This is a genomic window from uncultured Duncaniella sp., from assembly GCF_910578445.1.
Taxonomy (GTDB): Bacteria; Bacteroidota; Bacteroidia; order Bacteroidales; family Muribaculaceae; genus Duncaniella.
On sequence record NZ_CAJTQC010000001.1, the window covers coordinates 3,919 to 61,589 of the forward strand.

Sequence of the window (57,671 nt, forward strand, 5' to 3'; positions counted from 1 at the left end):
GGGGTGAAATGAGTCGCTGTCGTACAAAATCCGTACAAAATAGTGCATAAAAACGCCTAACACTGACAGTTATCAGCATTAGGCGTTCTTGTAAGAGTTAAGTTTTATCGTTCAGTAACAGTCAATTACTATCAATATAACGCATTGATAGTCAATTAGTTACTTGCCGATGCAGAATTTTTCAAATATAGTTTTAAGAAGGTCTTCTGTGGTGATTGAGCCGGTTATGGAGGAGAGGTGGTGGATTGTTTCGCGGAGGTCTTGAGCGATGAAATCACCGGATAAATTGATATTTATGCCATCAATCACACGTATCAATGACGACTTGGCGTGGGTCAGGGCTTCGTAGTGGCGTGCATTAGTCACTATCAAATCAGCATTTTCACTTTCATCTGCCCCGGAATATTTGTAAAGCTGATTTAATAATGTTGGAATATTTTGGCCGGTAGATGCTGAGATATGGAGTAGGGGAGTCTCGGTGGAATCAATCGATTCTGCAAACTTGGCAAGTAGCGCATTTACGTTACTGAAGTCCTCATTGCTTATTTTATCGGCAGAATTGTCGTTGATATGTTTTTCATCAATCAAACCGTTGCGTGTTAATTCATTCTCAGCCAGACTTGAATTGTGTCCGTCCGTAGCCACTAATGTGTCTATTTTATTGACGGCAATAATCAGTTTCGCACCATCTGTCAGATGAGTAGAAATTGATTTTCTGAAATCAATAAACCGTTCCGGTGACATGTCGGGAGTTACAAGCCATACGACAATGCGTGCTTTGGAAATAGCAGAGAAAGACCGTTCGATTCCGAGATTCTCAACCGCATCAGTTGTTTCTCGTATTCCAGCAGTGTCAATGAACCTGTACAGCACACCGTCAATCTCCATCGTGTCCTCGATTGTGTCACGTGTAGTACCCGGAATATCGCTGACAATTGCACGATTGTCAGCGAGGAGCACATTGAGAAGAGTGGATTTTCCGGCGTTAGGTTCACCTATGATTGCAACCGGTACGCCATCTTTAAGAGCCGACCCTGTGGAAAACGATGATACGAGCGTAGATATTTTTGCAAGCAGTAGTTCCGCAAGATTCTTTAGATGCGAACGTGATGCGAATTCAACGTCTTCTTCGGAAAAATCAAGTTCGAGTTCAAGTAGCGAAGCTATTTCAACAAGCTGATCACGCAATTCGGAAATGTGTTTCGAAAAATCACCTCTCATCTGTGATGCCGCAAGCCGGTGGGCACTACGCGACGAAGCTGCTATCACATCGGCAACGGCTTCGGCCTGTGCAAGGTCCAGACGTCCGTTGGCAAACGCTCGTCGTGTGAATTCTCCGGCTTCAGCCATGCGGCATCCTTGGCGTATCAATAGATTTAATAGCTCGCGTTGAATCCATCTTGAACCGTGGACTGAGATTTCAACGACATTTTCTCCTGTGAACGAGCGTGGGGCACGGAATACTGTGGCTAAAGCCGTGTCAAGAGGTTCTTCCTGATTTTCCGGGTCGATGATATCTCCAAGATGTGCCGTATGACTTGTGGCCTCGGTTAATCTGCGGCCACGCCAGATTGTGTCTACGATATTGAAGGCGTCAGATCCGCTTACGCGGACTACGGCAATGCCTCCCACTCCGGATGGAGTGGAGATGGCGCATATAGTGTCTGAATCAAATTGCTGGTACATGCTTGCAAATTTACACAATTTTTACGATATATGGGTTAACTGATTGAAATTTAGTATGTCTAATTAATATATAATTACACTTAATTTGTACTATAACAATGATTCGTTAAAAAACGCCGAAATCATTGAAGATTAGTTTAATATATTAATATTGCAGACATAAATAAATCGCCAGTACGTTCATTATAAAATTCTTCGAATATGAACGTGTCGGTGGTTCTCAAAGGCTTCACCTCCCGGTGCAAGTCGGTGTTACGAATTTAGAAATACTCAGAAAATAGCAATTACATTTTCTGTATAATCCGCGTTTAGGATATTGTTATTTCACCATACTTTTTATTGCCAACTTGTAGCCGATACCTCTGACATTTAACAGCTCTATTCCTGTGGATTTCGACAGGTATTTGCGGAGTTTATAGATAAATCCATGGAGGCGGTTCAGATTGTTGTAGTCGTCGTTCTGCCAGATTCATTGTGTTGCCAAAATGCTCTTGCACAATTGGGAAGATTTGGTTAACTTTGACCGAGTCTTTGGAATTAGTAATTTTCCATGGAGAAAAGTCGGTATAATATTATTTTAGATTGCTGATTCTTAGATGTTTGCAAGTGTAATAAATTGAAAATTAAATGTTTGACATCATAATTTCAATTTTTTGATATCTACTAAAATAAATATCTGAAAATGAGAATAATTAAAAAAGTAATCAAATTTATTTGCTGCATCTTTTTGATTGCTTTAGTCATCTTTTTTATAATAGGCTATTTCACCACCCGCAGTGACTTCAAAAATCCACCAGAACACTATACCTGCATTGGGCAACGGGTTTATACTGCTGTGCCTGCCATGATGGTTGACTCGACATATGATTCATTGAATCTGAGTGGACGTGGAATTAAAATTGGCGTATTAGATGCTGGATTTGGAGGATTGCGTCAGCGTTCATGGACACAAAATTTAAAAATAGCGGCTTATGCCAACTTTGTGAGTGGTGATACATTGGGATTCTTTTCTGAAAAATCTGGTAAAGAGAGTGACCACGGAGCCTATTCCTGCGCTTGTATAGGTGGTAGCCTCTCGCAAGATACCATAAAAGGACTGGCATGGAATGCAACTTACTATTTAGCAGAAATAGATGAAATGAATGCAGAGCCACGCATGGAAGAAGTCCGTATGATGGACGCAATACGTTGGCTGTTGGCTAATGAGGTGGATATCATAACATCTTCATGTGGTTACACAATTTTCGACGATTATGATGGATATTCCGTTCAGATGCTTGACGGACATTCGTCTCGCATATCCTGTTTCGTTGACAGTGTTCTTCAGACAAATCCAGATTTAATTTTCATACAGAGCATGGGAAATAAAGGAAACAAGTCATGGCGTTATGAAAATTTCCCTGCTGATGTCCGGGAAGTCATATCGGTAGGAGCGGTAGAAAAAGACGGCCTAACCCGTGCCGGATATAGTAGCATAGGCTGGGAGGGAACGGATTACATAAAGCCGGACGTATGTGCTTATGTACAACCACCTCGCAGAGGGACTTCATTTTCGGCCCCGGCCATAGCCGGGTTATGTGCAACCTTATTGGAACACAAACGGATGAGCCGAAAAGAATTAATCAACATACTGAACACATCAGGTCTCAATTATCACGCACCCAATAATGAGATCGGTTACGGTGTGCCTCAGACTTCGCGGATGTCGTTACCATTATACTAACGAGCTTAGAACTGATAGTTATTACCGGCATTCTCATAGCCGGATTATCAGTAGTCACAGACTCATAATTATCTATGACTGTTTTTGGCACAACTGATTGAGATAGCAAAATAACTGTGACAAGTCAGTTTAGTTCAAAACTTTCACGCAAAGCCTTTCACCACCGCCGAAGCAGGCATAGAAAATATAGCCCGATTATTGTCGGTGCGCATATATTCACGGCTCGAAATTAACAAGAATTTTGAAACAGCCTTTAAGATTTACGGCTATTCAGAACAAATGTACTACCTTTGTGGTTAATACTATTGTAGATGCAGATACTTTTTAATGTATTACACAGCGGTTTCTGCATAAATTCATCACTTGGTATAACCTTTTAAATTTAATGTGCATTGAGCCGTAACATTGGTAAAAAGCTACTTAAAGCATTCCTGTGGGCGCTTCTTGGTCTCGTATTGTTATTGATTGCAATACCGGTTCTGCTATATATCCCGGCCGTTCAAGATGTTGCAGTAAGGATAGCCACACAACAGGTAAGCAAGTCGACCGGGATGAAAATCGGAATAGGGAAATTACGTCTTGGATTTCCGTTGAAACTTAAAGTTGACGATGCAAGTGTCATAATGGCCAACGGAGACACAATGCTGACCTCTGCGCGTCTGGCTGTAGATGTAAAACTCATGCCTCTTTTCAAGGGCGAGATTGAAGTGAGTGGAGCAGAACTCGACAGCGCGTTCTATCAGCTTGGCAACAATGATTCCATCATGTGGCTTAGGGCAGACATCAATCATGCCGACATAAACGGAAGTGAAATCAATCTCAAAAGTGGCCACATAGATCTGTCAACTGTCGATATTGACGGTGTAAGGGTCAGATTGCGTATGCTTAACGATTCGACTACGACACCTGTCGACACGACACAGGCTACTCCATGGGCTGTAAACGCAGAACGAATCACTGTCTCCAATCTCGCCTACGAGATGTCGATGGTGTCGATTATAGATAGTCTTGGCTGTCTGGTTGACCGAATGGAACTTCGCAACGGCCAATTCGACATGGCTACAAAACGGATTTATGGCAGAAGTCTACAGGTTGACAGTGTAACGGCCGCCTACATCTATCCGCTACTTGACAATGGGGCTTCAACTGCTACAGACACCGATAGTGTCACTGCCACAGCCGATACTGATTTATGGACAATTACAGCCGATTCGCTTCGGCTGACAGCCCGCAAGGGGCTTTATGCTCAAAAAGGCGTCAGCCCGACCAAGGGCTTTGATCCGTCTTATATCGAAGTCAGTGACGTAAACATAGAAGTCGATTCATTTTTCAACAAGGGGACAGCGATACGTGTGCCCCTGAAAAATCTATCGGCAAATGAACGCTGCGGACTGATGCTTCATGCCGACGGCCTTTTTGAAATGGACAGTAAAAAAATGTCTGCCCGTGATTTCTCAATCGAAACCTTGAAATCATCACTCCTTGTCAACGCCGAAATGGGGCTTGGCAATCTCATTGAAGATCCCTCACTGCCATTAGGATTGAAAGCATCAGGCCGGATTGAACCTGACGAAATCGCTATGGCTTTTCCCGATATGAGAACCATGCTCAAGCCTCTTACTCCGATTTCACTTTCGGCAGATATTGAAGGGACACCGGCATTACTCAATGTCTACACTATTGATTTACGCATGCCGACTCTGGCCCATGTCTCACTTGAAGGAGAGATCAGCAATCCTTTTGCCCCTGATAAAATTGGCGGACAGCTCAACATTGAAGGAAATATGTCGACTATTACAGACAAACAATTTGCATTCCTTCCGATTAAGACTGTTCCGGCTCTTTCTATCAACGGGTCTATCGACTATTATCCTCAGAAAGTGTCAGGTGATGTTGTCTTGAAAACAGGAGGCGGTAATTTGGCAGGTGCAGGCCGATGGGTAGGAAAGGCCGAATCATACAATGCAACTCTTGCTCTTCATGATTTTCCTGTTGATGCTTTTGTCCCTGAATACGGTGTCGGCAGAGTCACTGCGACTCTCACCGTTGACGGCAAAGGATACAACCCGATGAACAAATCAACCTATATTGATGCAGACGTAAAAGTAGGAAGCATTGTCTACAATAAGGCTACATATAGCAATATCGCCCTTAATACCACTCTCCATGACGGAAATGCTTCAGGATTACTCGAAAGCTCAAATCATGATGCCGATGCTTCGGCTCGCTTTGATGCGCAAATTGATGGCGATACTGTTCGGTGGGATCTTGATGCTGATATACGCAATGTCAACCTTCAGGCTCTTGGCCTTTCCACGACACTAAACCGCGGTACTCTTGACTTGACAACCTCGGGCCAATATAATGTCGCAGAATCCTCGATTGATGCCACAGCGGATGTCTCAAATCTCACATGGAATCTTCCGGAGATCGACATAATCTCGCCACATCCTATCAATCTGTCGCTTGTTTCTTCTGACTCAATTCTTAACGGTGGGCTCGTCAACGGAGACCTGAATCTTAAGCTAAGTTCCAATAATTCGCTTTTCAGTTTCATGGATGGTCTGACAGCCGGGATGAAAGAGGTGACGGCTCAGATGGATAGTATGCGTGTCGATGTTGACAGACTTCATCAGTCCTTCCCGCGTTTTGATATGATTTTAAACATGGGCAAGAACAATGTGGCAGCCAGATATCTGAGTGAATCTTCAAAAATAGAGTTTAATAGATTCACAGCCGGACTGCACAATGATTCGCTTTTATGGATCAACATGCTTGCCGACGGATTTATGACCGGAACTACGCGTCTGGATACCATTTCGTTCAATGCCATCCAGCATGGGTCTTATCTTGTTTATAAAGCCGACATCAATAACCGCCCGGGGACATTTGATGATTTCGCACATGTCGTGCTCAATGGTTTTGTCGGTTCAAATCGCTTTTCAGCTTATTTCAAACAGCAAAATATTAAAGGAGAGAATGGGTTCAATATCGGCCTGACAGCGATGCTTGTCGACAGTGTCGTTACAGTAAAACTCGTCCCCACAAAGCCGACAATCGCCTACAAACCTTGGACAATAAACAAGGATAATTTCATAAGTTATAATCTTGCGGCACGCCATATGGATGCGTCGCTCTCTCTGCATGGCGAGAAAAGCTTTATCAAGATTTTTACCGATCATCCTGTGACGACCGATTCACTTGCCCACACGACAGACGGTCATCCGGTCTACGATGATTTGATTGTACAGATTTCTCAGGTAGAGCTTCAGGATTGGCTCTCGATTAATCCCTTTGCCCCTCCGATTAAGGGCGATCTGAATGCAGATATGCGCATACACTATGAAGATGGCATTCTGACTGGCAAGGGTGATGTTAGCCTTCTTGATTTGTTCTACGGTCGTGATAAGGTCGGGGATTTCGATCTTACGGTAGATGTTGCAAATAGTCCTGGAGGAAAACTGATGGCTGACATGAGCCTGATGGTTGATTCAGTCAAGACAATAACCGCACATGGTGTGCTCAACGACACTACTGCCGAGAATCCGTTCATGCTCGATTTCCGAATGATTAAATTCCCACTGAGGATAGCAAATCCGTTTATCCCCGAGGGAATGGCAAATCTGTCGGGAATGCTTAACGGAGAGATGGAAATCACCGGCACAATGTCACATCCAGTGTTTAACGGATTTATAGATTTTGACACAACTGCGGTAAAGGTCAAAATGCTTGGTACGGAGTTTGCTTTTTCAGAAGAGAAAATCCCTGTTGACAGCGGAATAGTCTCGTTTAACGATTTTGCTATCAAAGGCTGCAACGACAATCCTCTCTATCTGAATGGCACAATCAATGCACGTAATCTGGCTAATCCCGCGCTTGACCTCTCGATAAAAGCAAAGAATATTGAAGTTGTCAACAGTTCGCGGGCAAGAGGCGGAGCGGACATATATGGCAAAGCCTTCCTTGATGTCAATGCAAAAGCCAAGGGTGATATGACCCGTATGAATATTGATGCGGATTTAAGCGTCCTTGCCGGAACGAATGTCACATATGTATTGTCGGAGGCCTCACAGGCACTATCATCACAGTCGGCTGAAGATATGGTCCATTTTGTACAGTTCAACGACACGACCTCTGTATCAAAGGCTGATTCTATAGCCAACGCACCTATGGCCATCAATCTTGACGCCCGTCTTTTGATTGAAGAAGGATCGGTAATAAACGTTGACCTTTCAGCCAACGGCAGCAACAAAGTGCAGGTACAGCCATCTGGCAACGTTGTCTTCACTATGTCAGAACTCAATGGCGATCGTATGACTGGTCGTATAAACATCAATAATGGTTTTGTTCGTTATACACCTCCTTTTATGAGCGAGAAAAATTTTGCATTCCGCGAAGGGTCATACATCTCTTTCAATGGTGACATGATGAATCCGATACTCAATATTCAGGCCGTAGATGTGATAAAAGCGAATGTGACTCAGGACGGACAGGATTCACGATTGGTTAATTTCAATGTCAAACTGTCGGTCACCAATACGCTTGACAATATGAATGTCGCATTTGACCTCTCGACTGACGACGACATAACCGTCCAGAATGAACTTGTATCTATGTCCGCCGAACAGAGAGCCAATCAGGCAATGAACCTGTTGCTCTACAATGTCTATTCTGGAGCGGGGACAAAGGGAAATGCAAATCTATCGGGAAATCAGTTGTATTCATTCCTGACATCGCAACTCAACTCATGGGCGGCAAACAATATCCGCGGCGTGGACCTTTCGTTTGGCATAGATCAGTATGATAAGACGTATGGCGGTTCTACATCGACCACTACGTCATATAGCTACCGCGTAAGCAAGACATTCTTTAATGACCGTTTCAAAATTGTTGTCGGAGGAAATTATTCAACCGATGCGGATGCCGACGAGAATTTCTCGCAGAATCTGATCAATGACATCTCGTTTGAATATATGCTCAATAAGTCAGGATCGATGTATATAAAGATATTCCGTCATACAGGCTATGAAAGTATACTTGAAGGTGAAATTACGCAGACAGGTGTCGGTTTTGTTCTTAAGCGAAAGCTTAACACATTGTGGGAGCTATTCGGTATACGTCGTGAAAATTGAACAGATATAATCCAACCAACAACTATGCTCTGAATCAATTATGAGAAAACTGATTATATATTTAGCAATAGGCTTGCTGCTTGCCGGATGTTCGACAACAAGGCGCATTGGCAAGGATGAGATTCTGTATACAGGATTGAAAGGGGTCGATGTCGTGACACCCGGAAATGAAAAATTCCCATCAGATGTAAAATCGACTCTGACGGAAGCCGTGTCCGTGAAACCGAATAATTCGCTATTGGGCTCTGCATCGGTCCGATATCCTTTCCCTCTTGGGCTTTGGGTCTACAATAACTGGCCGAATCCGCCAAAAGGCCTGAAGCATTGGATATATGAAAAACTTGCAACAACACCTGTTCTCGTTAGTGATGTGCGACCCGAAGTCAGAGTTCATATGCTCGATCAGTTGCTTGACAATAATGGCTATTTTTCAGGGACATCGACCTATGAACTCGTACAGAAACGCAACAAGAAGAAAGCTTCCATTCTATATAAGGTGGAGGCTGGCAGGCCCTATTTGCTGGATTCACTTATCCTGTTACCTGATTCTCTCCATCTCTATCATTTGATTGACTCTGTGGCCAATAGATCAAAGTACTTTAAAGTCGGTTCTCGTTATTCGACAGACTCATTGTCTGTATTGCGGGTCGAAATCGCGAATGCGGTCCGGAATCGCGGATATTATTACTTCCGTCCTGAATATATCCAATATCTTGCCGACAGCACGATTAATCCGGGAAGTATTGCGTTGAAACTTGACATTGCAGACAACACTCCTGCCATAGCTCTCGCACGTTACCGCACAGGTGAGATTACTACATATATCTATCGAAACCGTGGGGGAGGAGAGCCTGACACGATTGAGACAAAAAAAGGAACTCTTATCAGATATATGCCATCACGTTTGCGTGACGGACTGATTCCGTCATGTATCGCTTTCCGGGAGGGACGTACATTCTCGGTCCGTCAGATGAACAATACACAAAGTCGGTTGTCGCGTCTGGGCATTTTCAATGATATAAACATAACTGTTACACGCGACACGATACATCCTGCCGAAAACCTCCTTGATGTGGCCATCGAATGTACTTTCGACCGTCCACTTGAGGCGTCAATCGAAGCTAATGTATCTTCGAAATCCAACTCTTATCTTGGACCGGGTGTCTCACTTGGCCTCACAAACCGAAACCTGTTCGGTGGAGGAGAGTTGCTCAATCTCTCACTGACGGGGGCCTATGAGTGGCAGACAGGATCGGGTAAGAAAAGTTCCGTGTTCAACTCATATGAAGTGGGTTTGAATGCCTCACTTGCATTTCCACGCCTGTTAGCTCCAAAATTTATTCCTCGTACCCGCCGAGATGTCAACTGGACTCGTATCTCGCTTGGTGCAGATCTTCTCAACCGGCCACACTATTTCAAACTGAGCCAGTTTAACGCCGGTCTTGCCTATGACTGGCAGTCGTCAAAATATATCTCAAACACCTTCACTCTGTTTAAGCTCACCTACAATAAACTCCAGCATACAACCCCGGTCTTTGACTCGATAATGAATGCCAATCCGGCAATCGCCCTGAGCTTTCAGAGTCAATATATCCCCCAGATGTCATATAGTTTTGTCTTCGATAGAGCGACACGTCGCAACACATTCAATCTTCAGGTCACTCTTCAGGAAGCAGGAAATATCTTCTGGTCAATATACGAATTGTGTGGCAAGAAGGGAGAAAAATCATTATTCAAAACTCCGTTCTCGCAATTCGTCAAAGGATACGGTCAATTTGTTTACGGTAGAAGACTTTTCGGTGACCACTGGTTAGTAAACCGCATCGGAGTCGGTGCTGCCTATGCTTATGGTAATTCATCTCAGGTCCCCTACAGTGAGCAATTCTACTGCGGTGGTGCAAACTCGGTTAGAGCATTTACCGTGCGTTCAATCGGCCCGGGTTCATATCGTGCACCTGCCGATCAGGTCAACGGCTATTTCGACCAGACAGGCACATTCACCTTTATTGCAAATTCGGAATATCGTTTTCCGATACTCGGACCGCTCCACGGTGCTGTATTTCTTGATGCCGGAAATGTATGGACACTTAAAAACGAGCCTGAGCGTCCCGGTGGTCAATTGAAAGCAAACACTTTCTTTAAAGATCTTGCGCTTGGCACGGGGGTAGGGTTGCGATTTGATATTTCAATGCTCATCATTCGTGGTGATCTCGGAATCGGCATCCATGCTCCTTATGACACCGGTAAACGAGGGTACTATAACATGGAGTCATTCAAAAAATCACTTGCATTCCACCTTGCTATCGGCTATCCGTTCTAAGCTGTTTGCTGACCGAACTTTTTGTGGGTTTGAATTGTCTTAATTACATGGACAGTTCAAACCCATTTTTATGAAAAAGGCCTTAAGTTACATAATATTTTTTATAATACTGATAGTTTTGGTAGCGGCATATGCCGATAGAGTCGTAAAAGCAGATGAAGGTTATACCGCCCCGGAAATTGAGATGCTTGCAAATGATTCCGTGAATGTATCGCTTGATAAATTGAGAGGAAAATACGTCCTTGTCAATTTCTGGGATTCATCAAATGCTGTTTCAAGAATAGCAGCAGGGGAATATGACCGTTTTTTGCATGCAAACAATGGTGATTCATTCTCATTACTATCAATCAACACTGACGAAAATCCCGAGCTTTTCAAAGAGATAGTGAAGAAGGATAATCTCGATTCTTCCACACAATTCCACATTTCGGATGCGAAAGCCCGAAATCTGTCCGAGAATTACCGTCTTGATTCCGGATTTTCATCCTATCTGATTGATCCCCAAGGTAAAATTGTTGCCGTCAATCCTTCGGTTACCACTCTTGAAAAATACCTTTCACAGCATTGATGCCCCTCTAAGGTTTGCTCAAATTAATATTTCTCACTAAATTTGCATCATCATTCATCATGAAACGATTTTTGTCACTCGTCATTTTAGGTTCATTTGCCTGTGCATCTTTGTCGGCAAAAGTAGTCCGGAATTATAGTTGTACATCTGATGGTGTACTGACTTTCTCCGTCGATAGCATTGACTATCGTAAAGATTTGACACGTGTCTATGGCAAAGTGCATGGACGACCCCATACATCTCACCGCATTGATGAAGTGAAATATCTATCTGCTGGAAATGCACTGACGTCAACCGACATTGATGGAATTGACTTCCGTCGTTATTTCCAGTGGGAGGATGATGGACAGATACCTATTGAAATCGATTTCCCAGCAACGACTCCTGATGCGGGAGTGCAGTTTCTGTTCACAACTGCGCGTGGACAGTCGACCACTACCGCAAAAAAAGATAGCCACAAAATATAAATAATGAAACTCTGCATCACCGAGAAACCAAGTGTAGCCAAAGACATTGCCCAGATACTTGGCGCTGACGTGCGCCGTGACGGATATTTCGAAGGAGGGGATTATAAAGTCACCTGGACCTTCGGACATCTTTGCACCCTTAAAGAACCCGGTGATTACGAGGAGCGTTGGAAACGTTGGGCACTTGGTGTGCTTCCGATGATACCGGCGCGTTTCGGCATAAAGGTCATCCCCGACAAAGGGATTGAAAAACAGTTCCATGTCATAGAAAGTCTGATTTCAGAGGCTGATGAAGTGATTAATTGCGGTGATGCCGGTCAGGAGGGAGAACTCATTCAGCGATGGGTGATGCAGAAAGCGTCGGTCAATTGTCCGGTAAAGAGACTTTGGATTTCATCTTTGACCGACGAATCTATCCGCGAAGGCTTTGCTCGTCTTCAGCCCGAATCTGATTTCGACAATCTTTATCATGCAGGTCTGTCGCGAGCTATCGGCGACTGGATTCTTGGAATGAATGCCACTCGTCTTTATTCGCTGAAATACTCTTCGCCCGGCAACGTTTTGTCGATTGGCCGGGTTCAGACTCCGACTCTTGCACTCATAGTGCAGCGTCATTTTGAAATCGAAAATTTTAAACCTGAAGATTATTGGGAATTAAAGACTCTATATCGTGGGGCGCTGTTCAATGCGACTTCCGGCCGATTCAAATCGCCTGAAGAAGCTGAGACCACCCTTGAGGCGATAAAGGCTTATCCAATGGTCATAAAGGATGTGCAGAAAAAGAAGGGTAGGGAAGCTCCTCCCCGGCTTTTCGACCTCACATCATTGCAGGTTGAATGTAATAAAAAATGGGGCTGGACCGCAGACGAGACGTTAAGGCTCATTCAGTCGCTGTATGAAAAGAAAGTGACAACCTATCCACGCGTCGATACCACATATCTGTCCGAGGATATTTATCCTAAAATTCCGGGGATACTTCGGAACATGACTCCATATACAACATTGACATCTGCTATACTTGCCGATAAATTGCCGAAAAGCAAGAAGGTGTTTGACAATACAAAGGTGACAGACCACCATGCTATCATTCCCACCGGCCAGTCACCATCGGTGCTTGTCGGAAACGAACGGCAGTTATACCATCTTATCGCCCTGCGGTTTATTGCTGCGTTCTATCCCGACTGTAAGTTTCTGAGCACAACAGTATTGGGAGAAGTGGATAAAACTGGTTTCAAGGCAACCGGAAAAGTCATTGAAGACGCGGGTTGGCGTATTGTGTATGATAATACTCCGTCAAACGACGATACAAAAGATGACGAAAATTCCGATGACCGAATTTTACCTGATTTTACAGTAGGGGAGAGTGGCCCTCATGAACCGTCATTACAGAAACGGACGACTCAACCTCCGAAATACTATACAGAAGGTACATTATTGAGAGCGATGGAATCAGCAGGTAAGACTGTCGAGGATGAGGAACTTCGCGAGGCTATGAAAGAAAATGGCATTGGACGTCCATCGACACGAGCTGCTATTATTGAGACGCTGTTCAAACGAAAATACATTTATAGAAATCGAAAGTCAATCATGGCATCTCAAGCTGGAATTGACCTGATTTCAACCATAAACGAAGATTTACTTAAAAGTGCAAAACTCACTGGTTTATGGGAAAATAAACTTCGGCGCATCGAACGAGGCGATTATTCTGCATCTGACTTCATTCAAGAGCTTAAGACCCTGATTAATGAAATTGTAATCAATGTCCTGAGTGATAATTCAAAAGCAAAAATTATTGTTGACAATACAACCAAACGACTTGATAAAGGTGATGATGACGCAGGAGATTTAAAAAAGGAAAGTTCCGTAAAACCTCCAAAACCAAGAGCTCCACGCACAACAAAATTCGAACAGGTCGAATGTCCTGTTTGTGGAAAAGGCCACATCCTGAAAGGCAAGACTGCTTTTGGCTGTAGCCGTTTCCGGGAAGGATGCTCTTTACGCTTAAATTTCACAGATTATCCCGAGTCGCTCACACCGGCTAAACTGAAAAAAATATTGAAAAAGAAATAATACAATCTGGCGGTCGGCTAATGTCGGCCGTCAATTATATTATCGCAGGTGTCACCGTAAATCCAACGGATGATAGTTAGAGAGCACTCAAATTTTTCTTGGACAATTAATGTTGACCGAGCCACAGAATAGGGCATTCTCAGAATATCCCTCCGCGCACTATTTAACATAATCGCGATTATGGGACAACTTTGCAGATATAATTTAAATTTCTATTTGCATATGAAAAATAAAAAGCGTAATGTCCCTTATGTTTTGTCTTGGTGTTTTTCGCCGGATAAACAAAAGATGATTTCTCGTCTTGAAGAGTTTATTTCCTATAATCATTCTTTTCTTAATAAATTTCGCGGTGTTGTTTCTCCTTTGGCTCGTGCCCGTATTCTTGATGAACTTGGTCAGGCTTTTATTTTATTATCACATTTGAAATCTTGATCTATGGCATTGACTCAAATAAATAAGCTCGCAATATTGCAGTGTGTGTCTCTTGTTCAGTCCTTGCAGACTGAGCAGCTTCCTTCCGGTGTTTGGTCTGTGCTCGATGATATCCGCTCTCGTCTTGAATCCATCGCCAAAGGATCAACTCTTAAAATTACCGAACATTTCACGCTTGAGGAATTTCTCGCATCTCCTACAGCTGTTCGCCATGGTATCACGTTGTTCCCGAATGCTAAAGTTTTTCAGAATTTAACAAATCTTTGTTGCAATGTTCTTGAGCCAGCAAGAGTGGCGCTATCGTGCCCAATATATGTTTCATCGGGTTATCGTAATCAGTCGCTTAATCGTCTGGTCGGTGGTGTTCCTACTTCTCTTCATCTTGAGGGACGCGCTGCCGATGTATCTGTTGCTAATGGATTACATGACCGCCTTTTTGAGGTGTTATCTCGGTTGCCTCACACAGAACTAATTGATTATAAAACATTTATTCATGTCGCATTATGAACAAACCAGTTATCAAAAAGATTCTCGAGATTGTTGTCGCCGTGCTTTCTGCCTTTCTCGGCTGCCTTGGCGCTTCATCTATTTAGTTTTAACTTTAATACTTAAATTATGCCTAATCCTTTCGGAAAAGACGGAGGCCCGGTAAATTCCGTGCCTCGTAACACGTTTGATTTGTCTTTTCAAAACAATCTTACGTTGCCTTTCGGTGCTCTTGTCCCCTGCTTCTGTAAGGAAGTTCTCCCGGGTGACTCTTTTCGTATCGATACTACATTTGGTCTGAGGTTTATGCCTACGGCCTTCCCTTTGCAAACTCGCATACGAGCTGATGTCCATTTCTTCTATGTTCGTAACCGTAATTTATGGAAAGATTGGCCGGACTTCTATGGTAAGACTAAAAATAATCTTTCTTTCCCGCTTGTCGGCCCTGATGTCCCTGATTCATTCTTTAAGACAGGTTCTCTTGCAAATTATCTTGGTGTTCCTACTGCCCTTTATAGTGGAATTGCTTCTTATTCTCCTTTCTGGCCTAAGGCCAATGATGACTCTTATAAGTCGGAATCTGGTTATTATCGATTGTATGAAACTGCCGGATCTTGGTTCGCTTATAATTCCTTGCCTTCTCTTGGTTCTAATCTCCGTTTTGAGGAAAAGTCTATTGGTAAGCCCAATCAGGGTATTTATTCACGTTTTACAGTCTTATCCGGTTTTGAATTTACTGTAGAGCCTGACTCTAAGATCCGTGTAATGTTCCAGCTCTTTGGTAATGCTACCATTCCTGCCCCAACAGTTTTTCTAAGTAATTATCATGCGGTTGGAAATGGATTTTGGCATGAGAATTTAGGCGCTGTTCTTACACCTTCTACCCCTACCCTTACACGTGCCGGTGACGGCCTCTTTATGTGTGATTATACTGTCGAGTCTCTTGACGGTGATTCTTTTGTCGCTAATCGTTTTGCAATCTGTCCTTCGGTGTCTGCTTCTGGAGGTCCCGGAGGTGCTAATGAATCTGATGACAATTTTATTACTGTTGCCATGGCTCTTGAAGGTTCTGTTTCGCCTGTGGTCGATTATCCTGATCTTGCTAATAAACCATATGGAGAAATACTCTCGTTGTCCGCTCTGCCATTCCGTGCCTATGAGTCTATCTATAACGCTTTTTATCGAGATGAGCGAAATAATCCCTTTGTGATAGATGGAGAAAAAGAATATAATAAATATCTCCCTACTCAGGAAGGTGGATTTGACAATACTAATTATGAGATTCGTTACCGTAACTGGGAACAGGACTTTTTGACTACCGCTGTCGCATCCCCTCAACAAGGTATCGCGCCTCTTGTCGGTATTTCCGCTGCCGGTGTCATGTCTATTCAAGATCCTGACTCTGGTCAGGTCTATCAGGTTCAGGCTATCACTGCTGACGATAATGATACTATCGTCAATTATGATGTTACAGAGACATTGCCTAAGGCTGTTACTCGTTCTCTTGTCAATTATGCATCGTCCGGTATTTCGATTAATGATTTCCGCAATGTCAATGCTTTTCAACGTTGGCTTGAGACTAATATCCGTCGTGGTTATAAGTACCGTGATCAGATCAAGTCTCATTATGATGTTGACGTTTCTTTTCAGGAACTTGACATGCCTGAATTTAAAGGCGGTGTTTCATGTGATGTCACTCCCAATACAGTCTCTCAGACTGCTCCCACTGATGAGCCTCTCGGTAGCTATGCCGGTCAGCTTTACGGTTCTGGATCTTCTAAAAATTCTGTTGACTGCTATTGTGATGAACATGGCTTTATCATTGGTATTCTTTCGGTCGTTCCTGTCCCTAATTACTCTCAGCTTTTACCAAAACATTTCCTTAAGACTACTGACTCCCTCGATTACTATTCTCCCGAATTCGGCCATATAGGATTGCAGGCCATTTCTAATTCTGAAGTTTCTCCGTTGCATGTCACTGCAGCTGATAAGGATGGTGTCTTTGGCTATCAGCGTGCTTGGTATGACTATTTGCAGTCTGTCGATGAAGTTCATGGCCAATTCCGTACCACCCTCCGTGATTTCGTTATGAACCGTGTCTGGGACAATCTTCCAGTTCTCGGCCCTTCGTTCACTGTCATTGATCCTGTTCAGCTTAATGATGTCTTTACAGTCCGTGAGATTGACGGAGAGCCTATCCAACCTATTCTCGGACAGCTTTACTTTGATGTTAAGGCTAAACGTCCTATTCCTCGCTATGGTGTTCCACGTCTTGAATAATATATTATGATTAAAAACATTCGCAGATCTAAAAAATCCCGTGTCGCTCATATCGTCGATGACGGTTTTGAAAAAGTAGTTCCCGGTCTTTCTGTCTCTCCATCCCAGATGGCTCGTATGGCTGAAAAAGGTATCCCTATCACAGCTCAGATGTCTGATGCTTTCGTCGATGGTGTTTCCAATCCTCCTTTCGATATTCCTATCGAGGATCGTCGCGGTATTGATGTCAATGCCGTTTGGAATGCTCAGAAAGATGCACGTAAACGTATAATCGCAGCTCATAAGGCTGATAAACAGGCTTACGATTCATGAGTTTCTTTAAATCTCTTGCAAAAGGTATCGGTGGCGTTCTTAGTAGCGCTGCCGGTGCTATTCCTGTTGTCGGTCAATATGCCTCTAAAGCTGTTGATGGTCTTGTCGGTTCTTTCACTTCTGCCTCTGATGCTCGTTCTTCCCTCCGTGCCCAGAACGAATTATTACAGAAGCAGCAGCAGTTTGCTCATGATGAAGCTGCTTTGAACCGTCAGTTTCAAGTAGACATGTTCAATAAGACCAATCAGTATAATTCTCCCACTGCTCAGGTTGATCGTCTTGTTTCTGCCGGTCTTAATCCTCAGTTGGCTTACGGCGGATCTATGTCTGAGGCTTCTTCCCCTGCCGGTTCTCAGGCTTCTTCGCCCGGTGCTCCTTCTGTCGATGGTCTTTCGGATCTATCTTTGCGAGCTGCTGAAATCGCTCGTATCAATGCTGAAACTTCTTTGATTAAATCTCAGACCAAGAAGTCTGATGCTGATACTGAAGGTCAGTTGACATTTAATAAATATCAGGAACAGTTGTTGACTGGTCAGATCGAGACAAACAGTATGACTATTAAGCTTGGTAATTCGACTCTGTCTCTTAATGAGGCTGAAAAGAAAAAACTTTATACTGAGGTTAAGAATCTTGAAAAAACTTTTGATATTCTGCAAGTCCAGATTGATGAGATTAAAGCTCGTACGTCTAATTTGAATGCTGATACTTATTCTAAGCGAGTTCATACATTTTTAGATGGTCAGTTGGCTAAAGCTCAGCTTTCTGAGATGGCGTCTCGTACTTCTTTGAATTATACTCAGTGTAAAACTCTTGTTCAGGATATCTTAATACGTTCTCGTCTTGCTGATTCTCAGATATCTTTGAATGATTCCCAGATTTCTGTTAATGATAATACTGCTACTGGTATTTCTCTCCAAAATGGTAGAATTGAGCTTGATTTGGAGATTGATAAAGGTGGTACTACTAATCCGTCTTTTCGTGCTTATGAACGACGTATGCAAGCTGCAGGCCTTGTCGGTAAGGAGTGTTACACATTTTTGCAACAGTTTCTTGAACTTTTTTAGGTTATAAAGGGCGAAAGCCCTTTATCCCCCTTACTTGAGTATAACGTAGCGAATGACACACCGTTTCACTTCGCGGAAAAATTCACCCCTTTATCGCCTCTGTTTAACTCTCTGGAGAGTTTATTTAATTCCTTTCGCTTCGCGCCCAAAACAAAAGAAGGAGGTAGATAATTCTCCGCTTGAAATTAATAATTACTCATTCTCCTCTCTCCTCCCTTAGAGGTTCATGCTCTGCATGAAGCGTGCCCCCTGATTACGTACAATAAATAAAGCAATAGTAACGTTATGTGTTTAAATCCTACCATTATTTTAAATCCACGTTATTCACAACATCGCCATGAATTCAGAGAAATCGTCTGGAAAGGAGAGTCTATACCGCAGCTTAAGTTGTCTGATTCGACTTATTATCCTGTTCGTTTGCCTTCTTTTAGGTGCTATGATATTGAACATAACCCTTCTTTATATTTCGCAGTAACCCCCGATGGTGTTTGTGTTCCGATATTCATGCAAGTCCCTTGCAATAAATGTCTCGAATGTGTTGAATCTAAACGTTCTGCCCTTCGTACCCGGATGCTTCTTGAGCAAATGTCTCATGAGAATTGTCCTCAGATATTTATAACGCTTACATACAATGATGATCATTTACCTGCTGATGGTGTCTCACGTGATGATGTCCGCAGGTTCTTGAATCGTTTTCATCTTTACCTTGGTCGAGCCGGTTTCCCGACTTATTTCCGACATGTCATGTTTTCTGAGTATGGTTCACTCCGTGGCCGTCCTCACTATCATGGTCTGTTGTATGGTATCAACTGGCTCACCGATAATTTGCGCCTTAAATTTATTGAGGTTCTTGAAAAAGCTTGGAATAAAGGCTTCGTTTATGTTAAAGTAGTCGACGGTTCTGTGTCGAGATATGTTTCTAAATATGTTGGTAAGGATGTTTCTTTTCCTATTGGTGAAAATAAGAATCCTAACTTCTGGACTGCCTCTCGTGTCGACGGAGGTCTTGGCTCTTTAATCTGTAAGGAAGAGTCATTTTTGGATCTCTGTGCTACTCCTGACTTCCCTACTGTCAGTTTGCCTGTCGATGGTCGTTGCTATACTGTTACCCTGCCTTCTTATATCCGTGATAAGGTTACTCCTGCCTTACGTCAGTTTGTTCCTCGACGTGTCCGTATGGCCTATATCCGTTATCGAAAGAATCTTTGCTTGCTTGATGCTTTGAAACGTTACGGCCATATCAATGATTTTTTGCCTCACATGCTCCATTCGGATCTAAAACCTTTCATCACTCCTTATTCTGATTCGGCTGCTGATTTTGAGGTCTTTTTGACTTATGCTGATTATGATCATTCTATTCATTCACGTTTGGATGTCCTTCTCGAGTGCTATCACGGTTCTGACCTTTATTGGCTTCATCAGTTTGAGAATGTAAGTTTGAAGTTTTTTGACCTTACAATGTTGGACTCACAGCTCCGTGAGGATTCTTTTATTTTAAAGCAATTTGATATTGATGTCGATAGTGTTCTTTGTGAAATATTGAACCGCCAAAGGATTTCGGATCGTTTTTCTCTGAAAGTTGAAAAATATCAATTGACCCTGCCTCCCATCAGTGAGAGAGCTCGCCTACTCCGTGATAAAAATGCTCGTGACTTTTCCACTCGCGTTAAGGATTTGCAGTGATTAACTCTTTTTAACTCGAAAAAATTGGCTTAATCGCGATTATGGGACAATTGTTATTAAGAAATATGCTTAGCCGTTATTCTCTGTTTGAGTTGAGTCTTTCAGGCGGAAAATCATTTGTTAAAGATTTTTTTACTTAATATCCGGACGTTTGCCTATAGTAGTAGTTAAAACGCCTAACCATTTAGCCAATAAGCGTTAAGCTTATTGCAGGAATCGATGGATATGTCTAATTTTGCATCACAAAATAAGCATGTAATTTTCGTATATGTTCTAAAAACTATGATTAACGCACACACATCTTATTCCCCTAAACTAAAAAAGATATAAGATTATAAACCTATCATATCTAAAACATATCTTATCCTTTTCTGAATTAATTATTACCGCTAATTTTCCTATTTCCTATCAATTTAAGCAGTTATCACTCTGTAATGGATAAATATTATATCCGATATAGAATGAGTTTGAGAAAACGAATACCGATAATTAGAATTGATGATTATAATTTCGGACGTCACGCTACGAGATGTAGCGGGCGTCCTTTTTGATTGGTATAATTACCACTGTAAAAAATAATCACGCTATTCTTTTATGTTTGAATAGCGTGATTATCAATATCTTACAGTTAAATTGCATTATCTAAGTGTAAGTGCCACAACATTCTCTACATGTTGTGTATGAGGGAACATATCAACAGGCTGTACTGCTTCAATATCATATTTCTCATGCAATAGAGCAAGATCTCGAGCTTGTGTCGCGGGATTACAGCTCACATATACAATGCGTTTAGGCGCAGCATCAAGGATTACTTTAACCACATCATCATGCATACCTGCTCTTGGTGGATCAACAATCATCACGTCTGGACGTCCGTGTTGAGAAATAAAATCTGAAGTCAGGACATTTTTCATGTCACCTGCATAAAATTCAGTATTTGTCAACTTGTTGACGGCAGCATTGACTTTGGCATCCTCGATTGCTTCAGGGACATATTCAATACCTATTACATGGCGTACATTAGGCGCGATGAAACATGCGATAGTACCGGTCCCCGTATACAAATCATACACAAGTTCATTCCCTGTCAGTTTTGCGAAATCACGGGCAACGCTGTAAAGCCTGTAAGCCTGCCGGGAATTGGTCTGGTAAAACGATTTTGGGCCGATTCTGAACTTCAGGTTCTCCATCTCTTCCTCAATATACTCACGTCCTTTGAACAGCAATATCTCTTGGTCAGCTATCGTATCATTTACCTTGGTATTTATTACGTATAGAAGCGATGTAATCTCCGGGAAGTTATCAGCTACAGCAGTGAGCAACTCCCCTATCTTATCACGATCATCCTCGCCAAACACCATTACAGCCATGACCTCACCGGTAGATGCAATGCGAATCATAAGAGTACGAAGAAAACCGTGCTGCTCTCGCAAATCATAGAAGCTATAATCATGTTCGATGCCAAAATTCTTGATGAACAAGCGCAGACGATTTCCAAGATTATCTTGAAGATGACAGCAGTTTATATCAAGAACCTTGTCAAAAGCTCCTGAGATATGGAATCCGGCTGCTCTTCGTTCAGGGAACTCTTCTCCGGAACGGAGCTGGTCAAATGTCAACCACTTCTTGTTCGAGAAAGTGTATTCCATTTTATTTCTGTATTCCCAGATATTTTCAGAACCGAGAATAGGAGTCAGTTCTGGGAACGGAATTTTAGCGATTCTCTGCAAAGCATCCTCGACCTGCTTTTGTTTACATTTAAGCTGGAATTCGTAAGGGAGATGCTGCCAGCGACATCCACCACAGAAAGTGAAGTGTTCACAGCGAGGCTCGACACGAATAGGAGACGGCTTTGATAAATTTTCGATATGTCCTTCGGCATAACTGCGTTTCTTTCGGTCTATTTTTATATCCGCTATATCGCCCGGAGCTCCAAACGGAATGAAAACGACCATCTCGTCGACGCGGGCGATAGAGTTACCCTCGGCGGCCACATCAAGTATTTCAACATCGCTCAATAGCGGTAGTTCTTTCTTTTTTCTTGCCATATTGCACTCACTTTGTAGTTTGTGACTTGTTTTTAGGAATTTAAACAAAAAAGTTTCGTCGGCTATGACCTAAAGGCCATTAACCGACGAGGTTTCATGTATTTTCTCAGTAAGTTAGGTTAAGATGTCATTTCTCATATAATTTATGACAAAATTATAAATTATTTCGATATTAATCAATTCTACAGCCTGATTTTAATCATTATTAACTATGCTGTCACTCGATTCCCTTTTTGAAATCATCGAATATCGGTAGAGATATTTTATGACGAATGCTGTGATGATTATTGATGTGATGACCTGCAACGGAGAATCCACACCAAGATGATTAATAGTTTCGCTCTCTGAAATCCCGGTTGAATTTTTATGCCATAAAGTAAAAACTACAAGCGAATTGTTTAACACATGGAGTATCACCGGAAGCCATAATGATTTAGACCAATAAAACAGATAACCGAAATAAGCACCCAAAATCAGTCGTGGGAAAAAGCCAAAAAATTGAAGATGAAAAGCACTGAACACAAAAGCGGTTATCCAGATTGCCCCATTATGATTAATCTTGCAACTAAGTAAGATTCGTTGGAGCGCTCCGCGGAAAAATAGTTCTTCGCTGAAACCGGCAAGGACACCGACTATCAGTATATTAACAATGAGTGAACCTATGCTCGGATTACCGAGCAATATCTCCACCGATGACTGTGCCTGCTCTTCAGCATTTCGCATCCAGTTTTCCAATTCAGAAAACGCAGACGGAAGAGTCATGTTTTCATTCAGTTCAACAAGAGCATTCATCGCCGGTATCGACATAAGCATGCCGACAATTGCAAGTACAAGTTGTATCGGAGTAAAACGCTTTTCTATTCCTAAAAAACGGGCTGAATAAGGGCTAATGAGCAATGCCGCGACGATAGCCGGGAAAATGAATATTATACAGTCCTGCAAAACAGTTGATATGCGCAATGATTGGGCACTGACTCCGTTGCGCATCACCAAACCTATTATAACCGATCCTAAAATTGAGAACAGACACAATGCCACTATCAGCACAATTATACGCTGTCCGGGCAAGAAACGCAGATTAACAAATTCAGGTTGTATGTTCAAGTCAAGTTTTCTATTGTCCATCTTTATTTATCAAGATAAAAATCATTTGTTAAGGAAATATATTGCGAGGTGAGATTATTGTCCATGTCACGAATGAAAAGGTCTTCACATATAGTCGGGCCACACCCTTGGCCTTCAATCCCGACCTGCCACAAAGTCCGGATTGGCTTTTTACCTTTCCGTGAAAAGACTCTGCATCGTCTGCGTGGACTTAATCTTTTCAGCGACAGCATGAATTCAATTTCATCATCGCGTGAGGACGGAGCGATAAAAGCGAGGGAATCATCGACCGATATGAAATGCGACGCAGCAAGATTAATCAGCTCCTTGACTCCAAAATCGACACCATGTCGGGCCAACGCCCTTGATGAATCAGGCGATTGTAGCTTTTCGTTAAAAAACGGGGGGTTGGATATTATAAGCATCGGATGAGAACATTTTGGGAAAAAATCCGTGATATCGGCCTCTATGACCTCTACCCTATTCTTCCACGTACTTATGGCGATATTGTCTGTTGCATCAAGGCAAGCTTCATGATTAACATCAACAGCTATGATTTTCGTATCATTGTGGCTGCGTTGGGCCAACATAAGGGATATTACCCCTGAGCCACATCCGGCATCAACAATAGCCGACATGCCGTCAATACAAGTCCATGCGCCAAGCAAGACGGCATCAGTCCCGATTTTCATCGCACTCCTGCCATCATCCACACTGAATTGTTTGAATTTAAAAATGCCCATACTACATTTGTTCTCACTGCTTAAACTGGATATAATATTTGGTCAAAAGGGTTCGACGTCGCTAATTAGTATTCAAAACCGACATTATCGATATAGAGAGTTAAGCCCTCTGTTCCGACATATGGATCGCCGTTTCCGGCCGAAAACATAACTATGACATGTGTAGGAATCGCATTTGCGTCATCCCAACCTTCTTCAATCACAGGAACCATTTTCCCTTTAGAATTCCGGGCATAATAACAATTATTGCTGTTACGCAATTTTAAATATGGAGGGACTGCGCCATGCGCACTAAAATCTCCATATGTTATGTCCAATCTATGACCATTAGTCCATTGGGTTGATTTTGAAAAAAGTTCGCCTCCTGTCCCGACGCGCTTTGCATGCAGATTGCCCTTTTCATCTTCCCAGCGACGTTGCAGATATACAAACGCAACAGCCTGATCACGTCCCGGCAATTTTTTCTTCGAGCCGAATCCTGACGACTTAATTCGGTAGTCTACATTAGGCATGTCGACTTTATAATCAAACACAAGGGATTTTGGCCGTTTTTTGAATGGAACACCCATCTCCATTTTTGAATATGGATTTTTTGTCGAGGTCACAGGCTCGAGCATCTCTCCGAGAAACATTGATCCGGCAACCATGACATCCATGTTGATAAGGCCTAACACCTTCACCGTTTCAATTTGGGTGCAAAGTTTCGCACATTTGTTTCCTGCAGATCGCTCAGCCGGATAGACAGCGTTAGAGGTTTTTACAATACCTGAAACTTTGGCATATACGTTACTTGTGGCCCAAGGTGAGCCACTCAGATTGCTATACGGTTTGTTCCCATCCAGAGTGCATGTCGGACCGATTTCATAGAGCGTCTTTTCTTCGCCTCCAATCACAGCCGATTCCTTTAGATTACGGGTTACCCAATGGGAGAAATCGCCATATTTAACACGGTCGATACTCTGCCCGCTTGCCGACAGCATCCCTGCTATGACGAGAGTACAGGAAAATATGTTTGATTTTAGGCTCATAGGACAAATCTATTTGAGTGTGTGATTCATGCAAAGAGTGTGCGGAATGCTTCTTCAACCTTTGCCACTTCTACGATTTTTATATTCAGACCCGACACATCGATTCCTTTGAGATTATGGCGTGGTATGATAATTGTTTCCATGCCGAGTTTTTCAGCCTCACGGATGCGCTGTTCAATGCGTGTGACAGGCCTGACTTCTCCTGAAAGCCCCACCTCACCGGCCATACAGACCCGTTTTGGGATTGTTATATCGACATTCGACGACAGGATTGCACAAATCACTGCCAGATCGAGAGCCGGGTCATTGACCTTAAGACCGCCGGCTATATTTAGAAAAACATCCTTGGCTGCAAGCTTGAACCCAACACGTTTTTCAAGCACGGCGAGTAGCATATTCATACGTTTCGAGTCGAATCCGGTGACCGACCGTTGAGGCGTTCCGTAAGCAGCTGTGCTGACCAAAGCCTGCACTTCTATCAGAAATGCCCTTATGCCCTCCATTGTGACACCAATGGATATTCCCGAGAGGTCATCGCTGCTCATTGAAAGAAACATTTCAGAGGGATTGGACACTTCTCGGAGTCCGCGCTGACACATTTCATATATGCCGAGTTCTGCCGTAGAACCGAATCGGTTCTTGATTGAGCGGAGTATGCGGTAAATGCCTTGGCGGTCTCCTTCAAACTGAAGAACGGCATCGACAATATGCTCCAGAACCTTCGGACCTGCGATGCTGCCTTCTTTCGTGATATGGCCGATAAGAATGACAGGCACTGCGGTCTCTTTAGCATATTTCAGCAATTGAGCTGCGCATTCGCGCACTTGAGAGACACTTCCGGCAACAGATTCAATATCGTCTGACGCTATAGTCTGTATTGAGTCAATGACAATCAGACCCGGATTGACTTCTTCAATGTGATCGCGGATATTTTGCAAGGATGTCTCGCATACTATATATACATTGTCATTCGGTCGGCCTATGCGGTCAGCCCTCATTTTGAGTTGACGCGCACTTTCCTCCCCCGACACATAAAGAATGCGCCGTGACCGTATTGATAATATGTTTTGCAGAACGAGCGTCGATTTACCTATGCCCGGTTCACCTCCAAGCAACACAAGACTGCCGGCGACGAGTCCTCCCCCGAGCACACGGTTGAGTTCAGCAGACGGCATTTTTATGCGCGGTTCTTCATCAAGTTCGATTTCATGTATGAGTTGTGGTCTTGTCCTTTTTGAGCCGTGCGATGCCGGAGTGAGTGTCTTGGATTTTTTTTCATTTACGATTTTCTCCTCGACCATCGTGTTCCATTCACCGCAAGCCGGACAACGCCCCTGCCATTTCGGAGCTTGTGCACCACAACTTGTGCAAAACCATGCAGTCTTTACGTTTTTCATCTTAGAGTGTGATTACGTGAGAATATGATAAAACATTTATCACACATGCCTGAATTTTGCGAGTGTGATAGCCGTGGCGATCGCTGCATTCAGCGACTCGCCTGTAACCTCTCCTTGAGGGTATGACGGGATTAACAGACGTTCGGTCACCACAGCCTCCACTTCTTCAGATATACCTTTACCTTCGTTTCCGATGACAATTATGCCGTCTTCTCCAATCTTGGCCTCACTGATGCTTTCCCCGTCCAGAAATGTACCATAGACTGCAGGTGATTCCGTCTTTGATATCATTTCGGGGAGATTGCCGTAGTAGAGTTTAACACGTGAGATTGATCCCATGGTCGACTGGATGACTTTGGGCGAAAAGCAATCGGCCGTCTCTGCACTGCACAATATTTCACGGACTCCGAACCAGTCGGCGACCCTGATGATTGTTCCGAGATTGCCCGGGTCTTGTATAGTATCCAGCGCAAGCAGAAGCCCGTGTGACATATGGCTGAAATCCGGCACTCTTTCAGGTATCTCATAGACCGCGATGACATCTGAAGGAGTGGACAGGTTCGACATTCTTGACAGATCGTTTCGAGTCACTTTGACAACGGCATCCTGACCGACAATGCGCCCAACTTGCTGTGAATGGTTTTCAAGCCATTCGTATGTAGCGAAAAGATAACGGAGTTTAAAGTGGCCTAATGTATCAAGCACACACTTTGTGCCTTCAGCCTTGAACGCGTTTTCCTTTCGGCGCGTCTTGCGTTCATCGAGCGATTTTATGGTGCGATATAGATTCTTTGTCAATTCAGTCATAAGTATGCTTTTAAGGAGTCCAAAGTTACATATTTTCATAAAAATAAACAAAAGGCCATTCGCCGGAGGTGCGCCGATTGGATATTTTGACTACATTTGTAGCTCAATACAAGATTGTGCTGTATGTAACATTGTTCCAATGTTGTCCTATAAATAGTCATATATAAATGTTAAAGGATTTATACGAAAAAAAGTTCGGAGCGCCACCTTCGTCAATCATTCCGCTGACTCCGGCCGGAAGCAACCGCAGATATTTCAGACTGACGGGCATAGAGACGGTAATCGGAGTCATCGGTTGTTCGGTCGAGGAAAATAAGGCTTTTATTTATCTTTCCGGCCATTTTAAGTCCAAGGGTCTTCCTGTCCCCGGCATTATAGCAGTCTCTGATGACAAAACTGCATACTTGCAGGAGGATTTGGGCGATTGTCAACTTTTTGACTGTCGCGACTCTGTCGACCTGTTAAAAAAGACAGTAGCCATTCTACCCGATTTTCAATATAGAGGTGCGGATGGGCTCGACTTTACTCGTTGTTATCCTGTCAGTGATTTCGATGGGCAATCCATTCTGTGGGATTTGAATTATTTTAAATACTGTTTCCTGAACACCACCGGCGTAGCCTACAAAGAAGAGTTGCTTGAACAGGATTTTCGCAGAATGGCATCAGACCTGTCATCGTCAGATTGTCGGACATTCATGCTACGTGACTTTCAGTCTCGCAATGTTATGATTCATGACGGGAATCCATATTTTATAGATTTCCAAGGCGGACGGCGTGGTCCTGCCGAATATGACCTCGTGTCATTTGTAACGCAGGCTCGTGCAGCCTATCCACACCACGTCAAGGAGATACTTATAGCGACTTACATCGAAAGTGCGTCGCGCTATACTGTCATCGATTCTGATACTTTCCGTAAACGGTTTAGGTTGTTTTCATTGCTTCGGACGCTACAGGTACTTGGAGCTTACGGATTTCGCGGTAAGTTCGAGCGTAAGACTCATTTCATAAAAAGCATTCCCGCTGCGCTCTCAAATTTAGCAGAACTCCTGAAAGAACCTTTTGATGATTACCCCTATCTTTCCGATACTCTAAGAAAAATGCTTGAGGCCGAACAGACAAAGCTCGATATATGTGAAAGACCGACAAGCTCGCTGACCGTAACTGTCACAAGTTTTTCTTACAAGAAAGGTATTCCGGCTGACCTGTCGGGAAATGGAGGCGGTTTTGTGTTTGATTGCCGTGGCATGGAAAATCCGGGCAGATACGACGAATATAAACAGATAACAGGGCTCGATGCTCCGGTGATTGAATTTCTCGAACGCAAGGGCGAGATTATAACTTTCCTTGACCATTGTTTCGGACTGGTAGATCCGTCTGTTGACTGTTATGACCGTCGTGGATTCTCATCTCTGACAGTAAGTTTCGGTTGTACGGGTGGTCAGCATCGAAGTGTATATTCGGCTCAGAAAATGGCTGAACACATCAAATCCCGGTTTCCACATGTGAATGTCCACCTTATCCATCGCGAACAAAACATAGATCTGATATTATGAACGCAATGATTTTTGCAGCCGGACTTGGCACTCGTCTCGGTGCGATAACCCGGACCAAGCCAAAAGCCTTGGTAGAAATCGGTGGAGAGCCGATGTTGAAGCGAGTGATTGTAAAGCTGAAAAATGCAGAAGTCAGCAAGATGATTATCAACGTACATCATCTTGCTGATGAGATTATCAGTTATCTGCGCGCTAATGACAATTTCGGTGTCGATATTCAAATCAGCGACGAACGGTCTCTTCTGCTTGACACTGGTGGTGGGCTGCTCAAGGCCGGCCAATTTCTGAATGATGGCGAGCCTATTATAGTCCACAATGCCGATATTCTGACTGATTTCGATATTTCTCGTATGCTTGATTCCCACATTGAATCAAAAGCAGACGCGACGCTTCTTGTGGCTGACCGCCGGACATCACGCTACCTGCTTTTTGATGCAGACAGACGAATGAAGGGCTGGAAAAACATCATGACAGGGGAAATCCGCAGTCCGTGGGCGACTTCTACAGATTCGCTAATTCCTTTGGCATTCGGTGGTGTTCACATTATAAATCCGTCTGTATTTCCTCTGCTTGAAAACTACAGCGATTCCCCTAAATTCTCAATCACGCCTTTCTACACGGACATGTGTGCCGATTTGTATATCAAAGGTTACACACCGGCCGAAGCTTTTAACTGGATTGATATCGGTAAACCTCAATCGCTTATTGAGGCTGAAAATATTGTTTCAGGACTGCGGCCGATTCTTCCGCAGGAGTGAACACCGCAAGGATTGACGGACGGTCTGAGACCGCAATAAATTCGCTGAATGATCGGTCCAATTCTTCGATATTGCAGGCTTCATGATATGAAAATCCATAACCGTCCGCCAACTGACGGAGAGGCAGCCGCGTCCCCACGGCAAAATATCGGTCAAGTTCAGGAAGCGAAGATGTGGATGAAATAAAGCGGAATATTCCACCTCCCCCATTACATATGACGATGATTTTAAACCGTGGAGAGACAAGCATTGATGAAAATGCAGCGATGTCATACTGGCAGCTCATATCGCCGGTTATAAGTAGGGTCGTGTCTTTATAGACAGCAGACGCACCGAGAGCAGTTGATGTGCATCCGTCAATTCCACTGACTCCCCTGTTGCAGTCGCAACGATGGATATGGCTGCAATCCATCAGCTGGGCATAACGTATCGGAGTGCCGTTTGACAGATGTAGATTCCATCGTTGAGGAATGCTTGGAATAATGTGGGCAAAAACACTCATGTCTGACCACGGGGCTGCCTCCACGTATTTTGTATGGATGCGTGCGGCTTTCGACGCAAGATCGTGCCAGCGTTCAGCATAATCCGACGGAGCTTTGTGAATCTGCAATGCAGAAGCAAGCTGCCGGAGGAAGACAGCCGGTTGCATCTCCACTCTCAGTGCAAGATGTCGGAAGCAGTCGACCGTCGTATGGGTGACTCCTATATGCCAGTGTTCAACTCCAGAGCCAAGCGAACGCAACCATTCCTTGACGAATCGCGACACGAGCGCACCTCCTGCGGTTATCACAACGTCAGGAGCCATTTCAATGCGCTCAGCATCTGTCATCCGGCAGAGTGTGGAGTCGATACGGCTGATGAACAACGGAGAGTGGAGATTTGCGATTGTTTCAGTCATGACCGCAACGTTCGGGAGATGGGCAAGTTTTACCAGAGCGCGGTTTAACTTCTCGTCCGGTTCGTGAAATCCGACGATGACAAGTACCTTGCGCGGAGATGCGATGCTCTCCCCGATTCTCCGTGCCTCGGCTGTCGGCAGCTCGACTGCCGGTGCTACCATTCTGATTACGCGGCTTTTGCCCTCGTCAAAATCTGATATACGGTCAAGCGGAGCATCTATGCGGATGTTTATATGCACCGGTCCTTTCCGGCCTCCAAGAGCCTCAAGAAGCAAATCGTTGATAAGCCTGTTGCATACCCATCTGCCGTTTGGAAAATCTGTGTGCGCCGGCAAGTCGCAACTGCGTTTGACATACGGTGCGAGAGCATCCTGTTGCCATATAGTCTGCGAGTCATCCTGATCAATCCACTCCTGAGGTCTGTCTGCCGAAATTACGATGAGCGGACAGCAACGGTAAAATGCTTCGGCCACTGCCGGTGCATAGTTGAGCAAGGCAGAACCGCTCGTGCAAACGATTGCTACCGGCTCTCCGCTTTGGACTGCCATGCCAAGAGCGATAAATCCTGCAGAACGTTCGTCAATGACGACTTCAGCCTTCAGTTCTTTCCGACGTGTAAGAGCAACGACCAACGGCGCGTTTCTGCTTCCGGGAGAGAGAACGACGTGGCGCACTCCATGAGCGACAAGGAGGTCTGCGAGTATATTACATGATAGTTTATCAGTGGTGAGCATGAGCGGATAGATTGAAATTTCGTGCAAAAATACAAATATTGACGCAACCACACATCAAATTATGGCGGAATGTGTTAATTTTGTATGAGGGAACTTCAAATCCGGTCCCTGTTTTGAAATTATGTATATAGCATCACAGAAACATAAGGAAAATATTGCGGAATATCTGCTCTACATGTGGCAGATTGAAGACATAATACGAGCCAACAATCTCGACATCGATAGCATCAAAGCCAATGTTATCGACCGTTTCCATCTTGATCCGCCACAAGAGAAAGAAATGGTCGAATGGTATGAGTCATTAATTGACATGATGCGTCGCGAAAACGTGGAGAAAACCGGCCATCTGCAACTGAACAAAAATGTGATAATCCAACTTACGGACCTGCATCTCGCATTGCTCAAAGATCCGCGTTTCCCGGAATATACAGCCGAGTTTTATAAGACTCTGCCTTTCATTGTAGAACTTAGGGCTAAAGCCGGGGATAAGCCTCTCGGCGAGATTGAAACTTGTTTCAACGCGCTTTACGGAATGCTTATGCTACGTCTGCAAAGTAAGGAGATTACACCCGAAACCGGCAATGCAATCAAACAGATTTCCCGTTTCATCGCCCTTCTGACAAAAGACTATCATCTTGACCGGGAAGACAAGCTGTTCCCCCCTGAAGAACAGTAAACAGCCTGTTTTACGACCTCGATAGCCGAATGTCCGAGATACATCCTATTGAGTTATCGCCTTGTCTGACTTGATTTAGCCAAAGCGATAACTCTGTTTACAAATTCTGTTTTGGCTTCGGTATATTTGTCCCTGTCGTGTCGATACTTCGGCATAAGAGACTGTTTCAGTAATTCATACTCATGAGCCATATTCGGATTGGCTTTCAGATAGTCACGAAATAAAATTTCGTCATTGTCACCGATTGGATGAACATGGATATGAAACACTCGTTCGGCATATCCGTGTGGAGTATAGCCTTTATTAAAACTCATCCGTTTTGACGAAGACGACATACAGATATAGCCCGCTTGCTCCATTGTATCCCTCAGACAAGACAGTTTTTCATCCGGAGCGATTTCCACCAGAATATCTACAATTGGTTTTGATTGGATTCCAGGTATAGCCGTACTTCCAATATGATATATTATTGGTGAATATGCCGATAAGACTCTTTTAAGTCTGTCTATTTCATCGTCAGCCCACTCCTCCCAACATGGATTATGCCTGACAAGTGAAATTGGAAACAGCTGCCATAGTTCACTCAATGTCATATCTTTAAGCTCTTTCATCGGGACTCTTAGGTTATATTACAGATTAAATAGGTCTACGCTATAGGCTGTAACAATACATCCTGTCAGCATAGACCTGTTTTCTTTTAAACGATGGAATCACATTGCTGCCGCCATGACAACTTCTCCAAGGGTGGGATGTGCATGGACTGCAGAACTTATGGCCGATACATTTAGTCCGGCTTGCATCGATGTTGCTATTTCCTGAACAAGATCTGCGGCATGTGCGCCACAGATGTGGCAACCGAGCAGTTCTCCGGTAGTGGCATCGGATATGATTTTGACAAGGCCGTCAGGCTCTCCCATTGCCAACGCTTTTCCATTGGCCCGGAATGTCGCTTTCCCGACTTTTATGTCGCGTCCGAGTTCGATACATTTTTCTTCCGTGAGACCTACCATAGCGCATTCGGGCACAGTGAATACGGCCGACGGAATCACATCGGTTGGTTCGCGCATGCCAAGAGCGACCTTGCCCTGCATGGTGGCTGCATGGGCAAGCATGCAACGTCCGTTGACATCTCCTATGGCATAAAGCCTGACATCTGTCGGTTCTTTTCCTTCATCGAATCTCACAGACATATCGTCGTTGACCGCGATAGCGTTACGGTTGAATTTAACGCCAAGTTCTGCAAGTCCGGCAGGCACTACGGGCCGACGCCCGACTGCCATTAGAACCACTTCTGCGCCAACCGTCTTTTCCTTTCCTTTGACGGAATAATTGACGGTCGGTCCGGTTGTAATTGATTTTACTTCTGCACCGGTGATGATATTTATACCTCGTTTCTTGAGTGACATGCGCAGACGTTTGGCTATTTCAGCGTCAAACGGAGGTAGAATCTCCTTGCAGTATTCAACAACTGTCACTTCAACACCGAATGCCGAGAATATCGAGGCAAATTCCATGCCGATAACTCCTCCGCCAATAATGCACATTGATTCAGGAAGAGTTTCAAGCGAAAGAATTTCATCGCTGGTCATCGCCAACTCCTTCCCCTCGATGGGAAGCAGAGCCGGAGCAGAACCGGTGGCAATAATTATTTCAGGAGCGGTATATTCAGTACCGTTCACCTCAATGACAGACGGCGAAACAAAGCGGGCTTCACCATTGACGACATTTACACCTTTAAGCAGTGTCGCCACTCCTTCGCGAAGTTCAGCCACCACACTGTCCTTACGCTGCATGACAGCCGGAAAGTCGAGGGTTGCTGCAGTGTCGGCAAAACCATAGTTACGTGCTTCGGCAAAGTCAAGGGCGATTTGGGCAGTACGGCATAGAGCTTTCGTCGGAATACAGCCTCGGTTAAGGCATGTTCCACCAAATTTGTCACGCTCGATAAGCGTGACATTCTTACCGTGAGCTACGGCCTCGACGGCTGTTTCATAACCGCCGGGGCCAGCTCCGATAATTATTAAATCAGACTTTTCCATATCTTTTGATTTGGTATAGAACAGTGATTTATGTATCTGTCAGCCAAGTTCCGCAAAAGTCACCACCGGATTCAGCGCGGCAGCCGTGTCGTCAGGCTTGCGGATTGGAGTTTCGAGAGGTGCGTTCTTAACCGTTTCAGGGTCTTCTGCCGCCTCGCGGGCGATATCGCGCATAACCGCGATGAATTCATCAAGAGTCTCCTTGCTTTCCGTTTCGGTAGGCTCTATCATCAGCGATTCATGGAAAAGAAGCGGGAAATAGATTGTCGGTGCATGGAAACCATGATCAAGAAGACGCTTGGCCACATTAAGAGTGGTGACTCCGGTCGATTTGTCGGCAAGACCGTCGAACACAAATTCGTGTTTGCACACACGGTCAATCGGCAGAGCATACAAATCGCGCAAGGATTCCTTGATATAATTCGCATTTAAAGTGGCGAGTGTGCCTGCAAGTTTCAGACCGTCGCGACCGAGTGAAAGAATATAGGCGAGCGCACGGAGTTCGACTGCAAAGTTTCCGAGCCACGATGATATGCGTCCGAGGGCGTGAGGCGCTTTCTCTGTACCGAAATCGAGATGGAAAAGCGGATCGTCGTCACCGCTGTGCTTGACAACGCGCGGATTTGGCAGGAACTGTTCGAGTCCGGCACGAACGCCGACAGGGCCCGCTCCCGGGCCGCCTCCGCCATGAGGCGTTGAGAAAGTCTTGTGGAGATTGATGTGCATCACATCAAATCCCATGTCACCCGGACGTGCTACTCCAAGAAGCGGATTGAGGTTTGCACCGTCATAATATAGAAGTGCACCACAGGCGTGGACTATCTCAGCGATTTCAGGGATATTGTGTTCAAAAATTCCGACCGTATTTGGATTGGTCATCATCACGGCCGCAATCGTGTCGTCGAGCAGCGGACGGAGAGCTTCGACATCGACAGTTCCGTCAGGCAGACTCTTGACTTCGACAACCTTGAGCCCTGCAACGGCAGCCGACGCCGGGTTGGTTCCGTGAGCCGAATCAGGAACTATCACTTTTGTGCGCTTCATGTCGCCACGGCTTTCATGATAGGCACGTATAACCATCAGTCCTGTCAATTCGCCGTGAGCGCCGGCATAGGGATTGAGTGTAAACTCTGCCATACCGCCAATCTCACACAGCATGCGCTGTAAGGTATAGTATGCTTCGAGCGCACCTTGAACCGTAGCTGACGGCTGGAATGGATGCAACGCCGTGAAAGCCGGGAGCGAAGCCATTTCCTCGTTGATTTTCGGATTATATTTCATGGTGCAAGAGCCCAGTGGATAAAATCCGGTATCGACACCAAAGTTATTGGTCGACATATTGTTGTAGTGTCTGACCACTGTCAGTTCATCTACTTCTGGTAGCTGCGGAGCATTTTGGCGCAGCAAATCGGCCGGAAGAACCGAAAGCGCGTCATCACAACCGTTTGATGGCAGACTATAGCCCTGACGTCCCGGACGTGAGAGCTCAAAAATTACTTTTCCGTAATATTTCTTATTCATGTTTTCGGGACATCATCAGTTTGACATTTCATTTGCTGCGACACCGCCGTTCATTGCTGGAACAGTCGCTTTTGAGAATGTTTCGGCACGCCATACATATCGGTCGATTTCTTCTTTGGTACGTGTTTCGGTGACACATACAAGAAGTTCGTCTTCCGAAATCATCACTCCGGGTAAACAACCGCATGAATTGCATACCTCCACAAAGTCGGCAAGCTTGACTTCTCCCTTGAATCGCACTACGAATTCATTGAGGAAGGGTTTGTCGGGATATTTCAATTCAAACGCTCCGGTTTCAACAAGCCGTGATGCAAGATAGTGAGCGCCTGCAGCCGACAGTTCGTTGACTTCACGCAGTCCCTTTGCTCCCATCAGTGACAGATACATGGCTACGTAAAGAGCCATCAGTCCTTGGTTGGAGCAGATGTTTGATGTGGCTTTGTCACGACGGATGTGTTGTTCGCGAGCCTGAAGGGTCAGCACAAACACACGTCGACCATCGGCATCGGTCGTAGCGCCTACTATACGTCCCGGGAGCTTACGGATTAGAGCTTTACTGCAACAGATGTATCCCAGATAAGGGCCACCGAAATTAAGGGGCATACCAAGAGACTGAGCCTCACCGGCAGCAATGTCAGCCCCCCATTCACCGGGAGTGCGTATGACTCCGAGAGCCGACGCAGGCGCAGTCATGATAAGAAGCGCTTTGGCAGCGTGAACCATATCGGCCACACCGGTATAGTCTTCAAGTATTCCATAGAAATTCGGAGTCGCTAAAATCACTCCGGCAACATCGCCATCAGCAAGCATCTCGCGCATTGCATCGAGGTCGGTGACACCATCTTTTTCCGCGATAGTATCCACCCGGACTCCGTGGTAATGGGCATATGTATCTATTACTTCGCGGTAAATCGGATTGAGTGTCGCCGAGACGAGTACGCGGTTTTTCCTTCTGGCATGACTTACAGCCATAAGCATTGCTTCGGCTACAGCGGTAGTGCCGTCATACATTGAAGCATTCGAAACCTCCATACCGGTCAACTGTGTCATCATCGACTGGTATTCGAAAATGTATTGCAGCGTACCCTGTGAAATTTCCGGCTGATATGGAGTATAGGCAGTCAGAAATTCGGAGCGCGATGCAAGCGACTGCACGACAGCCGGCGTATAGTGGTCATAGAAGCCTGCTCCGGCAAAACATGTCAGAGGCTGATTGCGAACGGCAAGTTCCTCAAAAAAATCGCGGACCTCTTTTTCGCTCATCTGAGGCTGAAGGTCATAATCACGCTTCAGTTTCAGGCTTTCGGGGACATCGGCATAAAGCTCGTCAAGGCTTTTCATGTTGCAGCGTTCAAGCATCGACGCGATGTCCTCGGGAGTATGTGGAAAATATCTGTGGGTCACTTTATGGTAGTTCGTAAATTGTAAGACAGAATGATTCTTAACAGGTGGTGGAGACAGGGCGTTTCTATCAATGCTTTTCAGCTTCGCAGTGTGCGCGGTATGCCTCTTCATCCATAAGATTGTCGAGTTCTGACGGGTCGGTCAGCTCGATTTTGACAATCCAGTTGGCCATAGCATCCTCGTTGATGAGACGCGGGTTGTCTATGAGCTGTTCGTTTGACTCGATGACAGCACCGCTTACCGGAGCAAACAGGTCGCTTGCTGCCTTGACGCTCTCAACCGCACCGAATTCCTCGCCGGCCTCAAGGTCGTCGCCTTGCTCGGGCATGTCGACGTAAACAACGTTTCCGAGTGCATGCTGGGCATAGTCGCTGATGCCGATATAACCGATATTGCCGTCAACAGTTACATATTCGTGTGTGGGAGAATAATATGTCTTGCTCATAATTATTTTAGTTTTAGAAGTGATAAATTGATGTTTAGTATTTCTGGTTATTTCTTATAAGATTTCTTGTAGAACTTTTTAGCTACGACTTTTGCAGGGAAAGTCTTGCGACGGATTCGTATTTTAAGTTCATTGTCCTTGACAGCATATTTTGTTTCAATCAATGCCGCCGCAATGCTCTTGTCGACTGAAATTCCGCGATAGCCTGTTGTTACGTAGCCGATCACCTCGTCATCGGCATTGAGCACCTCATAACCGTGACGTGGAATAGCACGGTCCATAAGCTCAAGCCCTACAAGTTTGCGAGGCGCGCCTTCTGCCTTCTGACGTGCTATGACATCACGGCCGATGAACTCAGGTTTGTCAAGTTTGACAAACATTGACAGGCAAGCCTCTACGGGAGTTATATCGTCGGCAAGTTCGTCGCCATAGAGAGGCAGCCCGACTTCAAAACGGAGAGTGTCACGGCAACCGAGACCGCATGGAACAACCTTACCCGATTCGATAAGCTTATCCCACAGTTTCCGGGTGGTCTCATGAGTGGCATATATTTCAAATCCGTCTTCACCGGTGTAGCCTGTGCGGCTGACAATCATCGGTGTACCCTCATAGTCAAGTTCCTTGAACGTATAGAATGTGAGTTCCTTACATGGAATGCCCAATATGTTTTCAAGAGCTGCTTCCGCTTCAGGACCTTGCACGGCTATCTCGCCTGTCGTATCGCTGATATTTTCGACATTTACATCAAACGCTTTGGCCTGTTCCTCAATCCACGCCACATCCTTGGCGATGTTCGAGGCATTGATGACAAGCAGAAAACTGTTCTCGCCACGTTTGTAGACAAGGAGATCGTCGACCACTCCTCCCTCATGATTGAGCATCATTCCATAGAGTATGCCACCGTCATGAAGAGGGACGACATCGTTTGAGAAAATATAGTTCACAAATTTCTCGGCCTCTGAGCCGGTCACTGTCACTTCGCCCATATGCGAGACATCAAAAACACCGCAGGCATTGCGGACAGCGTTGTGCTCTTCGACGATACCTGAATACTGTATCGGCATGTCAAAACCTCCGAACGGACTCATTTGAGCTCCGAGACTGACGTGTCTGTCATGAAGGCATGTTTTTCTTAATTCTTCCATTTTAGGATTGGTATTTTAAGGTATTTATTAATCTGAATTGTTTACTGTTGTCAGAATATCAGGTTGACGAACTTTTCAATCGTCATTCCGGGAATCAACGCGTTGAGGTCAGTTTCTCTCAGAGCGTTATTTACAGACTCTCTCTCATAGGCGATGCTGATAATGGCTTTTGATATCTCAGCCTCCGCATCGGAATTTTCCAGAAAATCACCGGTGAGGACGAGCGATTCAATAAGCCCTTTTGACACCGTGAGATTAACGCTTATCTCCCCTATTCCATCTATCCTCTCGCTATGCTCGACAGTCCCTCTTGGATTTTTTCCTGCAAGCCATGCGGGTGCATAGTATTCCTGCTCGATTTCTTCAATTGCGCGGATATCGTCATCGGTAAGGACAAGAGTATTCCCGTTGTTGGCAACTGTTTTGAGTATATGGTCAAGGAAATCGGAAATCGAAAGTTGTGGAATGTGTTCCCTGATTGTCGTCACCCTGCTACGGGCAGACTGCACACCATGCGAAGCAAGTTTTGTTTTTGAGGGTCTGAGAGTGTTTGCCATCAAAACGGGATCGTAATCATAGAGCATTGTCCCGTGCACTATGCTTCGTCCCGGAAGATGATAGTAGGCATTGCCCGACACTTTGCGGTCGCCTATCAATATATCATTTCGGGAATTATCAGAAGCATCAAGGCCAAGAGCCCTTAGCGCAGCAGCAACCATCGAGGTATACTCACTAAATGTGCTACATACATCATCCGATGACGTCACATATGAGAACATGATATTATTCATGTCAGCCACCACAGCTCCACCACCACTCTTACGGCGGAAAATTTCAACACCGTTATCATGGCAATAGTCCACGTTGATTTCTTTTTCGAGCAACTGGTTTCTTCCGATGATGACAGATGGATTTACCTGCCATGCAAAGAAAAAATCCCTGTCCGGATAACGTTTGGCCAGATATTCTTCCTCTGCGAGATAGAAAGCCAGTTTGCGTGGTTGGGTGTCATTTATTATGACTAAGTCCATATTGATATAGATGTATGGTTAACTTGACTGAAAAGATTCAGGACACTGCAAAAGTAATAAATTTTAAATATAAAACTAACGAAACGTCAAAAAAATTCAGCAAAAAGATTTAGAATCAAAATTCATGACAATAAAGCGCCCGTGGCAAGCGTTTATGAGATAAAACAAGTGCCTTTCATTGCGACACATTATAATAATATTCGGTTATAATAATTAGTATGCCTATGAATAAAAATTTTACTCCTGAACCCACGTTTCCCCACGTTATCACCGAAACAAAACAGCGGCCGAAAAAAATCACGCTCGCAAAAATCCGTCAGTTTGCACGGGCCTATACATTTGCTCCCGTAGAAATACCGGCTCTTGGGAATATTGTGGCTAACTAATTGGTTTACATCGCTATTGTCCTGTCCCATTTAGAAATCCAACATGTTAATTTCAATTGTTTTCGCATTGGCCATGACGGTCATTGCTGTTATCGAATTCTTTTATTTACGTAAATCATCGTTGAGGACCAATGAGCTCAACGCAGAGAATATGCGTCTGCAACTGGAGACGGAAAAAGCGCGTGCCGAAGTTCAGAGTTCCATAGCATCACTCACAGCCAGTCTGACAGAATCCCGTAAAAACTGTGACATACTGACTGAACGTCTGAATATTGCCGTAGAGCAGTTGGCATCGGCTCGCGAAGAGAACTCTTCGCTGCATACTCGCCTTGAACTTCTCGGAGAAGAAATCAATCGACGAGAGGAACAGTTTATAAAGCAGGAAGAAAAACGCAAAGAACAGGAGGCTTTGCTCGAAAGTCGGTTCAAGAATCTTGCCAATGACATACTGCGTCAGAACACCGCAGACCTGAAGACACAGAACGAGGAACGACTCAGCGAAATCCTTGCACCTTTACGAACAAACATCGACGAATTCCGAAAAACAGTCACAGATACTTACAATAATGAAGCCCGCGAACGCTTCTCGCTGTCGGAACGAATCAAGGAACTTGTCGATCTGAACCAATCCATCTCTCGGCAGGCCCGCGAATTGTCAGAGGCTTTGCGCGGCGACAGTAAAGTGCAGGGCGACTGGGGTGAAATGGTGCTTGAATCAATTCTTGAAAATTCCGGACTACAAAAAGGAGTTGAATATTTCACACAATCGACCACCGACAGCGACGGCAATGTCCTGCGTAATGAAGACGGGACAATGTTGCGTCCGGATGTCGTTGTGAAATATCCCGACGGCCGTTTCGTAGTGATCGACTCAAAAGTCTCGCTGACGGCATTTGTCGATTATGCCAATGCCGATAATGATGAAATCCGCGATGGAGCAGCCATGCGTCATGTACGGTCTGTCAAGAAGCATATCGATGAACTTGCCCGCAAACGCTATCAAGAATACGTTGGCGACGCGAAACTTGATTTCGTCATGATGTTCATCCCTAATGAACCGGCCTATATCGCTGCGATGCGTCTTGACCCGTCATTGTGGCAGGAGGCTTATGACCGTCAGGTACTCATCGTCTCCCCCACCCATCTCGTTTCGGGACTCAAGCTCATCGCACAGCTCTGGAGTCGTGACCGCCATACGAAAAATGCAATCACAATTGCGGAAGAAGCCGGCAAGATGTATGATAAGTTTGCCGACTTCACAAAAGACATGGAACGGATAGAAAAGGCTCTTGGCACAACCCGCAAAGCATACGACGACGCCATGACCAAATTGACCACCGGCACGGGAAATCTTGTAAACCGCGCTCTGAATCTCCAGAAACTTGGGGTGAAAGCTTCAAAACAGCTTGCGGCTTCCACTCTTAAAGAGACCAATAACGACGAATAACATAGGTTACAAGCTATTTTTTTTACTCTCTTTAGCGGCTATGACGGTTGTTAAAGAGAGTAAAAAATATAAACTAAATTCGAACGTATTTATGAGTAATCACCAGATAGAAACCGCGTCTACAGACCTTATTGAAGAGCTTCACTACGAGCCGGTGAGTCCGAAATTTAAATCAGTCCAGATTGCAAGTGCGGTCATCGCCTATTCCTTATTGGCAGCTCTCGCACTGTTGCTGCTTCTTATCGACGACATCCCTTGGTGGTGCGTTGCTGCCGAAACAGTGATTGTCGTATCTTTCATCATCAATCTTACAATACTCAGGGAAGCATATAAGTTAAAGGGATATGCTCTCCGCAAGCATGACATCACTTACCGTGGAGGAGTGATATTTCCAAAAATTACAACAGTGCCATTTGCCAGAATACAACAAGTAAGCATCAAGCAAAATCCCATATCCAGATATTTTGGCCTATGCGCAATCGATATAGTCAACGGGGCCCAAGGTTTGTCATCGCTTACCATCCAAGGTCTCACCAAGGAAAAGGCAGACGCAATCAAAAATGCCATAACCCAAAGACTGAATAACAACCATGACTGACTTCTCCGTTCCTCAGAGAATGAGCCTCAGCGCGTTAGTTATCTATTTTCTGAAGTTCTTCAGACTAACTTTCAACGCCTCGGTCATTTACCTGACATACACGCTATTTCAATCAGACGGTGATTTCGTCAAAACCATACTGAAGATTGCTGTCACAATCGGTTGCACTGCGCTTTTGGCGTTGATTCTGGCCTCACTGGCGATTTTTAAGATGAAATTTCATGTCAAAGACGGCAATCTCATCTACCGTCACAATCTGATTAGCCGTGCCACCACCACTATACCTCTCAACCGAATACACACACTGCGCACCAAGCAGGAGCTTCTCTATCGTCTTCTCGACCTCAGAGGTGTCCTTTTCGATACGCTTGCAGCCAAGGATGAGGAAATAGAGCTCGTGCTCAGCGAATCAGATTGGCAAAGTTTGCTTGACCGGATTGAGCGGCAGGAGCGGCCTCAGTCCGATGTCACCGACATGCCACCCGCCTACAATCCATCTTCATCTATCGAATTCAGCAACAAGAACCTTGTATTTGACGCGCTGTGTCAGAACCACTTGAAAGGAATGGTGGTATTGGGCGGATTTGCATCCGTTGTTTTCAACACACTATCTGACTTATCTGACAACAGTTTTGAGTTAATCGAGAGCTACCTCGAATCGCATTTCGACCATTTCGTAGTGTCATGGGTAGGCATAGCCATGATTATGGCGTGTACCTACATAGTGTCGCTTGTGCTGTGGCTCGGGAAAGTGCTTCTGCGGTACTATAACCTTTCGCTCACCTACGACAACAAGATACTTACTTTCAGCCACGGACTTTTTTCACGTCTTAGCAGCCGTTTCACCCGCGATAAGATTTGCACGATATGGATCAAACGCAATTACTTTGAAAAGCGTTTCGGCCTTTCCACACTCGCTCTGAAACAGGCACTGAACTCAAGCGCGCAGAAAGAGGATGATAACCTTAAGATTTACGGACACGATTGTTCCGACTTTTTTCTCGGCTGGTGGCTCGGACAGGACTACGCTTCTGAAGCAGACATCGCCACAGCGAAATCCGGCAAAGGAGTAATCACGCATTCATTGATTCCCGACCTCCTTCTCTCTTCTGTGGCCATAGTGGTACTTTGTCATTTCGGGCTATACGGTTGGACTATACTTCCGGTCATCTACTTGTCAGTAGGCATACCAAAAGGTATCCTGACGATGCGCCACAGCCATATCACTCTCAAAGATTCGTATCTCATCATCAATAACGGACGATTCGCCGAAATAAAGAATTATTTGAAATACGACAACGTTGAGGTCGTGAGAGTAACCCGGACTCCATTATCGCAGTTCACAGGCCGTGTTTCCCTTTCCATTTCAACGACAGGTTCCACATTTACCATCAGAAGTCTCCGACAGGAACAGGGCATGGATATTTACGAGCGTCTCCTTGCCAAATCAATCGTCAGCAAGGGAACTGCAAAAGAATAGCAATAAAGACTTCTTATCAACCGGAGTAAAAATGACATTTACGACAGACTTGTATCAGCCTTAATTGCGGCTAAAATAGTCTGTCGTAAATGTCATTTTTATTCCGGCTTTGTCGGCGCGGATTAGATTAGTCCTTCACCGCAAATCCGGCAGCATAAACCACATCCCTGATTTTCTCAGATGTGAAATCACCTTCGACAACCAGTGTTCCGGCTGTGTGGTCGACTGACACACTTTCAATTCCTTCAATTGCAGACACGGCCTTACGGACAACTCCGGCGCAATGGGCACATTCCATGCCTTCGATGTTAAAAACTTGTTTCATATAATTTTCGTTATTTTTAAATTCTGCATCTGTTAAATGGCTATGATTGTGATGGGATTGTGTTGACTTGAACGCTGTATAAGCTAAAAGACAGAGAAGCACAACACTGCACAGAGTTTCAAACAATCCGAACTCCTCATGGCAAGATGCCACATGACCGGTTATAGCCGGCATGAACCATTCGCGTGGAAGAAGATAGTCTATCATCAATCCGAATGCAAGCGATGTTATGATAACAGAGCCGGCATAAATAAAAGTGCTGCGCCGTCCGATTGATTTCGACAGAATCATCATCGAGGCAAAATTGGCAGCCGGTCCTGCCATAAGCAATACAAATCCTACTCCGGGTGTAAGTCCTTTGGCTATTAGCGACAGTGCTATAGGTATTGAGCCTGTCGCACATACATACATCGGGACAGAAACAACAACCATCATCAGCATTGCAAGCAATGGATAATCAGCCAGTCCAAGGAAAAGTTCATCAGGGACAAGAACCGTTATCAGTGCGGCAATCACCAGTCCGATCACAAGCCACTTGCCGACATTTCCAACCATATCTACCAATCCATATCGTAATGCCTGCACGCATTTACGGCCTAACGGGATGTGAGATTCAGGGCTATCCATGTCACTGTTTACAGCAACAGAGCATGCCTGCGTTGCACAGGCGTCAGCCTTATCAAATTTCTGCACACTGACGCCACCAAGCATCGCACCGAGAAGTGCGCCTACAGGGCGTAGCAAAGCAAACGGCAATCCCAGCAATGAGTACGTAGCGGCGATGCTGTCGACACCTGTCTGTGGAGTGGCGATGAGAAATGAGGTTACCGCACCTTTCGACGCGCCCTGCCTGCGAAGCGAAACAGCAGTCGGGAGCACACCGCATGAGCATAGCGGTAACGGTATGCCAAGCAGCGCGGCTTTCACGACAGGCATGATTCCTCCTCCGGCAAGATGGCGTGCCATCATCTGCGGCTTGACAAATACATGGAGAAATCCGGCTATGATGAAGCCCAGTAATATATAGGGCGACATCTCGTTTACTATAAATAGAAGAGAATAGAAAAAATGTGAGATATTCATTTTGTATAAAAATTTTACAATTTTCAATTGCTTTATTTTTATGCAAAATTACAATCTCACCGGCCTTGGATTGTTACATGATTATGGGATTTGTTTACATAATTTTTGCCGACAGTATGTCCATTCATATTTCATTCAGGTCTTTCCTCTCACGCGGACCGCGAAGATATTCGGTCGGAGTCATACCCGTGACAGATTTGAACTGTCGTGACAGATGCGCTACACTTGAATAGTCAACCATGTATGCTATCTCGGAAAGAGTATATTCGTCATGTTGCAGAAGCTCCTTTACTCTCTCTATTTTTTGTGCGATATGATATTTTTCGAGAGTGCGACCCTCGCGTTGTGAAAATATGCGACTTACAGTGTCGTAGCTAACATTTAGATTACGCTCGATACAATCGGAGAGATTGTGGTGGTGTCCCTCTTCCTCACGGATATGACGCATGACCAGATGCTTGGCTCTTTCGATAAGCTGTGTCTCGGGGTCTGTGAGCAGCTCGAACCCGAGACCACGCAGCGACTGATCAAGCTCTTCGAGTTGGCTTTTGTCAAGGGTTTCAGCAACCACAGCCTTACCCAGTTCGACTTTGATACATGTATAACCTAAATCCGAAAGGTGTTTCGTTACAGCCTGTTTGCAATGCTGGCACACCATGTTTTTTATAAGCAGTTCAGTCATGTCCAGTTTTGTTTATCAGAGATTGTGAAAATCATATGTCAGGCAGATAATTTCCGAAGTATTTTTACCGACTGTGTATAAGTTTGCTGCACGAAGTCCCACAACCCACAATATGTCTCCGTTACGTGTAAGGATTCTGACATTCCGTTTATCAGCCAGTGACAATTTTGCATCCGAGAGCAAATCGCTGACCAATTTGCTTCCTTTCATGCCAAAAGGTGTGAACCTGTCACCTTTCCGCCATGACCTTAACTCAAAAACAGGATTTCCGTCAAGCACCCGGCCATCAAGATAAACGGCATCCCTACGGAAAGACTTGGTAGCTCTCAGTCTTTCGAAAGCATCATGCGTAAACTTTTCAATCTTAAAAGGATGCTTGAAGATGTCGACCGATTCACATGATTCATTTTCCAAATTGTCGACAGGAATCAGCAGTCCACGGTTTAACAGATAGCTGACAGACTGTGCATGAAACAGCTTTCCCGATACATTGCATGCGCCCTGTCCGTTGATTGATGCAAGAATATTGTCAACTTGCGTCATGTTTACCCCTGCATTGGATAGGATTTCAAAGAGCACCATTCGCGCATTCTTTTCAGAAGCGACTATTTCGTTTATATTCACAGTCCCGTCAGCGCTGACATATTTTTTCTGCAATTCAGCCTTATAATCGGAATATAGTTTATAATTATCATATAGATATGATATGCTTGTAGCGATAGCATCCATAGCACCGGGAAATGCCTGCTCAAATTCCGGAAGCACAATATTGCGCAGACGGTTGCGCTTGAACTCATTGGACGAATTTGTAGAATCAGTCACATATTTCAGTCCACGCGATTCAAGATATGAGATGATCTCTGCTTTAGTAGTGTCAAGGAGCGGTCTGATAATGTTTAACGAACGTGGCTGCATACCTTTTAGCCCGACAAGGCCACTTCCACGCAGGAGATTAAGAAAAAATGTTTCGACATTGTCCTCTCTATGATGCCCTACAGCAATCAGATTGCCAATACCTTTATTGATGAGTCCGTTCCACCAGTCATAGCGCAATTCACGGCATGCCATTTCGACAGATTCACCGGTATGCCTGCATCTTTCACTCACATCGAAATCCACCGTAAGTAATTCAACCGATAATTCACGGCAGAGCTCACGGCAGAAATTTTCATCGCGCATGCTTTCATTTCCTCGCAAATGAAAATTGCAATGCGCGGCCACACACTCATATCCAAGTTCAAGCATGACAGAAAGCAGTGCGACAGAATCGGCTCCGCCACTGAGTCCGACAATAATTGTATCGCCATGTGAACCGGCGAGATTATTGTCAGTTGTGAATTTCCTGACTTTATTACAGAATTTATCAGACATAACTGGATAGAGATGGATTTGTATGGTGCATACACAGATGTTTCACATCAGAGAAAGTATCTGCAAAATTAACAAAAATCCGGATATAAAATAACACGGTCATGCCAATTCTCAAACAATAGCACGACCGTGTTAAAATTTCTCAGATGCTATATCTGAATCTGTGATTCAGACGTTGACTTGAATCTCAGCCCTGCGGTTTTGCGCGGCCGACGGATAAGCATGAGTCTGTCCCATTCCTTTTGTCCTTACATGGTCACTGGGAACGCCGTGAGCTATCAGATATTCACCGACTCGTCTTGCTCGCCGTTCGCTCAGGCGCTGATTATACTCAGCATTTCCGCTTTCGTCTGTATAGGCTACAACAGAAACATACGCTCCGCTTGCGGCCACCTTTTTCGCAAGATCATTGAGGGTTGCATCGTCCGGAACCTCCGACCCGTCAAGCGGGAAGAGATAGATTACATCGTGAGGCACAGCCGACTCGTCGGCTTTTGCCGCATCGGTTGCTGCAAGCGATGCCTTTACAGCAACAGGCCGGCCCTGCCGGATGTCTGTAGCGTCGGCTTTCCCATAAACGGAAGCTCCCTGAAGATTTTGCGACGCATATAGACTGTCAGTATCTTTGTCTCGGTCCGAGAACCAATAAATCGACCCGACCAAAACGCCTATGGCAAGGACCGTGAGCCATGCCCAACCCAAGAAACCTCCACGGCGGCTGTGTCTGTCAATGGCGGCATGAGCCATCTGTGGCTCTTCCACGGGAGGAACAGGAGCTGCCTTTTCCTCATAGGCTCCCAATTCCAAAGGCTCCGGATGCTCCGGCAACCTATTCTGATAATCTTTTTTTGTTTCCATAAGCGATAGCTTTGAGTTATACATAGTTGAGACCTGTGGTTTATATAATAACAAGCATATCAGCTGTAAATATGGTTAAATACTCTAAAGATTATCGTTAAAAATGTTATTATGCTTAACAAGCCGACGAAAACACACCGCTAAAGTTTCAGAATTGCACTCCGGGCTGCGAGGCAATCCGCTTGATACAATCCTGTTCTTCCGGCGTAAATCCGGTGGAATTCAATGATTCGATATTGGCTTTAAGCTGTCCGACCGACGATGCGCCGACAATCACCGAAGTGACACGTCTGTCGGCCAGCAGCCAATTGATGGCCATCCCGGCAAGAGTCTCCCCTCTACGGTGCGCAATTTCATTGAGACGTCGCGCGGCATCAATTCTCTCATCGCTCACCTGTGACATCTGAAGGAATCCGGACTCGCGCGCTGCCCGGCTGCCGGCCGGAATGATGCCGTCAAGATATTTATCGGTCAGCAGCCCTTGAGCCAATGGTGAAAAACAGACGATTCCACTTCCGTTTTCGTCGGCTATGCCGAAATTCAGATTCATGGATTTCGTGTCAAATATCGACGCTCGATACTGGCTGACAAGACAAGGGACTTTTGCTGCACGAAGTATATCATACGCCTTTTTCTGTTCTTCAGGGGGATATTTCGAGATTCCTGCATAGAGAGCCTTTCCGCTTCTCACAATATCAATCAAAGCCTGCATCGTTTCCTCGACAGGAGTCACCCCGTCATAACGGTGGCTATAGAACACATCGAAGTATTCAAGCCCGGTTCTCTGCAAACTTGCGTTGCACGAAGCAATCAGATTCTTGCGCGAAGAACCGTCGCCATATACACCGGGCCACATCTGATGGCCCGCTTTTGACGCTATAAACATTTCGTCACGATGGGCCGACAAATCGTTTTTAAGAATTTTCCCGAAATTTATTTCAGCCGATCCGGCGGGAGGTCCGTAATTATTTGCAAGGTCAAAATGGCAGATTCCCTTATCAAAGGCAAACAGAATCATACTGCGTGCTTCATCAAAACTATCGACATCTCCGAAATTATGCCATAGTCCAAGTGAAATCTCTGGTAGCATAATCCCGCTGTTTCCACATCTTCTAAATTCCATGTTGTTTAACAATTGATTGGCACATTTGTAACGAGGCTAAAATCAGCGGTCATTTCCAAGCACTTCGCTTTGCAAAGTTCGAAGTCTGTTGAAATTTGACAGAGCTGACAATGATTCTCCGGATTCCATATACCATTGTATTATCGGTTTCATTTTTTCTAAAAACGGCATCCACTCGCTATTTCCCTCTTTCATCATTTCATACCAGTGACTTTCTGTCGAAGCCTTGCAAAATTCTGACTTTTCCAAGCTATCGGCATCAACATAATAATCCAGATATTTACCTAAAATGTCATTGGCTTCATCCGGATTGCCGTCTTTCATGCAGGTCATGGCTTTATACATCATTTCCTGTCCGTCTACAACAGGATTATCCCCAATGGCTGACGAATTACGGCATGAGCATGTAAAAAACAAAACGCATAATACCAAAAACAGATAATTCTTCATACAATTAATAATTATAAAAGGTTAATATTGCAAAGATAACAAAAACAATAGATTATCCGTTACAATTGTCACTGTTTTTATGGGAAAATAGCAAAAAAGCCCTAATCACCCCATATATAACACAAGTAGCCTGTAAGCCTGAATGACCGACAGGGTATCAAATAATAAATCCCCTCCGTCATTCAGACTCACAGGCCGCTTAATGCGTTGTTGACGTGATAATTTAATCTTCGATAGCGATAAATTCTCCGTCCAAATCAAAGACATACGTGTCAGGACCGGTAATGTTGAGATCGACTTCGTAGACCTTGCCACGATTTAGTTCGATTGACTCAACCATGCCGGCGAAGCCATCCTTTTCAAGTCGGTCGTAAGCCTTCCGGGGCATCACATCTTTGACCACAGCAATAGGAAGAACAGTGTTATCAGGAGCGTCCACCTCGATTAAATCGCCCTTCGTATTGAATTCCAAATCTACACCATTGCGCAATTCGACTTCATATTGGCCTTTGGCAAAATATCTCTCACATTTCAGCACTCCGGCATCCTTGAAGTGCTTCTCGATAAATTCCTGAGCCTTTTGGGGCAATTGGGCATAGGTTGCTGAACCCGAAATTACAATACCGGGATTACTATCATTATTAGCCGGAATTTGAGCTACTGCGTCAGCTGCCCCAAAGAGGATTGCCAATGACGCGATTCCTGAAATCAAAGTCTTAGCTGTCATAATTAAAAATTTGAATATCTATTTATGATAGAACCATCTGTACATCTAAAAAGTTTTACAATTGACAATGTACAACGAACATTATCTGACATATTCAAAAACTTTAATTCGGAGACATGAATGAATTGACCTATTCCAACCCATATGACTACCATCTTCAACCATTGGCATTTTACTGATTCTATTAATCATCAATTGACGATTTTTTCTTAATTTTGCACTATGATTTATCCCGAACGAATTGAAGAAAAAATAGGATTTAGCGGAGTCAGAGCTGAAATTTCAGCCCGTTGCCATTGCGACGGTTCGCGGACTCGTTGTGAGGAAATGGCTTTTCTCGCCGACTTCAATGCCATACGAACGGCTCTGACTGCTGTCAACGAAATGCTCTCCGCCAATCATAGCGACGAGACCGTTCCCCTTGAAGGCGTGAACGACATTGACCGTAACCTTGCAGTCATAAAAATCCCCGGAACTTTCCTTGAAATAAAGGATCTCATAAAAGTGCGCCGCATGCTTGACTGTTTCGGAGCGGTGGCCACATTTTTCCACCGTCACAAGACAGACGGCCGCACACCCTACCCTGTGCTGACCGATATTGCCGAGGAACTGTCATACATACCACCGTCACTCGGCATGCTAATCGACCATGCCGTCGACACCACCTCAGGGCTTGTCAAGGACAACGCGTCGCCGACACTCGCCGATATCCGTTCACGCCTGCGTGGAATGTCGGGACGTGTCAACTCGATACTCCGTCGCGTGCTCAGCTCGGCAATCTCACAAGGATGGCTCGAACCCGACACTACTCCTGCCGTCCGCGACGGGCGTCTTGTCATACCCGTGCCACCGATGAACAAACGGAAGATACAAGGTATCGTGCACGATGAATCCGCTTCAGGTAAAACTCTTTTTATCGAGCCTGCCGAGGTTGTCGAAGCAAACAACCTGACACGTGAGCTTCAGCTCGAAGAACACCGTGAAATCATACGCATACTCACTTCAATCGCCGATCAGCTTCGCCCACACATTCAGGAGATGCTGACAGGGGCGTCGATAATATACCATCTCGACTTCATCAACGCAAAAGCGCACTATGCGGATGCTGTCGGAGGCACAATGCCTAATCTTCATGAAGGTGAAGAGATGGAATGGTATCATGCCTGTCATCCGGTGCTGAAACTATCGCTCGAACGTCATAACCGTGAAATTGTCCCGATTGACATCCGGCTTGACAAGAATGAGCGGATACTCGTCATTTCAGGTCCGAATGCCGGAGGTAAATCAGTATGTCTTAAGACTGTCGGCACTTTGCAATACATGCTACAGTGCGGCATCCTGCCCCCTGTCTACGACAATTCGCATTTCGGAGTGTTCAAGGATATGTTTGTCGACATCGGCGACGACCAGTCGTTTGAAGATGACCTGTCGACCTACAGCAGCCACCTGCGTAGCATGAAATTCATGCTACAGCGCGGACGCAAAGGCTCGTTGTTCCTTATCGACGAAATGGGATCTGGAACTGAACCGCAGATCGGAGGAGCACTCGCACGCGCGATTCTCGAACAGATGAATGCAAAGGAAATGTGGGGAATAGTCACCACCCACTATCAGATTCTGAAACAGTTTGCAGAGGACACTGCCGGACTTATCAATGGCTCTATGCTCTACGACAGACATCTCATGCAACCGATGTTCAAGCTGTCCATTGGAAACCCCGGTTCTTCGTTTGCCGTTGAAATAGCACGTAAAATCGGACTCCCTGCCGAGATTATTTCTGCTGCTGAAGATATCGTAGGCAAGGAATACGTGAATCTCGACAATTATCTCCTCGACATCACACGCGATAAACGCTATTGGGAGAACAAGCGAACTGCCATCCGTCAGAAGGAAAAGAAACTCGAGCAGATGATCGCCCAGTATTCGGAAGACGCAGAGCAGCTCAGAAGCAAACGCCGTGACATAATCGACGAAGCTCGCAACGAGGCACGCAAGATTCTCGATTCCTCTAACGCTGCCATCGAGCGTACCATTGCCGACATCAAACAGGCAAATGCCGAACGAGAGCGCACTCTCGAAGCACGCCGTAAACTGAAAGAGGAGCGTCTCGCCCTTGAAAAAGACGCGAGAAACCATCGCGACAACAATGCCATTCTCTCCAAAGCTCCCAAGAAGAAAAAACGGAACGGCGAGACAAAACAATCAGAACAGTCCGTGACCAAAGCGGAAATCGCAGTCGGGACAAACGTGAAACTCGACGGAGCAGGAACAGTCGGGACTGTACTTGAAATCTCCGGCAAAAACGCCATCGTGGCATTCGGCAACCTTAAGACCAACGTCAAGCTCGACCGCCTTAAAGCCACCAACGCACAGCCTAAATCCGGAGCGAAATCTACCGTGTCGATGCAGACAATTGACTCCGGCTACGAACGGCAGCTTAATTTCAAGCAGGAAATTGATCTGCGTGGAATGCGTGCCGACGAAGCGATTCAGGCCGTGACATATTTCATCGACGATGCCATCCGTTTCAGCATAGCCCGTGTACGGATTCTTCACGGAACAGGAACCGGTGCTTTGCGTCAGGCCATCCGCTCTCTACTTTCAACCACCCCCGGCATCGAGTCGTTCCATGACGAAGATGTGCGCTTCGGCGGTGCAGGCATCACGGTCGTGAATCTGAAATAAATTCCATTTCCTGTTTTTGCATTATCGCACCTTTTCCGACATAACAGGGGCTTAACTTTGTTGCATCAAACAAAGTTAAGTCCCTTCCACATGAAAAAGACACCTCTCACCCCGTCCACAGCAACTCTGTCACGTCAGATTTCAAAAAAATTCCATAGCTATATCATTGCACGACTGACCGAGACATGCGGGCTGTTGACTAATGGCGACGCAATCAAATCGGCAACCCTATTAGCCATCGAAAAATACATTTCAGAAAGCATTATTTCCGCCAAATCATTGCCCCGGGAAATTCTGCTTATATTCACAATACTTCGCCCTGAAATCGACCGTGCCATTGAACGCTCTGCCAAAGCCCGATGCCGCGTAAGGAAGCATCCGTCAGCTCCGGAACAGGCCGTTCCGACACCTATACCGTCGAATACAGACAGTACAAACAGACCGAAACGTTTCAGTCCTAATGGTCCGCTCATGCTCAACGACAGCCTGACGGCAATCCCGGCATCACTACACTCAGCTCTCTCAGCGACGGTCAAAACTGATGAGACCGATGAAGAAATAACTGACGAAATGGTTGATAAATACATTCTGAATATGCCGTTTCTCAATCGTCGCCAACGCCGGTTCATACAGCAGAAATGTAAGCGGAGATAAAATGCCGTCTCGTAACCGAACTTACACATATTATGGTGTGTTTAAATTTATAATAATAGTCCCATCAATATGACTGATATTCTGATATATGGAGGTTTGTCGGTGCTTCTTATAGGAGTATCATTCATCCTGATTGCTTCAATCAAAGGTGCTATCTATACGAAGGGGTTGCCCCCGACCGATTTCGCAGCAGCCAATGACATCAAAAAACGGCTTCGGAAATATAGTCGCCCGGGATTTATTCTCATAATCACAGGCGCAATCATTGCAGGAATCGGAATTGTAATTGGAATGAATTAAAATAGCCCATGACTTTGTGAGGACACTGACAAAAGTGTCAGTTGGCACGTTGAAAAGCTGAAATGTCGCTAAAAATTGCTATCTTTGCAGACTGAAAAGGGCAATGTAATACCCTGACATTGAATATGGTTACAAAGAAGCTATCATATAGATTCACGTTACCGCTGATATTTGTCGCGTTTATCGTGTCAATTTTTGGAGTATCCTGCTCCCATACTCAGCGGCAATCCAAAATTCTTTCAGATGCTGAGAGAATTGCTTACGACTATCCGGACAGTGCGTTGTCCATGCTTGATCTTATAGAGCCATCGGAACTATCCGCCGATTCGCTGAAAGCCCGATATTATCTAATCAAGGCTTCAATACACGACACTCAGGGACATCTCAGACTGTCTGATTCGTTAATCAGGTATTCTGCCGACTATTACAGGGATAAAGATCTGAATCGCGCCGTAAGGAGCGCTGCGCTCTCGGCACTATACGATTATTGGGTCATTGGTGACCGAAATGCAATCCTGCAACTGGATTCTTTGGCCAATATGACCAATCTGCCTGACAGTCTGGCCATATTCCCGTTGCGCAAGAGAGCTTATTGGGGCACAAAGCTTTTTGATGAAGACGGGAATAGACCTGTCATAAAGAGGTTGATTTCAATCGACAGGGATTCAGCATCGCAGGAGCTTTATAAATATTGGCTTTACATTGATTATCTGTTCGAAGGCCGGAATGACTCGTCACTTATCATCCTTAATGAACTTATTGATGAGGCAGTCAGTTCCAAATCTTCAACAAAACAATTCAGTTATGAATATGAAAAGATGGGAGCCTTGGAAGAATTGGGCCATTATGACGAGTGTCTGGAACTGGCAGACAAATTTCTGGAAAAAGCGCCGGGAAATTCAATCGAGCACTACATTCATCTTTGGAAATCATTAGCTCTCTTCAATCGTGGCGATAGGGCTCGTGCAATTAATGAATTGGGCAAGGCGGACAGTTGTGCAGCAAGCATTTCTGAAGCAGAAAAGGGCTATTATAATAGTTTCGCCTATGTACTTAACACAGTGTTCGACTTTGGGAAAACAGGCAGATTAAGACTTTTCCCGATAGCCAAGATAAACAATCAACAGAAAGACAATCTGTTTCGCACGCAGTATCTACAGCAAGAATCAGAACAAAACGCCCTGATAAGCGAAAACAGAAGACTGAGTCTTAAGGCTAAGAGCGAAAGACAGACAGCAGCGATTATAATCATCATCCTCGTCGAATTGCTTATAACCGGATTGTCGCTATGGTATGCACTAAACCGCAGACGCAAATCCATCGAGGCGGAAGAACAGGCGGAAGCCTTAAGCAAAATGGTCGAGGAGCTGAAGACCCCTGCATCTCCCGCTGTCGGTCAGGATTCCTTACGCCGTACCATGCTCCAGCAACTCGGCATAATCAAAATGGTAGCGGAAACGCCGACTGAACAGAATCGTGAGATGCTCCGGAAAATATCTTCGATTGACAGTGACACAAAAGGCGCTCTTGTCAACTGGGGAAATGTGTTTGAAATCATTGACAACCTATATTCAGGATTCTACACCAGCCTTCATGACTGTTACGGAAATGTGCTTTCCGATAAAGAAGAACAAATTATCGTACTTATGTTGGCCGGTTTCTCTACCAAGGAAATCAGTGTCATCACATCGCAGACAACAGCCACTATATATGTTCGCAAATCTTCCGTCAGGAAGAAACTCGGAGTCCCTGAAAAGGAAGATATAGTAGCATTCCTCCGACAAAGCGCCACGGTTTAAGAGCCATTTGGAACGGATGGCATCGCATTAAGACTTTTAAGGAATATCACTACTGATTCACAGCATATTACACAAACACCATTAAGACTTTTATTCTTGATGTTAAGATGGTTTTAGGTATAATTTTGCGGTATGAAATCATTAAAATCGTATCGCAATATGACAAAAACAATCTTAAAAGGAATCATGATGATGACAGTGGCAATGCAGCTGCCGGTCATAGTCGCTGCGCAGGAAGCAATTGACACAATCGCGCCACAGGAACTCCATGAAATAGTAGTGCAAGCGCCGAAAGTCATACGCAAAGCAGACATGGACGTTTATCATCCATCAAAGAGTGCGGTGGAGAATTCAAAGAACGGTCTTCAGCTTCTGAGCAATCTGATGATTCCCACGCTGACCGTCAGTGACGCTCTTGGCACTATTCAGGCCGCAGGACAATCTGTTCAGGTACGCATCAACGGCAGGGAGTCGTCAATCGACCAAGTACGAGCGTTGCTGCCTGAAACAATCAGGCGCGTTGAATGGATTGACAATCCCGGACTTCGTTACGGCGGCGCAAACCGTGTGCTTAACTTTATCGTAGCCAATCCGACAGTGGGAGGTTCGCTGATGACCACGGCGCGTCCGGCTCTGAATGTCGCATGGGGCTTCTATATGGCCGATGCAAAATTCAATGTCGGGAGGTCGCAATGGGAAGTCGGCGGCAATTACAAACTCACCAACAAAATCAAAACCCACCGCGACTACACCGAGACGTTCACGCATCCCGACGGGGAATCAGTTACACGCGACGAGACATCTCTTGGAGGCACACTTGACAACTCTATGGCTTATGTTTGGGCATCATATAATTATATCAAACCTGACACAACCGTAGTCATCGCCCAGTTCGGCTTCGATAAGAATATAAATGAATGCTGGACATACAACGGCCTGTTATCCTTAAGCAACGGCAATGACGACATTCGGCTTAAAGACACAAATGGTTCTGACGGAGGCACACCTACATTGTCACTTTACTGGCAGCAAAACTTCGCCCACAAGCAGATGCTGATAGTAAACTTCAACAGCTCGTTCTATTTCGGCCACTCGTTCTCGGACTATTCCGAACGGATTCCCGATGCCACAGGCTATCTGACCGACATCCATACCAACATCAAAGACCGCAATCAAACATATGCTGTCGAGGCTGACTATATCAAGAATTGGACGAACAGCAGATTTACAGCAGGAGCTTCTTACACAGCCAACCGCAACCGCTCACAGTATGAAAATCTCGGAGACGAAATCTTTCATCAGCGACAGGATAAAGTCTATCTCTTTGCCGAATATTTCCATCGTTTCGGCAAATGGACAGCAACAGCCGGAATGGGAGTTCAATATACCGATTTTCTCTTTAAGGAGAGCCATAAGGGCAACCACTCATGGAGTCCGCGTCCGCAAGCCACGATAACATATTCGCTGAATCAGAACCACAACTTCCGTCTCAATTTCACTTCGTGGCAGTCCTCGCCGTCACTGGCAGAAACAAACATCGTTCCGCAGCAGCTTGACGGCTTCCAGTGGCGCGTCGGCAATCAGAACCTAAAGACAGCCAATTCCTATATGCTGACATTCCGCTACGGCTTTAACCTGCCCCGTGTCAACGGCTCATTCGGAATGCGTGCATTCACTTCGCCAAATGCCATAACTCCGATACTGCATTGGCAGGACGACAGACTGATTACCACATACGAGAACAGCCGGGGACTTCAGAACCTTTCATTTTTCCTTGCGCCCCAAATCGAAATCATATCCGACTGGCTCATGGCAAGCGGATATATTGAATACCGTATGGAACGCATGCACGGCTCAGGATATACCCACCGCAACAACGCATGGAGCGGCAACGCGCAGATACAGCTCGCGCACTGGGGTTTTGTCCTCAGTGGCCAGTATAAGCATGCTCAGCGCGACCTATGGGGTGAAAAAATCTCGTGGGGAGAAGACTTAAATATTATAGATTTAAGCTATAATTGGAAATCGTGGCAGTTTAGTGCCGGTATCATTATGCCGTTCGGAAAATACGACCACGGGAGCAAATCGCTCAGCAAATGGAACAGCAACGAGCAACACATGCGTCTTGATATGCGAATGCCGTATATG

At 45.0% G+C, this 57,671-nt stretch carries 46 protein-coding genes (1 of these 46 running past the window's edge); 24 read left to right on the plus strand and 22 right to left on the minus strand.

All coding sequences use genetic code 11. The features are described 5' to 3' along the window. Window positions 1-159 precede the first annotated feature (159 nt). The gene (mnmE, locus tag QZ311_RS00035; RefSeq protein WP_297062558.1) at window positions 160-1,686 is read right to left on the minus strand and encodes a tRNA uridine-5-carboxymethylaminomethyl(34) synthesis GTPase MnmE; all 1,527 of its coding nucleotides are present in this window, start codon (window positions 1,684-1,686) and stop codon (window positions 160-162) included. A 682-nt stretch (window positions 1,687-2,368) separates the two neighbouring features. On the opposite strand from mnmE, the gene QZ311_RS00040 reads away from it, so the two are divergent. The 13 genes from QZ311_RS00040 to QZ311_RS00095 all read left to right on the plus strand — a co-directional run bounded on the left by QZ311_RS00040 (window position 2,369) and on the right by QZ311_RS00095 (window position 20,223). Further along, on the plus strand, window positions 2,369-3,409 hold the full coding sequence (locus QZ311_RS00040) for a S8 family serine peptidase (protein WP_297062559.1): 1,041 nt from the start codon (window positions 2,369-2,371) through the stop codon (window positions 3,407-3,409). Between the two features lie 392 nt (window positions 3,410-3,801). Continuing rightward, a complete protein-coding gene (locus QZ311_RS00045) occupies window positions 3,802-8,541 on the plus strand; it encodes a translocation/assembly module TamB domain-containing protein (RefSeq protein ID WP_297062561.1) in 4,740 nt (1,579 codons plus the stop codon). A 40-nt stretch (window positions 8,542-8,581) separates the two neighbouring features. Then, entirely contained in the window at window positions 8,582-10,861 is a 2,280-nt protein-coding gene (locus QZ311_RS00050) for a BamA/TamA family outer membrane protein (protein ID WP_297062563.1), read from the plus strand. A gap of 70 nt (window positions 10,862-10,931) precedes the next feature. Beyond that, entirely contained in the window at window positions 10,932-11,429 is a 498-nt protein-coding gene (locus tag QZ311_RS00055) for a TlpA disulfide reductase family protein (RefSeq protein ID WP_297062565.1), read from the plus strand. 59 nt (window positions 11,430-11,488) lie between these two features. Next, window positions 11,489-11,896 (plus strand): hypothetical protein, encoded by a 408-nt coding sequence (locus QZ311_RS00060; RefSeq protein ID WP_297062567.1) that lies wholly within the window; start codon window positions 11,489-11,491, stop codon window positions 11,894-11,896. A gap of 3 nt (window positions 11,897-11,899) precedes the next feature. Beyond that, entirely contained in the window at window positions 11,900-13,966 is a 2,067-nt protein-coding gene (locus QZ311_RS00065; RefSeq protein WP_297062569.1) for a DNA topoisomerase 3, read from the plus strand. A 222-nt stretch (window positions 13,967-14,188) separates the two neighbouring features. After that, a complete protein-coding gene (locus tag QZ311_RS00070) occupies window positions 14,189-14,398 on the plus strand; it encodes a hypothetical protein (protein WP_297062572.1) in 210 nt (69 codons plus the stop codon). 3 nt (window positions 14,399-14,401) lie between these two features. Continuing rightward, window positions 14,402-14,905 (plus strand): D-Ala-D-Ala carboxypeptidase family metallohydrolase, encoded by a 504-nt coding sequence (locus QZ311_RS00075; RefSeq protein WP_297062574.1) that lies wholly within the window; start codon window positions 14,402-14,404, stop codon window positions 14,903-14,905. Then, window positions 14,902-14,991 carry a smalltalk protein gene (locus tag QZ311_RS12430; RefSeq protein WP_363323583.1) on the plus strand — a complete coding sequence of 30 codons (90 nt, stop codon included), beginning with the start codon at window positions 14,902-14,904 and terminating at the stop codon, window positions 14,989-14,991. The genes QZ311_RS00075 and QZ311_RS12430 overlap by 4 nt, the downstream gene beginning before the upstream one ends. A gap of 22 nt (window positions 14,992-15,013) precedes the next feature. Further along, window positions 15,014-17,164, plus strand: a complete 2,151-nt coding sequence (locus QZ311_RS00080) for a major capsid protein (RefSeq protein ID WP_297062576.1) — start codon at window positions 15,014-15,016, stop codon at window positions 17,162-17,164. Between the two features lie 6 nt (window positions 17,165-17,170). Then, window positions 17,171-17,476 (plus strand): hypothetical protein, encoded by a 306-nt coding sequence (locus QZ311_RS00085; protein WP_289751983.1) that lies wholly within the window; start codon window positions 17,171-17,173, stop codon window positions 17,474-17,476. Beyond that, window positions 17,473-18,540 carry a hypothetical protein gene (locus QZ311_RS00090; protein WP_297062580.1) on the plus strand — a complete coding sequence of 356 codons (1,068 nt, stop codon included), beginning with the start codon at window positions 17,473-17,475 and terminating at the stop codon, window positions 18,538-18,540. Before QZ311_RS00085 ends, QZ311_RS00090 begins: the two co-directional genes overlap by 4 nt. Window positions 18,541-18,825: 285 nt before the next feature. After that, complete coding sequence (locus tag QZ311_RS00095) at window positions 18,826-20,223, plus strand: hypothetical protein (RefSeq protein WP_297062582.1); 1,398 nt, start codon at window positions 18,826-18,828, stop codon at window positions 20,221-20,223. Window positions 20,224-20,861: 638 nt separating this feature from the next. On the opposite strand, the gene rlmD is transcribed toward QZ311_RS00095, so the two are convergent. The 6 genes from rlmD to QZ311_RS00125 form a co-directional block, all read right to left on the minus strand. Further along, window positions 20,862-22,271 carry a 23S rRNA (uracil(1939)-C(5))-methyltransferase RlmD gene (rlmD, locus tag QZ311_RS00100; protein ID WP_297062584.1) on the minus strand — a complete coding sequence of 470 codons (1,410 nt, stop codon included), beginning with the start codon at window positions 22,269-22,271 and terminating at the stop codon, window positions 20,862-20,864. 195 nt (window positions 22,272-22,466) lie between these two features. Continuing rightward, window positions 22,467-23,396, minus strand: coding sequence for a type II CAAX endopeptidase family protein (locus QZ311_RS00105; RefSeq protein ID WP_297062586.1), 930 nt, complete (start codon window positions 23,394-23,396; stop codon window positions 22,467-22,469). A gap of 2 nt (window positions 23,397-23,398) precedes the next feature. After that, window positions 23,399-24,067 (minus strand): methyltransferase, encoded by a 669-nt coding sequence (locus QZ311_RS00110; RefSeq protein ID WP_297062588.1) that lies wholly within the window; start codon window positions 24,065-24,067, stop codon window positions 23,399-23,401. Between the two features lie 116 nt (window positions 24,068-24,183). Beyond that, on the minus strand, window positions 24,184-25,146 hold the full coding sequence (locus tag QZ311_RS00115; RefSeq protein ID WP_297062591.1) for a PCMD domain-containing protein: 963 nt from the start codon (window positions 25,144-25,146) through the stop codon (window positions 24,184-24,186). A 26-nt stretch (window positions 25,147-25,172) separates the two neighbouring features. After that, window positions 25,173-26,543 (minus strand): DNA repair protein RadA, encoded by a 1,371-nt coding sequence (gene radA / locus QZ311_RS00120; protein WP_297062593.1) that lies wholly within the window; start codon window positions 26,541-26,543, stop codon window positions 25,173-25,175. Between the two features lie 39 nt (window positions 26,544-26,582). Continuing rightward, complete coding sequence (locus QZ311_RS00125; RefSeq protein ID WP_297062596.1) at window positions 26,583-27,350, minus strand: RNA methyltransferase; 768 nt, start codon at window positions 27,348-27,350, stop codon at window positions 26,583-26,585. A 167-nt stretch (window positions 27,351-27,517) separates the two neighbouring features. On the opposite strand from QZ311_RS00125, the gene QZ311_RS00130 reads away from it, so the two are divergent. Together QZ311_RS00130 and QZ311_RS00135 are read left to right on the plus strand one after the other, a co-directional pair. After that, a complete protein-coding gene (locus QZ311_RS00130) occupies window positions 27,518-28,903 on the plus strand; it encodes an RNase adapter RapZ (RefSeq protein ID WP_297062599.1) in 1,386 nt (461 codons plus the stop codon). Further along, the gene (locus QZ311_RS00135; RefSeq protein ID WP_297062602.1) at window positions 28,900-29,661 is read left to right on the plus strand and encodes a sugar phosphate nucleotidyltransferase; all 762 of its coding nucleotides are present in this window, start codon (window positions 28,900-28,902) and stop codon (window positions 29,659-29,661) included. The genes QZ311_RS00130 and QZ311_RS00135 overlap by 4 nt, the downstream gene beginning before the upstream one ends. Here QZ311_RS00135 and menD read toward each other — a convergent pair. Continuing rightward, on the minus strand, window positions 29,606-31,321 hold the full coding sequence (gene menD / locus QZ311_RS00140; protein ID WP_297062604.1) for a 2-succinyl-5-enolpyruvyl-6-hydroxy-3-cyclohexene-1-carboxylic-acid synthase: 1,716 nt from the start codon (window positions 31,319-31,321) through the stop codon (window positions 29,606-29,608). The two genes, QZ311_RS00135 and menD, sit on opposite strands and share 56 nt — an antisense overlap. A gap of 94 nt (window positions 31,322-31,415) precedes the next feature. Between menD and QZ311_RS00145 the strand changes: the two genes are divergently transcribed. Then, the gene (locus QZ311_RS00145; RefSeq protein ID WP_297062606.1) at window positions 31,416-31,970 is read left to right on the plus strand and encodes a DUF4924 family protein; all 555 of its coding nucleotides are present in this window, start codon (window positions 31,416-31,418) and stop codon (window positions 31,968-31,970) included. Between the two features lie 53 nt (window positions 31,971-32,023). Here the strand turns inward: QZ311_RS00145 and QZ311_RS00150 are convergent, their stop codons facing one another. From QZ311_RS00150 to QZ311_RS00180, 7 genes are all read right to left on the minus strand, one after another. Next, window positions 32,024-32,581, minus strand: coding sequence for a GrpB family protein (locus QZ311_RS00150; RefSeq protein WP_297062608.1), 558 nt, complete (start codon window positions 32,579-32,581; stop codon window positions 32,024-32,026). Between the two features lie 99 nt (window positions 32,582-32,680). After that, on the minus strand, window positions 32,681-34,009 hold the full coding sequence (lpdA, locus tag QZ311_RS00155; protein WP_297062610.1) for a dihydrolipoyl dehydrogenase: 1,329 nt from the start codon (window positions 34,007-34,009) through the stop codon (window positions 32,681-32,683). Window positions 34,010-34,048: 39 nt separating this feature from the next. Then, entirely contained in the window at window positions 34,049-35,530 is a 1,482-nt protein-coding gene (gene gcvPB, locus QZ311_RS00160; protein WP_297062612.1) for an aminomethyl-transferring glycine dehydrogenase subunit GcvPB, read from the minus strand. Between the two features lie 15 nt (window positions 35,531-35,545). Next, window positions 35,546-36,934, minus strand: coding sequence for an aminomethyl-transferring glycine dehydrogenase subunit GcvPA (gene gcvPA, locus QZ311_RS00165; protein WP_297062614.1), 1,389 nt, complete (start codon window positions 36,932-36,934; stop codon window positions 35,546-35,548). Between the two features lie 67 nt (window positions 36,935-37,001). Next, entirely contained in the window at window positions 37,002-37,379 is a 378-nt protein-coding gene (gcvH, locus tag QZ311_RS00170) for a glycine cleavage system protein GcvH (protein ID WP_289741080.1), read from the minus strand. Window positions 37,380-37,426: 47 nt separating this feature from the next. Continuing rightward, window positions 37,427-38,524, minus strand: a complete 1,098-nt coding sequence (gene gcvT, locus QZ311_RS00175) for a glycine cleavage system aminomethyltransferase GcvT (RefSeq protein WP_297062619.1) — start codon at window positions 38,522-38,524, stop codon at window positions 37,427-37,429. A gap of 50 nt (window positions 38,525-38,574) precedes the next feature. Further along, entirely contained in the window at window positions 38,575-39,555 is a 981-nt protein-coding gene (locus tag QZ311_RS00180; protein WP_297062621.1) for a lipoate--protein ligase, read from the minus strand. A gap of 429 nt (window positions 39,556-39,984) precedes the next feature. On the opposite strand from QZ311_RS00180, the gene rmuC reads away from it, so the two are divergent. The 3 genes from rmuC to QZ311_RS00195 all read left to right on the plus strand — a co-directional run bounded on the left by rmuC (window position 39,985) and on the right by QZ311_RS00195 (window position 43,466). Then, the gene (gene rmuC / locus QZ311_RS00185; protein WP_297062623.1) at window positions 39,985-41,388 is read left to right on the plus strand and encodes a DNA recombination protein RmuC; all 1,404 of its coding nucleotides are present in this window, start codon (window positions 39,985-39,987) and stop codon (window positions 41,386-41,388) included. A gap of 91 nt (window positions 41,389-41,479) precedes the next feature. Further along, window positions 41,480-41,986, plus strand: coding sequence for a PH domain-containing protein (locus QZ311_RS00190; protein WP_297062625.1), 507 nt, complete (start codon window positions 41,480-41,482; stop codon window positions 41,984-41,986). After that, a complete protein-coding gene (locus tag QZ311_RS00195; RefSeq protein WP_297062627.1) occupies window positions 41,979-43,466 on the plus strand; it encodes a PH domain-containing protein in 1,488 nt (495 codons plus the stop codon). The genes QZ311_RS00190 and QZ311_RS00195 overlap by 8 nt, the downstream gene beginning before the upstream one ends. Window positions 43,467-43,593: 127 nt before the next feature. On the opposite strand, the gene QZ311_RS00200 is transcribed toward QZ311_RS00195, so the two are convergent. From QZ311_RS00200 to QZ311_RS00230, 7 genes are all read right to left on the minus strand, one after another. Continuing rightward, window positions 43,594-44,874: an SO_0444 family Cu/Zn efflux transporter gene (locus QZ311_RS00200; protein WP_297062629.1), complete on the minus strand. Its 1,281-nt coding sequence runs from the start codon at window positions 44,872-44,874 to the stop codon at window positions 43,594-43,596. A 124-nt stretch (window positions 44,875-44,998) separates the two neighbouring features. Further along, a complete protein-coding gene (locus QZ311_RS00205; protein WP_297062630.1) occupies window positions 44,999-45,556 on the minus strand; it encodes a helix-turn-helix domain-containing protein in 558 nt (185 codons plus the stop codon). 15 nt (window positions 45,557-45,571) lie between these two features. Beyond that, a complete protein-coding gene (tilS, locus tag QZ311_RS00210) occupies window positions 45,572-46,927 on the minus strand; it encodes a tRNA lysidine(34) synthetase TilS (RefSeq protein WP_297062632.1) in 1,356 nt (451 codons plus the stop codon). A 168-nt stretch (window positions 46,928-47,095) separates the two neighbouring features. Further along, window positions 47,096-47,785, minus strand: a complete 690-nt coding sequence (locus QZ311_RS00215) for an OmpA family protein (protein ID WP_297062634.1) — start codon at window positions 47,783-47,785, stop codon at window positions 47,096-47,098. Between the two features lie 148 nt (window positions 47,786-47,933). After that, complete coding sequence (locus QZ311_RS00220; RefSeq protein WP_297062636.1) at window positions 47,934-48,908, minus strand: aldo/keto reductase; 975 nt, start codon at window positions 48,906-48,908, stop codon at window positions 47,934-47,936. A gap of 42 nt (window positions 48,909-48,950) precedes the next feature. After that, window positions 48,951-49,232 (minus strand): hypothetical protein, encoded by a 282-nt coding sequence (locus tag QZ311_RS00225; protein ID WP_297062638.1) that lies wholly within the window; start codon window positions 49,230-49,232, stop codon window positions 48,951-48,953. A gap of 349 nt (window positions 49,233-49,581) precedes the next feature. Beyond that, window positions 49,582-50,085, minus strand: coding sequence for a PepSY-like domain-containing protein (locus tag QZ311_RS00230; RefSeq protein WP_297062640.1), 504 nt, complete (start codon window positions 50,083-50,085; stop codon window positions 49,582-49,584). A 222-nt stretch (window positions 50,086-50,307) separates the two neighbouring features. On the opposite strand from QZ311_RS00230, the gene QZ311_RS00235 reads away from it, so the two are divergent. The 5 genes from QZ311_RS00235 to QZ311_RS00255 form a co-directional block, all read left to right on the plus strand. Beyond that, the gene (locus tag QZ311_RS00235; protein ID WP_297062643.1) at window positions 50,308-52,770 is read left to right on the plus strand and encodes a Smr/MutS family protein; all 2,463 of its coding nucleotides are present in this window, start codon (window positions 50,308-50,310) and stop codon (window positions 52,768-52,770) included. Window positions 52,771-52,860: 90 nt separating this feature from the next. Next, entirely contained in the window at window positions 52,861-53,424 is a 564-nt protein-coding gene (locus QZ311_RS00240; RefSeq protein ID WP_297062645.1) for a hypothetical protein, read from the plus strand. Window positions 53,425-53,493: 69 nt separating this feature from the next. Next, window positions 53,494-53,724 carry a hypothetical protein gene (locus QZ311_RS00245; protein ID WP_297062647.1) on the plus strand — a complete coding sequence of 77 codons (231 nt, stop codon included), beginning with the start codon at window positions 53,494-53,496 and terminating at the stop codon, window positions 53,722-53,724. A gap of 287 nt (window positions 53,725-54,011) precedes the next feature. Beyond that, window positions 54,012-55,523, plus strand: coding sequence for a LuxR C-terminal-related transcriptional regulator (locus QZ311_RS00250; RefSeq protein WP_297062649.1), 1,512 nt, complete (start codon window positions 54,012-54,014; stop codon window positions 55,521-55,523). Between the two features lie 159 nt (window positions 55,524-55,682). Beyond that, window positions 55,683-57,671, plus strand: the 5' portion of a protein-coding gene (locus QZ311_RS00255) for a hypothetical protein (RefSeq protein ID WP_297062650.1). 102 nt of this gene lie beyond the right edge of the window; the window shows 1,989 of its 2,091 coding nt (coding positions 1-1,989); it begins with the start codon at window positions 55,683-55,685; the stop codon falls past the right edge of the window.

Excerpts from the sequence above, each read along its gene's own strand:
- mnmE (WP_297062558.1), bottom strand. The coding sequence starts at position 1,686 with ATGTACCAGCAATTTGATTCAGACACTATATGCGCCATCTCCACTCCA.
- QZ311_RS00040 (WP_297062559.1), top strand. The coding sequence starts at position 2,369 with ATGAGAATAATTAAAAAAGTAATCAAATTTATTTGCTGCATCTTTTTG.
- QZ311_RS00050 (WP_297062563.1), top strand. The coding sequence starts at position 8,582 with ATGAGAAAACTGATTATATATTTAGCAATAGGCTTGCTGCTTGCCGGA.
- QZ311_RS00055 (WP_297062565.1), top strand. The coding sequence starts at position 10,932 with ATGAAAAAGGCCTTAAGTTACATAATATTTTTTATAATACTGATAGTT.
- QZ311_RS00060 (WP_297062567.1), top strand. The coding sequence starts at position 11,489 with ATGAAACGATTTTTGTCACTCGTCATTTTAGGTTCATTTGCCTGTGCA.
- QZ311_RS00065 (WP_297062569.1), top strand. The coding sequence starts at position 11,900 with ATGAAACTCTGCATCACCGAGAAACCAAGTGTAGCCAAAGACATTGCC.
- QZ311_RS00070 (WP_297062572.1), top strand. The coding sequence starts at position 14,189 with ATGAAAAATAAAAAGCGTAATGTCCCTTATGTTTTGTCTTGGTGTTTT.
- QZ311_RS00075 (WP_297062574.1), top strand. The coding sequence starts at position 14,402 with ATGGCATTGACTCAAATAAATAAGCTCGCAATATTGCAGTGTGTGTCT.
- QZ311_RS12430 (WP_363323583.1), top strand. The coding sequence starts at position 14,902 with ATGAACAAACCAGTTATCAAAAAGATTCTCGAGATTGTTGTCGCCGTG.
- QZ311_RS00080 (WP_297062576.1), top strand. The coding sequence starts at position 15,014 with ATGCCTAATCCTTTCGGAAAAGACGGAGGCCCGGTAAATTCCGTGCCT.
- QZ311_RS00085 (WP_289751983.1), top strand. The coding sequence starts at position 17,171 with ATGATTAAAAACATTCGCAGATCTAAAAAATCCCGTGTCGCTCATATC.
- QZ311_RS00090 (WP_297062580.1), top strand. The coding sequence starts at position 17,473 with ATGAGTTTCTTTAAATCTCTTGCAAAAGGTATCGGTGGCGTTCTTAGT.
- QZ311_RS00095 (WP_297062582.1), top strand. The coding sequence starts at position 18,826 with ATGTGTTTAAATCCTACCATTATTTTAAATCCACGTTATTCACAACAT.
- rlmD (WP_297062584.1), bottom strand. The coding sequence starts at position 22,271 with ATGGCAAGAAAAAAGAAAGAACTACCGCTATTGAGCGATGTTGAAATA.
- QZ311_RS00105 (WP_297062586.1), bottom strand. The coding sequence starts at position 23,396 with ATGGACAATAGAAAACTTGACTTGAACATACAACCTGAATTTGTTAAT.
- QZ311_RS00110 (WP_297062588.1), bottom strand. The coding sequence starts at position 24,067 with ATGAAAATCGGGACTGATGCCGTCTTGCTTGGCGCATGGACTTGTATT.
- QZ311_RS00115 (WP_297062591.1), bottom strand. The coding sequence starts at position 25,146 with ATGAGCCTAAAATCAAACATATTTTCCTGTACTCTCGTCATAGCAGGG.
- radA (WP_297062593.1), bottom strand. The coding sequence starts at position 26,543 with ATGAAAAACGTAAAGACTGCATGGTTTTGCACAAGTTGTGGTGCACAA.
- QZ311_RS00125 (WP_297062596.1), bottom strand. The coding sequence starts at position 27,350 with ATGACTGAATTGACAAAGAATCTATATCGCACCATAAAATCGCTCGAT.
- QZ311_RS00130 (WP_297062599.1), top strand. The coding sequence starts at position 27,518 with ATGTTAAAGGATTTATACGAAAAAAAGTTCGGAGCGCCACCTTCGTCA.
- QZ311_RS00135 (WP_297062602.1), top strand. The coding sequence starts at position 28,900 with ATGAACGCAATGATTTTTGCAGCCGGACTTGGCACTCGTCTCGGTGCG.
- QZ311_RS00145 (WP_297062606.1), top strand. The coding sequence starts at position 31,416 with ATGTATATAGCATCACAGAAACATAAGGAAAATATTGCGGAATATCTG.
- QZ311_RS00150 (WP_297062608.1), bottom strand. The coding sequence starts at position 32,581 with ATGAAAGAGCTTAAAGATATGACATTGAGTGAACTATGGCAGCTGTTT.
- lpdA (WP_297062610.1), bottom strand. The coding sequence starts at position 34,009 with ATGGAAAAGTCTGATTTAATAATTATCGGAGCTGGCCCCGGCGGTTAT.
- gcvPB (WP_297062612.1), bottom strand. The coding sequence starts at position 35,530 with ATGAATAAGAAATATTACGGAAAAGTAATTTTTGAGCTCTCACGTCCG.
- gcvH (WP_289741080.1), bottom strand. The coding sequence starts at position 37,379 with ATGAGCAAGACATATTATTCTCCCACACACGAATATGTAACTGTTGAC.
- gcvT (WP_297062619.1), bottom strand. The coding sequence starts at position 38,524 with ATGGAAGAATTAAGAAAAACATGCCTTCATGACAGACACGTCAGTCTC.
- QZ311_RS00180 (WP_297062621.1), bottom strand. The coding sequence starts at position 39,555 with ATGGACTTAGTCATAATAAATGACACCCAACCACGCAAACTGGCTTTC.
- rmuC (WP_297062623.1), top strand. The coding sequence starts at position 39,985 with ATGTTAATTTCAATTGTTTTCGCATTGGCCATGACGGTCATTGCTGTT.
- QZ311_RS00190 (WP_297062625.1), top strand. The coding sequence starts at position 41,480 with ATGAGTAATCACCAGATAGAAACCGCGTCTACAGACCTTATTGAAGAG.
- QZ311_RS00195 (WP_297062627.1), top strand. The coding sequence starts at position 41,979 with ATGACTGACTTCTCCGTTCCTCAGAGAATGAGCCTCAGCGCGTTAGTT.
- QZ311_RS00200 (WP_297062629.1), bottom strand. The coding sequence starts at position 44,874 with ATGAATATCTCACATTTTTTCTATTCTCTTCTATTTATAGTAAACGAG.
- QZ311_RS00205 (WP_297062630.1), bottom strand. The coding sequence starts at position 45,556 with ATGACTGAACTGCTTATAAAAAACATGGTGTGCCAGCATTGCAAACAG.
- tilS (WP_297062632.1), bottom strand. The coding sequence starts at position 46,927 with ATGTCTGATAAATTCTGTAATAAAGTCAGGAAATTCACAACTGACAAT.
- QZ311_RS00215 (WP_297062634.1), bottom strand. The coding sequence starts at position 47,785 with ATGGAAACAAAAAAAGATTATCAGAATAGGTTGCCGGAGCATCCGGAG.
- QZ311_RS00220 (WP_297062636.1), bottom strand. The coding sequence starts at position 48,908 with ATGGAATTTAGAAGATGTGGAAACAGCGGGATTATGCTACCAGAGATT.
- QZ311_RS00225 (WP_297062638.1), bottom strand. The coding sequence starts at position 49,232 with ATGAAAGACGGCAATCCGGATGAAGCCAATGACATTTTAGGTAAATAT.
- QZ311_RS00230 (WP_297062640.1), bottom strand. The coding sequence starts at position 50,085 with ATGACAGCTAAGACTTTGATTTCAGGAATCGCGTCATTGGCAATCCTC.
- QZ311_RS00235 (WP_297062643.1), top strand. The coding sequence starts at position 50,308 with ATGATTTATCCCGAACGAATTGAAGAAAAAATAGGATTTAGCGGAGTC.
- QZ311_RS00240 (WP_297062645.1), top strand. The coding sequence starts at position 52,861 with ATGAAAAAGACACCTCTCACCCCGTCCACAGCAACTCTGTCACGTCAG.
- QZ311_RS00245 (WP_297062647.1), top strand. The coding sequence starts at position 53,494 with ATGACTGATATTCTGATATATGGAGGTTTGTCGGTGCTTCTTATAGGA.
- QZ311_RS00250 (WP_297062649.1), top strand. The coding sequence starts at position 54,012 with ATGCTTGATCTTATAGAGCCATCGGAACTATCCGCCGATTCGCTGAAA.